This is a genomic window from Serpentinicella sp. ANB-PHB4 (genome assembly GCF_031432315.1).
GTDB lineage: Bacteria > Bacillota > Clostridia > Peptostreptococcales > Natronincolaceae > Serpentinicella.
On sequence record NZ_JAVKGO010000008.1, the window covers coordinates 1 to 57,671 of the forward strand.

At 32.2% G+C, this 57,671-nt stretch carries 58 protein-coding genes and 1 other annotated feature; of the genes, 12 read left to right on the plus strand and 46 right to left on the minus strand.

The window, feature by feature from the left end; all coding sequences use genetic code 11:
* A partial coding sequence (locus tag RH915_RS07740) for a transposase (RefSeq protein WP_310479082.1) occupies positions 1-253 on the plus strand: 253 nt, incomplete at its 5' end.
* Between the two features lie 410 nt (positions 254-663).
* Here the strand turns inward: RH915_RS07740 and RH915_RS07745 are convergent.
* The 5 genes from RH915_RS07745 to RH915_RS07765 all read right to left on the minus strand — a co-directional run bounded on the left by RH915_RS07745 (position 664) and on the right by RH915_RS07765 (position 7,744).
* The gene (locus tag RH915_RS07745; RefSeq protein WP_310479084.1) at positions 664-1,314 is read right to left on the minus strand and encodes a single-stranded DNA-binding protein; all 651 of its coding nucleotides are present in this window, start codon (positions 1,312-1,314) and stop codon (positions 664-666) included.
* A gap of 177 nt (positions 1,315-1,491) precedes the next feature.
* Positions 1,492-3,024: a Mur ligase family protein gene (locus RH915_RS07750; protein WP_310479085.1), complete on the minus strand. Its 1,533-nt coding sequence runs from the start codon at positions 3,022-3,024 to the stop codon at positions 1,492-1,494.
* A 92-nt stretch (positions 3,025-3,116) separates the two neighbouring features.
* On the minus strand, positions 3,117-3,884 hold the full coding sequence (locus tag RH915_RS07755; RefSeq protein ID WP_310479086.1) for a polysaccharide deacetylase family protein: 768 nt from the start codon (positions 3,882-3,884) through the stop codon (positions 3,117-3,119).
* Positions 3,885-4,173: 289 nt separating this feature from the next.
* Complete coding sequence (locus RH915_RS11515; protein ID WP_331618356.1) at positions 4,174-4,893, minus strand: response regulator; 720 nt, start codon at positions 4,891-4,893, stop codon at positions 4,174-4,176.
* 28 nt (positions 4,894-4,921) lie between these two features.
* On the minus strand, positions 4,922-7,744 hold the full coding sequence (locus RH915_RS07765) for a 7TM diverse intracellular signaling domain-containing protein (protein WP_310479088.1): 2,823 nt from the start codon (positions 7,742-7,744) through the stop codon (positions 4,922-4,924).
* A 276-nt stretch (positions 7,745-8,020) separates the two neighbouring features.
* On the opposite strand from RH915_RS07765, the gene RH915_RS07770 reads away from it, so the two are divergent.
* A complete protein-coding gene (locus tag RH915_RS07770) occupies positions 8,021-8,995 on the plus strand; it encodes a Na/Pi cotransporter family protein (protein WP_310479089.1) in 975 nt (324 codons plus the stop codon).
* Here the strand turns inward: RH915_RS07770 and RH915_RS07775 are convergent.
* Complete coding sequence (locus RH915_RS07775; protein WP_310479091.1) at positions 8,982-10,067, minus strand: polysaccharide deacetylase family protein; 1,086 nt, start codon at positions 10,065-10,067, stop codon at positions 8,982-8,984. The genes RH915_RS07770 and RH915_RS07775 overlap by 14 nt on opposite strands.
* A 99-nt stretch (positions 10,068-10,166) precedes the next feature.
* On the opposite strand from RH915_RS07775, the gene RH915_RS07780 reads away from it, so the two are divergent.
* The gene (locus tag RH915_RS07780; RefSeq protein WP_310479092.1) at positions 10,167-10,352 is read left to right on the plus strand and encodes a hypothetical protein; all 186 of its coding nucleotides are present in this window, start codon (positions 10,167-10,169) and stop codon (positions 10,350-10,352) included.
* Positions 10,353-10,359: 7 nt separating this feature from the next.
* Here RH915_RS07780 and RH915_RS07785 read toward each other — a convergent pair whose 3' ends face one another.
* Positions 10,360-11,049, minus strand: coding sequence for a 4Fe-4S dicluster domain-containing protein (locus tag RH915_RS07785; RefSeq protein WP_310479093.1), 690 nt, complete (start codon positions 11,047-11,049; stop codon positions 10,360-10,362).
* A gap of 181 nt (positions 11,050-11,230) precedes the next feature.
* Here RH915_RS07785 and RH915_RS07790 point away from each other — a divergent pair, with 181 nt between their 5' ends.
* Both RH915_RS07790 and RH915_RS07795 read left to right on the plus strand, forming a co-directional pair.
* Positions 11,231-11,434, plus strand: a complete 204-nt coding sequence (locus RH915_RS07790) for an alpha/beta-type small acid-soluble spore protein (protein WP_310479094.1) — start codon at positions 11,231-11,233, stop codon at positions 11,432-11,434.
* Between the two features lie 211 nt (positions 11,435-11,645).
* Positions 11,646-12,182: a DUF4364 family protein gene (locus RH915_RS07795; protein WP_310479095.1), complete on the plus strand. Its 537-nt coding sequence runs from the start codon at positions 11,646-11,648 to the stop codon at positions 12,180-12,182.
* An 8-nt stretch (positions 12,183-12,190) separates the two neighbouring features.
* Here the strand turns inward: RH915_RS07795 and RH915_RS07800 are convergent, their stop codons facing one another.
* From RH915_RS07800 to RH915_RS07825, 6 genes are all read right to left on the minus strand, one after another.
* Entirely contained in the window at positions 12,191-13,495 is a 1,305-nt protein-coding gene (locus tag RH915_RS07800; RefSeq protein WP_310479096.1) for a bifunctional folylpolyglutamate synthase/dihydrofolate synthase, read from the minus strand.
* A 68-nt stretch (positions 13,496-13,563) separates the two neighbouring features.
* The gene (locus RH915_RS07805; protein ID WP_310479098.1) at positions 13,564-16,212 is read right to left on the minus strand and encodes a valine--tRNA ligase; all 2,649 of its coding nucleotides are present in this window, start codon (positions 16,210-16,212) and stop codon (positions 13,564-13,566) included.
* Positions 16,213-16,243: 31 nt separating this feature from the next.
* Positions 16,244-16,774, minus strand: a complete 531-nt coding sequence (locus tag RH915_RS07810; protein ID WP_310479099.1) for a CDP-alcohol phosphatidyltransferase family protein — start codon at positions 16,772-16,774, stop codon at positions 16,244-16,246.
* Between the two features lie 101 nt (positions 16,775-16,875).
* The gene (locus RH915_RS07815; RefSeq protein ID WP_310479100.1) at positions 16,876-17,205 is read right to left on the minus strand and encodes a hypothetical protein; all 330 of its coding nucleotides are present in this window, start codon (positions 17,203-17,205) and stop codon (positions 16,876-16,878) included.
* Positions 17,206-17,432: 227 nt separating this feature from the next.
* Positions 17,433-17,909, minus strand: coding sequence for a hypothetical protein (locus tag RH915_RS07820; RefSeq protein ID WP_310479101.1), 477 nt, complete (start codon positions 17,907-17,909; stop codon positions 17,433-17,435).
* A complete protein-coding gene (locus RH915_RS07825; RefSeq protein ID WP_310479103.1) occupies positions 17,906-18,229 on the minus strand; it encodes a hypothetical protein in 324 nt (107 codons plus the stop codon). The genes RH915_RS07820 and RH915_RS07825 overlap by 4 nt, the downstream gene beginning before the upstream one ends.
* Before the next feature lie 174 nt (positions 18,230-18,403).
* Between RH915_RS07825 and RH915_RS07830 the strand changes: the two genes are divergently transcribed.
* Positions 18,404-19,411 (plus strand): ABC transporter substrate-binding protein, encoded by a 1,008-nt coding sequence (locus tag RH915_RS07830; protein ID WP_310479105.1) that lies wholly within the window; start codon positions 18,404-18,406, stop codon positions 19,409-19,411.
* A gap of 445 nt (positions 19,412-19,856) precedes the next feature.
* Here RH915_RS07830 and RH915_RS07835 read toward each other — a convergent pair whose 3' ends face one another.
* The 4 genes from RH915_RS07835 to RH915_RS07850 form a co-directional block, all read right to left on the minus strand.
* The gene (locus tag RH915_RS07835) at positions 19,857-20,183 is read right to left on the minus strand and encodes a hypothetical protein (protein ID WP_310479106.1); all 327 of its coding nucleotides are present in this window, start codon (positions 20,181-20,183) and stop codon (positions 19,857-19,859) included.
* 370 nt (positions 20,184-20,553) lie between these two features.
* Positions 20,554-20,985 (minus strand): hypothetical protein, encoded by a 432-nt coding sequence (locus RH915_RS07840; protein WP_310479107.1) that lies wholly within the window; start codon positions 20,983-20,985, stop codon positions 20,554-20,556.
* Between the two features lie 406 nt (positions 20,986-21,391).
* On the minus strand, positions 21,392-21,700 hold the full coding sequence (locus RH915_RS07845) for a hypothetical protein (protein ID WP_310479108.1): 309 nt from the start codon (positions 21,698-21,700) through the stop codon (positions 21,392-21,394).
* 77 nt (positions 21,701-21,777) lie between these two features.
* Positions 21,778-21,996 (minus strand): hypothetical protein, encoded by a 219-nt coding sequence (locus RH915_RS07850; RefSeq protein WP_310479109.1) that lies wholly within the window; start codon positions 21,994-21,996, stop codon positions 21,778-21,780.
* 431 nt (positions 21,997-22,427) lie between these two features.
* Between RH915_RS07850 and RH915_RS07855 the strand changes: the two genes are divergently transcribed.
* On the plus strand, positions 22,428-22,736 hold the full coding sequence (locus RH915_RS07855) for a hypothetical protein (protein ID WP_310479110.1): 309 nt from the start codon (positions 22,428-22,430) through the stop codon (positions 22,734-22,736).
* Positions 22,737-23,095: 359 nt separating this feature from the next.
* Here RH915_RS07855 and carB read toward each other — a convergent pair whose 3' ends face one another.
* The 18 genes from carB to RH915_RS07945 all read right to left on the minus strand — a co-directional run bounded on the left by carB (position 23,096) and on the right by RH915_RS07945 (position 42,277).
* Positions 23,096-26,314: a carbamoyl-phosphate synthase large subunit gene (carB, locus tag RH915_RS07860; protein WP_310479112.1), complete on the minus strand. Its 3,219-nt coding sequence runs from the start codon at positions 26,312-26,314 to the stop codon at positions 23,096-23,098.
* Between the two features lie 256 nt (positions 26,315-26,570).
* Positions 26,571-27,029 carry a hypothetical protein gene (locus RH915_RS07865; protein ID WP_310479114.1) on the minus strand — a complete coding sequence of 153 codons (459 nt, stop codon included), beginning with the start codon at positions 27,027-27,029 and terminating at the stop codon, positions 26,571-26,573.
* A 90-nt stretch (positions 27,030-27,119) separates the two neighbouring features.
* The gene (locus RH915_RS07870; RefSeq protein ID WP_310479116.1) at positions 27,120-27,998 is read right to left on the minus strand and encodes a CPBP family intramembrane glutamic endopeptidase; all 879 of its coding nucleotides are present in this window, start codon (positions 27,996-27,998) and stop codon (positions 27,120-27,122) included.
* Between the two features lie 241 nt (positions 27,999-28,239).
* Positions 28,240-28,923, minus strand: a complete 684-nt coding sequence (locus tag RH915_RS07875) for an anaerobic ribonucleoside-triphosphate reductase activating protein (protein ID WP_310479118.1) — start codon at positions 28,921-28,923, stop codon at positions 28,240-28,242.
* A gap of 15 nt (positions 28,924-28,938) precedes the next feature.
* On the minus strand, positions 28,939-31,071 hold the full coding sequence (locus RH915_RS07880; protein ID WP_310479119.1) for a ribonucleoside triphosphate reductase: 2,133 nt from the start codon (positions 31,069-31,071) through the stop codon (positions 28,939-28,941).
* 359 nt (positions 31,072-31,430) lie between these two features.
* On the minus strand, positions 31,431-32,282 hold the full coding sequence (locus RH915_RS07885; protein ID WP_310479120.1) for a methyl-accepting chemotaxis protein: 852 nt from the start codon (positions 32,280-32,282) through the stop codon (positions 31,431-31,433).
* A 173-nt stretch (positions 32,283-32,455) separates the two neighbouring features.
* Entirely contained in the window at positions 32,456-33,304 is an 849-nt protein-coding gene (locus RH915_RS07890) for a methyl-accepting chemotaxis protein (RefSeq protein WP_310479122.1), read from the minus strand.
* A 231-nt stretch (positions 33,305-33,535) separates the two neighbouring features.
* Positions 33,536-33,778: a YkoF family thiamine/hydroxymethylpyrimidine-binding protein gene (locus RH915_RS07895; protein ID WP_310479124.1), complete on the minus strand. Its 243-nt coding sequence runs from the start codon at positions 33,776-33,778 to the stop codon at positions 33,536-33,538.
* Between the two features lie 78 nt (positions 33,779-33,856).
* On the minus strand, positions 33,857-34,684 hold the full coding sequence (gene murI, locus RH915_RS07900) for a glutamate racemase (protein WP_310479125.1): 828 nt from the start codon (positions 34,682-34,684) through the stop codon (positions 33,857-33,859).
* 212 nt (positions 34,685-34,896) lie between these two features.
* The gene (locus RH915_RS07905) at positions 34,897-35,670 is read right to left on the minus strand and encodes an ATP-binding protein (protein ID WP_310479127.1); all 774 of its coding nucleotides are present in this window, start codon (positions 35,668-35,670) and stop codon (positions 34,897-34,899) included.
* Positions 35,671-35,749: 79 nt separating this feature from the next.
* Entirely contained in the window at positions 35,750-36,115 is a 366-nt protein-coding gene (locus RH915_RS07910) for a hypothetical protein (protein WP_310479128.1), read from the minus strand.
* A gap of 175 nt (positions 36,116-36,290) precedes the next feature.
* Positions 36,291-37,175, minus strand: a complete 885-nt coding sequence (locus RH915_RS07915) for a fumarylacetoacetate hydrolase family protein (RefSeq protein ID WP_310479130.1) — start codon at positions 37,173-37,175, stop codon at positions 36,291-36,293.
* 159 nt (positions 37,176-37,334) lie between these two features.
* Positions 37,335-38,693 carry a germination protein YpeB gene (gene ypeB, locus RH915_RS07920; RefSeq protein ID WP_310479132.1) on the minus strand — a complete coding sequence of 453 codons (1,359 nt, stop codon included), beginning with the start codon at positions 38,691-38,693 and terminating at the stop codon, positions 37,335-37,337.
* A gap of 17 nt (positions 38,694-38,710) precedes the next feature.
* A complete protein-coding gene (sleB, locus tag RH915_RS07925; protein WP_310479133.1) occupies positions 38,711-39,400 on the minus strand; it encodes a spore cortex-lytic enzyme in 690 nt (229 codons plus the stop codon).
* A 170-nt stretch (positions 39,401-39,570) separates the two neighbouring features.
* Positions 39,571-40,674: a rod shape-determining protein RodA gene (rodA, locus tag RH915_RS07930; RefSeq protein ID WP_310479135.1), complete on the minus strand. Its 1,104-nt coding sequence runs from the start codon at positions 40,672-40,674 to the stop codon at positions 39,571-39,573.
* Between the two features lie 167 nt (positions 40,675-40,841).
* Positions 40,842-41,066: an alpha/beta-type small acid-soluble spore protein gene (locus tag RH915_RS07935; protein ID WP_310479136.1), complete on the minus strand. Its 225-nt coding sequence runs from the start codon at positions 41,064-41,066 to the stop codon at positions 40,842-40,844.
* A 157-nt stretch (positions 41,067-41,223) separates the two neighbouring features.
* Positions 41,224-41,439, minus strand: coding sequence for a hypothetical protein (locus RH915_RS07940; RefSeq protein WP_310479137.1), 216 nt, complete (start codon positions 41,437-41,439; stop codon positions 41,224-41,226).
* Positions 41,440-41,539: 100 nt separating this feature from the next.
* On the minus strand, positions 41,540-42,277 hold the full coding sequence (locus tag RH915_RS07945) for a DUF1385 domain-containing protein (protein WP_310479138.1): 738 nt from the start codon (positions 42,275-42,277) through the stop codon (positions 41,540-41,542).
* A 145-nt stretch (positions 42,278-42,422) separates the two neighbouring features.
* On the opposite strand from RH915_RS07945, the gene RH915_RS07950 reads away from it, so the two are divergent.
* Positions 42,423-42,989 (plus strand): hemerythrin domain-containing protein, encoded by a 567-nt coding sequence (locus RH915_RS07950; RefSeq protein ID WP_310479140.1) that lies wholly within the window; start codon positions 42,423-42,425, stop codon positions 42,987-42,989.
* A gap of 153 nt (positions 42,990-43,142) precedes the next feature.
* Here RH915_RS07950 and RH915_RS07955 read toward each other — a convergent pair whose 3' ends face one another.
* From RH915_RS07955 to RH915_RS07985, 7 genes are all read right to left on the minus strand, one after another.
* Positions 43,143-44,105 carry an acyl-CoA dehydratase activase gene (locus RH915_RS07955; protein WP_310479141.1) on the minus strand — a complete coding sequence of 321 codons (963 nt, stop codon included), beginning with the start codon at positions 44,103-44,105 and terminating at the stop codon, positions 43,143-43,145.
* Positions 44,106-44,118: 13 nt separating this feature from the next.
* On the minus strand, positions 44,119-45,213 hold the full coding sequence (locus tag RH915_RS07960) for a 2-hydroxyacyl-CoA dehydratase (RefSeq protein ID WP_310479142.1): 1,095 nt from the start codon (positions 45,211-45,213) through the stop codon (positions 44,119-44,121).
* Between the two features lie 3 nt (positions 45,214-45,216).
* On the minus strand, positions 45,217-46,221 hold the full coding sequence (locus RH915_RS07965) for an acyl-CoA dehydratase activase-related protein (protein WP_310479144.1): 1,005 nt from the start codon (positions 46,219-46,221) through the stop codon (positions 45,217-45,219).
* Between the two features lie 196 nt (positions 46,222-46,417).
* Positions 46,418-47,698, minus strand: a complete 1,281-nt coding sequence (locus RH915_RS07970; protein WP_310479146.1) for a CapA family protein — start codon at positions 47,696-47,698, stop codon at positions 46,418-46,420.
* An 18-nt stretch (positions 47,699-47,716) separates the two neighbouring features.
* Positions 47,717-48,607: a hypothetical protein gene (locus tag RH915_RS07975; protein WP_310479149.1), complete on the minus strand. Its 891-nt coding sequence runs from the start codon at positions 48,605-48,607 to the stop codon at positions 47,717-47,719.
* 157 nt (positions 48,608-48,764) lie between these two features.
* Entirely contained in the window at positions 48,765-49,775 is a 1,011-nt protein-coding gene (asnA, locus tag RH915_RS07980; RefSeq protein ID WP_310479151.1) for an aspartate--ammonia ligase, read from the minus strand.
* Positions 49,776-49,904: 129 nt separating this feature from the next.
* Positions 49,905-50,144 (minus strand) — a binding site (T-box leader).
* Between the two features lie 77 nt (positions 50,145-50,221).
* Positions 50,222-51,091 (minus strand): radical SAM protein, encoded by an 870-nt coding sequence (locus RH915_RS07985; protein ID WP_310479152.1) that lies wholly within the window; start codon positions 51,089-51,091, stop codon positions 50,222-50,224.
* A 212-nt stretch (positions 51,092-51,303) separates the two neighbouring features.
* On the opposite strand from RH915_RS07985, the gene RH915_RS07990 reads away from it, so the two are divergent.
* Positions 51,304-51,810 (plus strand): ferritin, encoded by a 507-nt coding sequence (locus tag RH915_RS07990; protein ID WP_310479154.1) that lies wholly within the window; start codon positions 51,304-51,306, stop codon positions 51,808-51,810.
* A gap of 52 nt (positions 51,811-51,862) precedes the next feature.
* Here RH915_RS07990 and RH915_RS07995 read toward each other — a convergent pair whose 3' ends face one another.
* Positions 51,863-52,018: an aspartyl-phosphate phosphatase Spo0E family protein gene (locus RH915_RS07995; RefSeq protein ID WP_310479156.1), complete on the minus strand. Its 156-nt coding sequence runs from the start codon at positions 52,016-52,018 to the stop codon at positions 51,863-51,865.
* A 402-nt stretch (positions 52,019-52,420) separates the two neighbouring features.
* The gene (locus tag RH915_RS08000) at positions 52,421-53,365 is read right to left on the minus strand and encodes a nucleoside recognition family protein (protein WP_310479157.1); all 945 of its coding nucleotides are present in this window, start codon (positions 53,363-53,365) and stop codon (positions 52,421-52,423) included.
* 294 nt (positions 53,366-53,659) lie between these two features.
* On the opposite strand from RH915_RS08000, the gene RH915_RS08005 reads away from it, so the two are divergent.
* Positions 53,660-54,976, plus strand: coding sequence for an aspartate kinase (locus RH915_RS08005; protein WP_310479159.1), 1,317 nt, complete (start codon positions 53,660-53,662; stop codon positions 54,974-54,976).
* A gap of 47 nt (positions 54,977-55,023) precedes the next feature.
* On the opposite strand, the gene RH915_RS08010 is transcribed toward RH915_RS08005, so the two are convergent.
* Positions 55,024-55,461 carry a protease complex subunit PrcB family protein gene (locus tag RH915_RS08010; protein ID WP_310479161.1) on the minus strand — a complete coding sequence of 146 codons (438 nt, stop codon included), beginning with the start codon at positions 55,459-55,461 and terminating at the stop codon, positions 55,024-55,026.
* A gap of 266 nt (positions 55,462-55,727) precedes the next feature.
* Between RH915_RS08010 and RH915_RS08015 the strand changes: the two genes are divergently transcribed.
* On the plus strand, positions 55,728-56,474 hold the full coding sequence (locus tag RH915_RS08015) for an AzlC family ABC transporter permease (RefSeq protein WP_310479163.1): 747 nt from the start codon (positions 55,728-55,730) through the stop codon (positions 56,472-56,474).
* A 4-nt stretch (positions 56,475-56,478) separates the two neighbouring features.
* The gene (locus RH915_RS08020) at positions 56,479-56,787 is read left to right on the plus strand and encodes an AzlD domain-containing protein (protein WP_310479165.1); all 309 of its coding nucleotides are present in this window, start codon (positions 56,479-56,481) and stop codon (positions 56,785-56,787) included.
* On the opposite strand, the gene RH915_RS08025 is transcribed toward RH915_RS08020, so the two are convergent.
* Entirely contained in the window at positions 56,784-57,527 is a 744-nt protein-coding gene (locus RH915_RS08025; protein ID WP_310479167.1) for a metal-dependent hydrolase, read from the minus strand. The genes RH915_RS08020 and RH915_RS08025 overlap by 4 nt on opposite strands.
* Positions 57,528-57,671: the final 144 nt, after the last annotated feature.

Consider the following 57,671-nt stretch of genomic DNA (forward strand, 5'->3'; position numbering starts at 1 on the left):
GAAACTTAATTACAAAGAGAATCCAAGACTGCATGGTTATCCTTTAAGATCTTCAAATGAATGGAAAAAACAATATGATAAAAGAACATCTGTTGAAAGATGTAACAGTAGACTTAAAGAATACCTTAATTTAAACAATATTAGATCCAAGGGTATTAAAAAGGCTAAAATACATGCATTACTTAACTGTATAGCTTTAGTAGCAGGAACTATTGCAGTAAACTTAAGTAAGTCGTTAAATATTGCAGCTTAATAAGCACAAGAATTAAGATAAAATCGTAAGGAGGACTTTGCATACTTTGTAAAACTTAAACGATTATTTTAAATTTCACTTTTAGTGAGGTTAGTTTAACATACTTTCTTTTTCTATGTTTTACAAATTTAATTATGCAATTTCCTCATATGTATAGATTTCTACAGATAGTTTTTTTTTCCTTTTTATTGGTTAAATTTTCTATATTTATTTTTAATTACTATATTATATCATTCAACGACGTTAAGATGCCTTAGACACACTTAGGTTTATATTCATCGATTTTCTCAAAATAAAAAAATGGCTAACGCCACTTTAATATGAATTCCTTTGGTTCTCAACGTCTCCTTTTTTATACAGTAGAAAAGTAGTATTACTTAAACAATAGTAATACTACTTTTTGATGTTACTTAAACTATTTCTTCGACGTTTTCTTTTTCTACTTTCTCCATTTTTGAAATTGAAACCTCATATGCTACTTTATCTATAACTCTACCATCATTTAGTTTCTTTTGATATTGTCTACTTTGAATACGACCCCAAGTTTTAACTTGATCTCCTACATTTAGTTTTGATGAAAATCTTGCATTTCTTCCCCACGCTATACAAGGAATATAATCAGACTTATTGTAAGGCCTATTTACTGCCACTAGAAGATCAGTAATTTCCCTTCCAAAAGGTGTTTCTCTATACACTGGTTCTTTACATATAAAACCCTCCAGCTCTATTTGGTTTGGATTCTTATATGAGCCCATATCATCAATCTTTTCAATTTCCCTCACAAATACCGTTAATATTAGTCTGTTATTTCCATCCATAAACTTATTGTACGATCTTAGTTGCCCTTCAATTTTGACTAAATCACCAGGGATTAAGTCCATATCAACAAGCAATCGATCTGATATTGTCAGTGGAAGCGTGTCTGTTATATCACTGAGTCTAGGAACCTCGATATGATAAGTATAAAATCCTTCCCCATAAATTTCGTGACTAAAAGTTTTTTCTCCCACTACTTTACCTACTACCGAAACAACATTTGTATCAATTACATGATCTACCATAAAGCTTAACTCCCCCTTATACTCTTATGTTTTTTTATAATACTATTTTCTTAAAATTCTCTAAGCATAGTTTCACTTAGAGTTATAAAATAGTACAATCTTTAAAAATATTATTCAGAAGTTAAGCTAAATATTCCTTATATTAAATTAAATCTTAGAGAAATTATATTATTAAATTTAATGATGTAATTCTCTCAAGTAATTTGAGTTGCCACGCATTAAGTTTTCATGGTTATTTAAATCGAAATTAGTTTTATTTATATAATCCTCAACTAACATTAACGCTAATTTAGCACCCATGTTCATCCCTTGGGCACCAAGTAATAAAAGCATATCTCCTTTTTTCATATAACTAATGGTTTTTTTTATGGCATCGAATAACCTATCCTCATATTGAAATATAATTTGTCCATTTTTCAATGTAGAAAAAAATGCATCTCTCTCCTCTTCGGTTACATAATCATTACCAGAAACACAATCTCGACTTGAAGTAAGAAATACATTTTTTACATTTAATATTTTTGCCCAGTTCTGTATTACAGAAGCAATTTCATCATTTACTTTTTTCCCTCTATTACCTCTTATTGCATTTACAATATGTAAATTGCAAAAACTCATATTTTGTATTGTCTGAAAAACTGCTTCATAACTTAAAGGATTATGGCAAAAATCATCAATTATGCAAATGTCCTTCTGATATACTATTTCCATTCTTCTGGGTACACTCTGAATCTCTTTTAAAGATTTACTTATTTTAGAAATAGGGATATCTAACAATAAACAAGTCGTGATTGCAGGAAGCGCGTTATACATGTTATGTCTTCCTAATAAATTAAGACTAATAGGAAACTCAAAGGGCTCTAATTCTGCACCTGTTAAAGTTGTTAGCCCCCTTTGCAAACAATATGTAAAAGACACATTGAAATCTATATCTAAACTTGAAGCAGTAATTGTTGATCTTTGATTTAGTCCATAGGTCAAAACAATTATATCGTTATTTTTATCCAATAGTTTTAGTCCATGCTCATCATCTAAGTTAATTAATGCAATTTTTCCAGTAGATAAGGAGTCGAAAAGTTTCTTTTTACTAGCAATATAGTTTTCCATAGTTTTATGAAAATCAAGATGATCCCTACCTATATTTGTATGAATAGCTATATCAAAATCTATCCCAAAAACTCGGTAACTCTCTAATGCATGAGATGAAACTTCCATAACAACCACTTGTACGTCTTCTTTTTCCATTAAAGATAGATAGTGAAATATTTGTTCTTGATCAGGTGTCGTTAAGTTAGTTTTATACGTTTTATCGTTAATTTTTACATATAATGTACCAATTAATCCCACTGATACGCCAGCATCTTTAAGGATTTTATAGATTAAATGACTAGTAGTTGTTTTTCCATTAGTTCCAGTTACACCAATTACTTTTAATTTTTCTGATGGGAAGTTATAAAATTCATTGCATAGTTGAGCAAGTTTTTTTCTAGTGTTTGAAACTTTTTTTACCTTGATATTTTTTTTATCTAAGGCATCTTCATCAATATTATGGGAATCCGTAAAAATAATTGAGGCTCCATTCTTTACAGCCTCTTTAATAAATAGATTCCCATCTGACTTTTCCCCTCTAACCGCTACAAAGGCATCTCCTTTTTTTACTTTTCGAGAATCACAAGTGACACCATTTATTCCAATGCCGTCAATTATCATTTACTCATCTCCTTATCTAAGTAATCATATATGCCTATATTTAATATGGTTTAATTAGTTTAGACAAGGCTTCATAAATTATGTAATTTTTATTAATTCAGTTTCTTTTGTCTTCCAGCATGATCAATTGTATAATTTTCCTTATATATTAAATCTGAAATAGGCACAATTTCAAATCCTTTACTTTGTAGTTGCTCCAATACCAAAGGTAAAAATTCTGCTACATATTTTGCATTATTGTGAAACAAAATAATTGATCCATTTTTTGCATTGTTGGAAACTCTATCAACAACAGGTTTCACTCCCATTTCTTTCCAATCTAGTGAGTCTATATCCCACTGTATTGTATAATAACCGATCTCTTTAGCTGTATCTATTAATAAATTATTATAATCACCAAAAGGTGGTCTAAATACAGTAGGCTGATAGCCTATAATTTCATCTATTTTATTGCCTGTTTCTTGTAGTTCTTTTATAATTTGTTCTCTAGTTAATCTTGACATATGAGGATGAGTTGTTGAGTGATTGCCTACCTCATGTCCTCGCTCATGAATTTTTTGAACCATATCAGGATACTTATCGACCCAAAATCCTACTAGAAAAAAAGTCGTTTTAACATTATATTTATCTAAAGTATCTAATATTTGATCTGTATACTCATCACCCCAAGCAGCATCAAAGCTAATAGCCACTTTTTTTTCCGCTGTATCCACACTATAAATAGGTAACTTTCTATCACTAGAAAACACCCCTGCTACACTGTCTGTAAAGCCAGTAGCATAAACCCCTAGTCCAATTAAAACAATAATAACGCCTATTAAAATATAGATCATTTTTCTTGGAATAACATATAATCGCATACTCATCCTCCTAAAACTACTTTATACAAATGTATTCCTATTTTCATACAAATATTAATGATTTACTTTAAACTAATGAACTTTTCAAATAAAAAAAGTGGCTTACGCCACTTTCCCTAATAAACCTAGGGTTTACTTCGACAACTCAAAGCTGTCTGAGCACCTTCCTTAGAACGGCATGGGATTTCTCCTACAACCCCTATTTTTTATATAGTAGAAAAGTAAAACTTTCCTATTATATAAAAAAACTTTCACTATTTAAAGTGAAAGTTTGGATTCAATATTAAGTTTATACTGTCAATTCTAGAAAAAATGCTTTTATTTCACTATTATTTGTATTAATTTCTACAGTTGCACCTACGTTTTTTAAGTTTACAATTAAGTCCTGTAATTGAGTTAATATATTTATATCAATGGTATTCGCATCATCGTAAAAGTAAAACTGAATCTTTAAAGATGCCTCAAACATAATTGTTGCTATTTTTGAATTTAATTCTACAAAGCTAGTATGGTTTATATTGCTATAAATACTGACTTTATACATATGTTCTATTTTATCATATTCCCAATTAAATAAATTATCAAGAATTTTATTAGTTGGTTGTTTAAAAGATTTTCGATCTACTTCTCCTTTTGATATTCTACTAGTCATTTGAAGCGTTTTATTAATGACCTGATCTATCGTGTTTACATCTATAGGCTTTATAATATAATTTAGTGCTCCTGCTTGTACTGCCTGGAGTACAAAGGTTTTTTGTGACATTGCACTTACCATCATTATTTTCGCGTCTGGATTGTCACTTATAATTCTTTTAACAGCTTCTATTCCCCCCATGCCAGGCATAGTAATGTCCATTGTTACCAAATCTGGCCTTAGTTCTTTATATAAAGTTATCGCCTGTTCTCCACTTTTAGCCTCACCTACAACTTGGTGGTTAATTCTTTCTATAATATTCTTTAAATTTTTTCTCATCGCCAGTGAATCATCAACAATTAATATTCTAGCCATGTAATTCCCCCTTTCACTTAACTATTTACTATACTTCTATTATTGGTAATAAAATTAAAAAGCAAGTTCCCTTACCAGCTTCATAAGTTACTTTTATATTACCCCCTAAAATATCTATCTGCTTTTTTAGTGCTGCCAATCCAACCCCTTTTCCAGATATGCCACTATCTTTATCTAGCGTTGAAAAACCATCTTTAAATATTATATCAATCAGCTGATTTTCTGTTATGTCCTGTCCCTTTTTAATTATTTCTAGGTCTAATGCTTTTTCCTTTAATTTAGAAATATCTATTCCTCTACCATCATCTCTTAATACTATTTCAATCATTTTGTTTTCCAATTGACTAATTACGCACTGAATTTTTCCTACTTCCTCTTTTTCATGCTCTATTCGTTCCTCCGCTGTCTCTATCCCATGATCAATCATATTATTGAATATGTGTACTAAGGACTTTAGAAAACCATCATAAATGTCTGGATTAATCTCTACCTTGTTATTTTCAACAATTTTAAACTTAATTCGTTTATTATATTTTTTTGCAGTAGATTCTACGTATCTTTTATATGGTTTAACCAACTCTTTTAAAGACTTATAGGATAGTTTTAACACTTGTCTTAGGATTTTATCTTTTTCACTGTTTGGAATTTGTAATGCTATAATTTTTTCTTCAAACTTTTTAATCTGCTTCTCACTCACCATTATTTGATTCTCACTATTTGAAAGAATATCTTCTCCTAAATAATATTTTGCAGTATTTATATCTTCATCTACCCAACTTTTAATAACGTCAAGACTTAATTTTTTTATCTGCATGTCAAATATCTTAATGATGGTGTCATTATAATCTTCTGAGTATCTATTTAAGAAACCTTTTATCATGATTTCAATATCATTTAGCTTTTCAGATACTTTTATTAATCCCATTTGAGCAAATGTGCCTTTAAAAGTATGTATCTCTCTTAGCAATGATATAGCTTTATTTTGAGTGTGATCCATGTAATTATCATCAAGTACACTTTGCCATAATTTATAGAACTTTTTTAACGACTTTTTAATATGTGTTTTATTATTTGTAATTTGTATGACCGAAGTTAAACGATTTCTTTCTTTTGTAATTTCACTTTCTAACTCTTTTTTATCTGTTATATCTGTAAGAATCACCATTATTTTTAGATCTCGATCCTCAATGACTTTATATTCTGCTAATATATTTTTATTGTTAATATAAAAATCCTTAGGCAGTAAAGATACAAAAACATCTCTTTTAAAGCTACTTTCCTCTTTTATAATCTTTTCTACTAAACTTTCAAAAAACTGTTTTTCATCCTTATCTAACTTAAATACATCGGTTATAATATTTTTGTCTATTTCTGAATCAAAAATTTCTAAACATTTCTCACTATATTCATCTCCAATTATTAAGTCCTCTTTAAATGTTAAAAACCCTTGATCAGAGTGGTTCAATAAACTTTGTATTGCTGTATTTCTTTCCCTTAGATCTTCTGTTCTTGCATCTACTTCATCCTCAAGTGATTTATTGTACGCTTCAAGTTCTTCTCTTTTCACGCTAAGTTCCCCTGACAAGAGCTCTACTTGTGTAAATGCATTATTAAATTTAGATGCTAAAACCACAGCATTTAGAAATACAAAAGTAAGAAGTCCCAAAGGCATGAAGTAGTCCCTACTCATGAATAGATCTGCTAACATTGTTAGAAACATAAAAAGTATACCAAATATTATTAAATTCGCACCATGGCATTTCTTAACATAGGCTTTTATTACTACGTTAATCATATAAATTCCGAAAAGTATCTGAACATACATATATAGTCTTTCAAAGAAAAGTACAACTATATAGTCGTTACTGAGTATAATAATCAAAGTTGTTAAAATAGCAAACACTGAAACAAATAATTGATTTATTTTTCTATTGATCACATTCGCATACAGGGTGCTAAAGAAATGCAAAAGCACAATGAAAGTCAGGGTTAAAATAAGGGTTCTTATTTGCATCTCTAACTTATATGGAATTTCTATTATGCCACTTATTAACTTTTCTCCAAAAAAAACTGTTCGTAAAGCAATTAAAAAGCTAAACAAGGCATAGTATAATGTTGATTTTTCCTTTCTTCTGAATACATAAAGCATTAGATGGTATACGCCCATGATTAAAAAACTTCCTAAAAGAATTAAGTATTTAGTTAAACTTTTTACGGTTTCAGCGTTAATATTTTCTGATGTTCCTAGCATAATATTTGGTCGGGACGATCTCTCTATGTACTCAAAATCTGATACCTGTATAAGTATTTCAAATTCATTGCTTTCTGGTTGAAAATAGACTGTTTGGGGTTCTACCTCAGGGTCAGTGCTACTTTTATTTGTACCTACCCTTCCTACTGATAGCATTTGTTCATTATCTATCCAAAGATTATATGCGGAGCGCACATCCATGATTTTTAATCCAAGCATACTTTCATTCTCTTTTAATTGTATCCTTAATCGATAAGTGCCATATCCAAACTGTGGTAACTTAGCACCATCAACGTTATATTCATGCCACCCTCTAGAAATGCTAAAGTATCCTTCCGGATTTAACAAACTCGTATTTTGAAAGTCACTAGGACTTAAAAGTTTTTGCCAATAAAATTCCCAACCCTCATTTAGTTCTACAAGGCCGTGCTCTTCAGCATGCCAATCAGATAAATCCAACACCCCTAAGTCACGCTTGGATGGGACATAACTTTGTCTATTAAACATTATAGCTACAGTAATATATAGAACACATATACATAGCACGATCAATATAATATTAAGTTGTTTCGACTTTATCTTCTGATAGGTTAACTCCATAAATTACTGTGCTCCTTTACTAAAAAACATACTAACTAATATGAAGGTATTTATTCTCTTTTTTTCTCTAAACTCCTTCAAAATAATACCATTTTTTTAGATTTTAACTACAGTAGTGAAAAATAAGTATAAGAATCATTGCAATTCTAATACAATATATGCTTTTAACCATATTGTAAATTTCTAATAATATTACTATGTTTTTATTTAAACCTATATTTTAATTAGGTATTAACTTTTATTTTTAACGTATACATTTAACGAGGTGATGGAAGCATGCTGATCAGTTATACAATCAACCTAATCGTTGGAATCTGTCTTTTTTTAATTGGTATATATTTTTTAACATCTGGCATGCATCAAATTGTTTCTAAAACTGCTAAAGTCTGGTTAATAAAATTTAACATTAACCCACTATTTGGGGTAATCATCGGAATTATTGTTACTGCACTGCTTCAATCTAGTAGTGGTACAACTGTCATTTTAATTAGTCTTGTTGAGTCTAAAGTTTTATCCTTAAAACAAGCTACCCCCATTATTATGGGGGCAAATATCGGCACTACCGTTACAGGTCAACTAACTGCTTTTAGCCTAGGAAATTATGTTGTTATTATATTTATCGCTGCTTGCCTATTTGGTTTAGTCTTTAGAAAAAAATATACAGCCTTTAGCATTACTTTTTTTGGATTTTCTCTAGTTTTCTTAGGTCTTGACTTTTTAACAAAAGGTTTTTTTTATTTACAGGATTTAAACATACTAAATACCATTTTTTTGTCACTAGAAAACAACCCTGTATCAGGATTACTGAGTGGTTTTTTATTGACTGCTGTTATACAAAGCAGTGGTACAGCAGTAGCTATTCTTCAGTCCTTAGGAGCTAATAATATTATTTCTGTTACCAGTGCTATTGTAGTACTTTTTGGTCTTAACATAGGTACCTGCGTTACAACAATTATTGCATCCATACCTCTAAGTCGAACTGGTAAAAGAGCTGCATTAATCCACCTATTATTTAACATTTTGGGAACAGTACTGTGTTTCCCTTTAATTCATTTACTTGTGAAAATTACAACTCATATAGCACCTTATGATATTCCAAGACAAATAGCCCATGCTCACAGTCTTTTTAATATTATAAGTACATTTTTACTACTTCCTTTTATACCTTTTTTTATATGGTTTTCATACTTAGTTATTAAAGACAAAAAACGACCATTAAATGGTCGCCTTAAGATTATTAATAGGTTTTAACTTGCAAATTTAAATTTTTTCTAATATTCTCTTCATAGCCTTCAGGTACAGTAATTTGATCTGGATTACCATCACTAACAAAGGGTATTCTACCGCCATGTTCTAATATATTTAACCAATCATACATCCCTACACCATCAACCTTTGTTTCGCTGGCTCTTACTCTACGGATTCTTGTTGGATCAAATTTATCATGATACGGAGAATGGTAGGGGTCCCAACCGACCTCTAAAATGGCACTATTATGATACGTATTACCTTGGTATTCTCCTTCCACTAAGAACTCTCTTAATTCTTTACTTCTTGGTTTTGATCCAAAAGGAAGGGCTAAGGTATTGACTTCATAATCCGGTAAATAATTATTAACTAGGTTATTTAATCTTCCTATTTCTTCTTGTATTTCATCTGCTGTGGCATTTGTGAAATTGATATGATTATAAGTATGGTTCCCTATATCCATTCCATGATCAACAATAAAGTTCAGTTTGTATTCAACCAGTTCTTCTTGACCAAAGGGTACGCCACCATTAATAAAGAATGTTGCTTCCAGGGGAAAATCAGGATTTTTTTCATGAAAATCTAATAATATTCCGACTGCGCTATCCGGGTCTATTTCCCATTCGTCATTATCCGTTTCAATCATGTTAAAATTATTCCTTGGACCGTCATCAAAGGTTAATACTACCGGTTTAAAGCCTGCCTCAGTATTAATGTTACCTGTTACATAATCCTCTAAGCTAATAGGCCTATACCCTTTATCATATAAGGTTTGTAAATCTCTTCTAAAATTGTCTGGCGTACGGGTCCACTCCGCTTCAGGCTCGGCAATGTGATGATACATAAGCACCATAATTTCACCAGCTTCATTAGGCTTTACTACTGATAAATCAATAGGTTCCGTTTTTCCTAACTCAATTTCTTCTTCTTTGTCCACAGTATCTTTTTCTTGCAAATCATTTTCAATTTCTTCTATATTTTCAGATGAGACGTTCTTTTCATTTGTTGTGCTTTGACAACCGGTTAGTACTACTAGTAAAGACAATACTATTAAAATGATAAATTTTCTATTCAAAATTGCACCTCCAAAAACTTCTCTTCTTTTAAAACAAATTGTAAAAATTCCCGTAATTAAGTTTTGATTCTTTCGCCATAATAGTACTGAGGTGATTTTATGTCTATAAGGAAGAGTCAATGGACAAATGTTAATGGACACCGAGTGGAATTAAGTTCGAAGACATATAAATATGACAATCGACACTTTCACAGAGAGATCAAATCTCAATTGTCCCAACTAGAGGTTCATGACGCCGGTTATAGAAAAAATATAAAAACACCTATGGATAACAAACTTACTTAGAGTAGGGTTACTTCCCTACTCTAAGTCCTTTTGGACATACTTTTATACATATACCACATACAGATCCTCTGCCTATATGTTTATAGTGATTACTCATATACGCGCTACAGGCCTTTGGATCTAGTATTTCTTCACGGGGAATGCTCGGTGTCCATGATGTACCTTTTAAAGCTATGGCAGGACAAGACTTAACGCATAGGTTGCAATTACAACAAGAATCTTGTTCAATGGGCTCATTATATTCAAAGTTCATATTCGTTAAAATGGTTCCGAGCCTGACTCTTGGTCCAAATTCTTTTGTTACTAAACAATTGTTTTTACCTATCCAACCAATACCCGCTCTTGTCGCCGCAGTACGATGGGGAAATAAACCTTTATATTTCCAGCCGTCTTTGTTTATAGACTGGGAAGCTGGTACTGCAACGGCCAGATAACCTAATTGCTGTAATTTCATCATGATTTTTAAAGAAATCTGATCAATATAAGCATTGACTGTTCTATAATGATGAAAATATGTGTGTGTTGGTCCTTCACTCGGATCAATATCCTCCACAATTTGTTCCGATAACTGAATCGCAAAAGAAATACCACTATTTAAATGTTTATAATTTTCTGGCACTAAATTTTCTAAATTACAATATCCTACTTTTGAAACACCTAAATCTAAAATCATTTTTGTTAGTTGTTCTTGATTCATTTTTAATTCCCCCTAATATACTATATTATATCAAAATAATGCAATAACCGTAGTAATTTAAGCTGGTATTTTTATTTAAATCATACAAAACATACTATTCATATAAAGTAAATAATCGGTCAAAATAATACTACAACATCGAAAGATGATGTTGTAAAAAATTCAAGGGAGGAAGACAATTATGCCATCAAGAAATAGAGTTGTTGTACCAGAAGCGAGACAAGCTTTAAATCAAATGAAAACTGAAATTGCTAATGAATTAGGTCTTTCTAACTATGAGCAAATCGATAAAGGAACTTTAACATCTCGTCAAAATGGTTATGTAGGTGGATACATGACTAAAAGATTAGTTGAAATGGCTGAAAGAAATATGAGTGGTAAATAATTAAATAAATATTAAAAATACACAATAAAAAAGGAGGCGCTTTAGCAAAAGCTTGGCGTCTCCTTTTTTTATTTGTTTCATTCACAATTTATTCTAATAAGTAGCATCCTACAAATTCTTAAATATTAAATATATAAAATATTTTAGAGATTCTTCATATAAAAAGTATGATATAATATATAATTATTGAGAAGTTAAGGAAGGTGTTTTAATGTTTGTCAACACATCAGAACAATTAGCAGAAAATAAACTTGTGCTTTTATATATACTAAATGAAATTAACATGCCTGTAACGAATGGTCAAATAACAGAATTTATTCTTGAAAACGACTTTATGAATTATTTTATGTTACAACAATATATAAGTGAGTTAAAGGAAGTAGGATTTGTTGAAGTAACTGAAAAAGATCAACTAGAATATATTACATTAACGAAAAAAGGGATAAATACCCTTGATTTCTTTATTAATCGTATTCCAAAGAATACGATTAATGCAATTAATGAATTAGTAAAAAGCAAAAAAATAGAAATCATTCAAAGTGCCCAAATTACAGCTGATTATAAAAAATTAGATAATAATGAGTGTTTGGTTCATTTAGCTGTTATCGAAAAAGATATGCCCATTATGGAGCTAACGTTGAATGTCCCAAATGTAAATCAGGCCAAAGAAATCTGTAGCAATTGGAAAAATCACTCAGAAGATATTTATAGCAATATTATTCACTTACTTATTAAAAAAAGTGATTAACCAAATGGTTAATCACTTTTTTTAATGCAATGACGAACTTCATTAATCATGTATAAAGAGCCTACAAATAAAATGACATCTCTTTCTGGCGTTATTTCATAAGCTTGTTGCACTGCGCTTTCAATCGACTTTGTTGTTTTAATATCGATTTTCTCATCTATAAGTTTTATCTTTTTCCCTAAAGCATTAGCCTCTAAGGCTCTTGGGTTCTGTGGTGTTGTCACAATAACACGCTTACTGAAAGGAACAACAAAATTTAGCACCCCATCAACATCTTTGTCACCAAGCATACCGATGACTAAAGTTATATCCCTACCACTCAGTAGTTTATTTATATTCTCATTCAATCTTTTCGCAGCATGTACATTGTGTGCACCATCAATGATTGTCAGTGGCTTATCCTTTATAATCTCGAATCTTCCAGCCCAATTTGTTTCTTTTAAACCATCATAAATATGCCTATCTTCAATAACAACATTTCTTTTAGTTCTTAAAATTTCTATTGCCATTAAGGCAAGACCGGCGTTTTCAATTTGATGATCACCTATTAATTTAATCTCTAAAGAACTAAATAATTTATCAAAGATTTTCACATCAAAACCTTGTGTAGATAAATGACTAAAATTAATCTTTAAATCTCGCAAATCTTGTATGTAAAGTTTACTATTTTCCTTTAAGCATTCTTCCTTTATAACCTGAAGTGCGCCAGAAAGTTGTGGTGCACTAACAACAAATCCATTTTGTTTTACTATGCCTGCTTTTGCATGGGCAATTTCTTCTATACTGTCTCCTAAGTAATCCATATGATCAAAAGCAATAGGTGTTATCACAGATAAAAGCGGATTTTCCACAACATTAGTTGCATCTAATCTCCCACCTAAGCCAACTTCTAAAACGAGATAGTCCACTTCTTTTTCATAAAAATATTGAAAAGCAATGGCTGTTACAATTTCAAACTCTGTAGGGTGATCAAAACCCTCTTCAACTAGTTCTGTAATCTGCCCTCTCACTTTATTGGTCAAATTAACTAAGTTTTTATCCGATATTGATTCTCCATTTATTTTGATACGTCCGTTAAACCCTTCGATACTCGGAGATGTATATAAGCCAACCTTATATCCAGCAGTCTCTAAAATATTACTAATAAATGCACAGGATGAGCCCTTACCATTTGTTCCAGCAACATGAATTACAGATAATTTTTTTTCAGGATTATCTAATTTTTTTAGCAATCGATGCATATTGTCTAACCCTAGCTTACTTCCAAACTTAGCTGTTTTTTTTATATAATCCATAGCTTCATTATAATTCATTACTTTTCTCCATTTCTTTTATAAAAACCAGTTAGTCACTTTACATGACTAACTGGCTTTGATTTGAATTATTTCTTTAAGGCTTGTAATCTTTCTAATACAACGTCTAGCATTTGCTGATACTTAACCTGCTTTTCTTTTTCAACTTGTACTAAGTGTTCAGGCGCTTTAGCTAAAAAACCTTGATTCGATAATTTTCCTACAACCCGTTTAATTTCCCCTTCGAGCTTTGCTTGCTCTTTTTCTAGTCTTTGAATTTCTTTTTCAAAGTCAATTAACTCATCTAGGGGTAAAAATAGTTCCGCTCCATTAATGACAGTGGAAACTGCATCAGCAGGTATTTGTTCTTTATCAGTCGTAAACTCAATTTCCGTTACACTACCTAGGGCAACAAAATATTTTTTCCCTTCAAGAATTGTTGCTTTTGCTTGATCGTTTCCTGGTAAAACAATTAATTTAGCCTTTTTAGAAGGTGCAACATTCATTTCTGCCCTTACATTTCTTAGGTTTTTAATTGCTTCCATGATTAATTCCATTTTTTCTTCTGCTTCTTTATTTACTTGGTTTTCTTTATAAACTGGCCACTGTGCAACAATTGCACTACCCTCGAATACGGGTATGTTTTGCCATATCTCTTCTGTAATAAACGGCATGAATGGATGTAATAGTTTTAATATGTTATTTAGAACATAACTTAAGGTATACTGTGCTGCTTGCTTTTCCTTTACATTTTCGCCCCATAGTCTTGATTTCGTCAGTTCTATATACCAGTCACAATATTCACTCCAAATAAAGTCATATACTTTTTGTGCTGCTAACCCTAACTCAAACTTATCCATATTATCTGTAACTTCTTTTGCCACGGTATTTAATCTAGAAAGTATCCATTGATCCGCTGTATTTAAATCGTCTTTTATATCTTCATAAGCAATTTTTTCTTCATCCAGATTCATTAAAACAAATCGTGTTGCATTCCACAATTTATTAGCAAAGTTTCTACTTGCCTCTAGTTTTTCCATGTGGAACCTTATATCATTTCCTGGGGAATTACCTGTTACAAGGGTAAACCTTAAAGCATCTGCTCCATACTTCTCAATAACTTCAAGAGGATCCACGCCGTTTCCTAAAGATTTACTCATTTTTCTTCCGTCAGAATCCCTTACTAATCCATGAATAAATACATGTTTAAAAGGTACTTCATCCATAAACTCAAGGCCTGAGAAAGCCATCCTTACAACCCAGAAAAATATAATATCATACCCCGTAACTAATACATCTGTTGGATAGAAATACGCTAAATCCTTTGTTTTTTCAGGCCAACCTAATGTTGAAAAAGGCCATAAAGCAGAACTAAACCATGTATCTAGAACATCTTCATCTTGTTTTAACTTGTCACTACCACATTTATCGCAAGCATGTGGTTTTTCTTTTGAAACCATAAGGGCTTGGCAATCTTGACAGTAGTAAGCTGGAATTCGGTGTCCCCACCATAATTGTCTAGATATACACCAATCTCTAATATTTTCTAACCAATGTAAATATATTTTAGAAAAACGTTCAGGAACAAACTTTATTTTTTCATTTTTTACAGCTTCAATAGCAGGTTTAGCTAATGGCTCCATATTAACAAACCACTGATCAGAAGTTAAAGGCTCAACAACTGTATCACATCTATAGCACTGTCCTACATTATGTTGATGTTCTTTAATTTTAGCTAAATATCCCGCTTCTTTTAATTCATTGACAATTTGTTTTCTTGCTTCATATCTATTTAAACCCTCAAATTTGCCACCATTTTTATTTATCGTTGCATCATCATTCATAACAACAATTTGTGGCAGACTATGTCTTAGTCCAATTTCAAAGTCATTTGGGTCGTGGGCCGGTGTAATTTTTAACGCTCCGGTTCCAAATTCAGGATCTACATAGTCATCTGCTATAATTGGTATCTCTCTATTAATTAAAGGTACAATCGCTTTTTTCCCTATTAAATGATTATATCTCTCATCATTTGGATTAACAGCAACTGCTGTATCCCCTAGCATTGTTTCAGGTCTTGTTGTTGCAATTTCAATTGTTTCATCGCTATCTACCACTGGGTAGTTAACATGCCAAAAATGTCCACCTTTTTCTTCATGCTCAACCTCGGCATCAGATAAAGAAGTTTTACAGTCAGGACACCAGTTTATAATACGGTTCCCTCTATAAATTAATCCTTTTTCATATAGATTAATAAAAACTTCTGTTACTGCTTCGCTTAATCCTTCATCCATTGTAAAACGTTCTCGGTCCCAGTCACAAGAGTTACCTAACTTTTTCATTTGCTCTACGATCTTACGACCATATTCGTCACGCCACTGCCAAGCTTTTTCTAAAAAACCCTCTCGTCCTAGATCTAATTTAGATAGCCCTTCTTCTTCTCTTACCTTTTCTACAACTTTTACTTCTGTTGCTATACTAGCATGGTCGGTTCCTGGCTGCCACAGGGTTTCAAACCCTTGCATCCTTTTCCAACGAATTAATATGTCTTGTAATGTATGGTCTAAAGCATGTCCAATATGTAATTGTCCTGTAATATTTGGCGGAGGCAGCACAATAGAATAAGGTGTCTTATCTGGATTAACTTCTGCCTTAAAATAATCCTTTTCCATCCAGTGATTATATATTCGACTTTCAAACTCGTTTGGATCATAATTTTTAGGTAAATTTGTATTCATTTATTTTTCCTCCTTAGTTTAAAACCATCTACTAGCTTGCTTTATACTTCTTCATTTCATTCACACCCACTAATAAATACCTAGTAAAAGCATATAAAGTTAACAGTACCGTCATTAAAATTAGATATTTGCCATAAGGGAATCCAAAAACGATGGATAATATAGCGATATAGAAAATAATTGTTGCAGCCTTTCCGTACTTATCAGCAGGAATAACTATTTTTCCACCTTTAGTATATAAAATAATACCACCAAAAATCATTAATAGTTCTTTTAACCCTAAAATAATAATGACCCATATAGGGATCAGTTGCTTTACTGTTAAACCGAAGAGTACCGCTAATTGCATCAATTTATCTGCTAATGGGTCCATAGCTTGTCCCCATTTAGTAATCAGATTGTATTTCCGAGCTATGTATCCGTCAAGAAGATCCGTAATACCTGCAATTATAAAAATATATGCAGATAACCTTAAATTGTTTGGGTGTGATGAAAATAAAACAACGATAAAAATCGGGACTAACCCGAATCGTATAGAGGTCAATATATTAGGTACATTCATGGCACACCTCTTTCATCACGTCTTAAATTTTAAAATCAAAAAAACTTACTAACTATATATTTTACCATAAGAATATTTTTTTTCCTATACTTTATAGTAAATTACTGGCTATGGACTAGTTTTATGGAGTAGCGTCTGTCTAAATATTCTACTAAAGCCTTGATCATTTTCTCATAATTTCCATTGTAAACATCCCACTTACGCTTATAATTTGCATAAATTAATCTTTTTGTGTAGTTAGACATAGGTACATCTTTATATATACATAGTCTAGATACTCTACCAAGCCCCGTATTTAAGTTAAATGGATTAATCCCAAACTCAACTTCCTCTTTATGCACTAATGCAAACCAACTTAGATCGTCTATTTGCCCGTTAATATACCCATATCTACTGTTTTTAGTAGCGTGCAACTGAATTTTACAACCCATTTTCATCCCTCCAATTAACTATATCTCCATTTTATGCCAGACATTTTAGGACTATACTTATTAATTGAAGGAATTTATTTTTCATTAAATTTAATTTATAGAAAGTAGTGTTTAACTGTTATATACAAAAAAAATAAGACCGCTTGATCTTATTTTTTATATCTTAATCTCGTTTTTGTCTTTTTATTATAAAACGGTATGCTGTAATACCCCTAGTAGGACCTTTACTATTTACTCCAATATTGCTCTGTCTCAAAAATATTCCCATTTTCTGCTGTTACCATAACATACTTTAATTGTTCCTCGGATTCAATAGTAAAATAGTAAGCCCTTGTTGTCCTTAGCTGACTAAAAAAACTTCCCGTTACTGGCACTGTGTTTATGTCTTTTTCTACTATTGTAGAAGTATTGTATTCCTCTGTTACCAATAATTTTGCTTCATTATAAGTGTACTGTGGCGTCCATAAAAAAAGTAATACAGGAATTATTATATATAAAGAAAGCATAGCTTTTATTTTTTTCTGTGACACACTCTCCCGTTTTAATTTTGAAGTATAAACTATGGGTATCAATAATAATAAGGTAATCCAAGGCGACATTACTATAATGCCTTCATAAAATTTTATATTTGTATAAATAATGGTAAGTACACCTATTAAAGATAAACATAAAAATAATATTAAATACTTATTTATTTTTTTCATTTCTCCTCCTTCTTAAACATATAATCTTCCCTTAACCATTCCCTAAGCTTTCCTTTTGGGTAGTATACATTTCCATTTATTGTTGTATGAGGGATATTAGGATATTCCTTAATTAAAGATTTTGCATCTTCTTTTGAAATACCAATAAAGTAGTGCACGTCACTTTCTTTAATTAACTCATGGTCATCATCGTCATCCTCTAATGCATCAAAAATACTATCAGAATTCTGAAAATTTTTAAGTCCATCTCCTATTAAGTACCCTGCAATCACAATAGCAAGGGGCAATAGTATAAATTCAATCTCTTGAAAAAATTCCATGTGTTATTTCCTCCGTTTTAAGTTATATGTAATATTTTGTATGTTTTAATGACAATTTTACCATTAACATCCTCTGTATACAACACTGTATTGCTAAATACAGTTGAATAGCACACATTTTCTTAACTTTGAATAATATATATAGATGCATTATAAAAAAATGGAGGGATTTATATGAAGCATTTTAAATTCATTAGTGTGCTGGTTTTACTATTAGTTATAACCTCTTTAACCTTAGGTGCTTGTAGTACGCAAAGTGATTTGACTAAACTACGAGTGATGGAAGTAACCCATTCTGTTTTCTATGCACCCCAATACATTGCAATTAGTCAAGGTTTCTTTGAAGAAGAAGGTTTAGAAATTGAACTGATCGATGGGCAAGGTGCAGATAAAACAATGGCTGCTCTTTTAAGTGGTCAGGTAGAAATTGGTTTTATGGGACCTGAAGCTTCAGTTTATGTTTATAATCAAGGACATGAAAATCATGCGGTTAACTTTGCTCAACTTACTCAAAGAGACGGTTCCTTTATAGTCGGAAGAGAACCCAACCCTAACTTTAGCCTTGAAGATCTCCGTGGAAAAGAGATTCTTGGTGGTCGTAGAGGCGGTATGCCTAATATGACTTTAGAATATGTACTTAAAAATAATGATTTAATACCAGGGCAAGATTTAAATGTTCGTACCGATATTCAATTCGGTGTTATGGCTGGCGCCTTTACTGGTGGGGAAGGAGATTATACCACTCTATTTGAACCAACAGCATCTGCCCTTGAAAAAGAAGGTCGTGGATACGTAGTAGCATCTGTAGGTGAAGAAAGTGGATATATTCCTTATACTGCATACTCCGCTCAAAAGAGATATATAGAAGAAAATCCAGAAGTTATCCAAGGATTTACTAATGCTATTTATAAAGGTATGCTTTGGGTTGAGGAACATTCTGCAGAAGAAGTTGCTGAAGCTTTACTACCTTTCTTTACGGATGCAGATTTCGATATTTTAGTTACGGTAGTTGAAAGATATAGAGATATCGGTGCATGGGCACCTAATCCTATTTTAGGTGAGGAAGGTTTAGATCGACTGCAGGATATAATGACTGAAGCTGGAGAGTTAGATCAGCGTGTGCCTTATGATAAAATCGTTAATACAGAATTTGCTGAAAATGCTATGGATAACATTGAATAAATTGTAGAAAAAATGGCGTGTTATACACAACACGCCATTTTTTTGTTAGTTCAGGAAATTGCCCCTGGGAAACTTAGTAATTTTCTAAGAAAATATTTTTTAGTTCGTGAATAAGGATTAATGTACTAAAAATCAATAATATTAAAATCAAAATGAGCATTAATCATATTTTTCTCCTATCTTTATACAATAAGGTCCCAGGGGAACGCCTGCTTTTATTTTGCCTTGTCCATTTTTCCTAATATTACAAGTAGTAGCATCGTATATATCGTGAAAAAAGCGAAAGTTAACGCACATAAGGTACTATTATTAAATAACACTTTTCGCTAGCCAACTTTTTTTAAAAAGCAAGCCTGTAAGTTTTCTATTTTTCTCAACTTGAGTGTGAGACTTTTGAAGATATAATTAGAAAGTATTTCAAGCCTGGCCCGTTTATATGCTGAGTCTAAAATACAGGTAATACATGGACTAGAATAAAGTATATAAAGTATCCTATACCTAGGCCAAGAATTCCCAGCAAAATAGTTTTTACCCATAGCGGTGTCTCTTTGCTTTTTAAAACTTTGGATACATTTCCTTCTTCTGGATTGCAGCGTTTTTTAAATGAGCTCATCAGAAGGAATACTCCTAGAAGAACCCCTATCCCTAGAGTCATTCCTAGTGCGTTATTATCCGTGCTCTCTGCTATTCTTAAAAGTCCACCACCAAAAACTGTAAGAATAAATAAGTACAATAATCCTTGTTTTAGCTTTACTTTGTCAATTTCGTTCATTTTTTCCTCCTGCGATTATAGTGCTTTTACAAAATGTTGTGCTAAAGTAAACACTCCAAATGATCGATGTTGAAAAATAATTTCTCACTTCAATATCTTTATTGTTACTGATTAAAGATTACTGCTCTATCATTCTACTTCTACATTTTTTTCCATTTGCCTTTACTAATTATATAATTTTTTATTTAATCAAAAACTTAAAAGTGACCCCAAATAAATAGTAAATTTAAGGATCACTTTAGAGATGTTAGTTATAGTAAATTGCGTTTATAATTTTAACTTTTTTATTTAATACTCAAATGATACGCTTGTAAATTTTTAACTTGTTTATTCGTTGTTTTATTAAAGAAGACAACCCTTTTAGGGTTGCCTACTTGTCTTTAGCTTGCTTTAATATAAAAATATCCTTTTGTGTTTCTACTTCTCTAAGCATTAAAAATTTCATATTGTCCTTTAAATCGCCTAACCCTTGCTTTATATCCGTTTTAAACTCTGTTAAATCAGCCGTCTGCCTTTCTATGGTATCTAATCTTTTAGTTAATCCATTCTCCATGCTGTCTAGTCTTTCATTGAATTGATTCTCCACACTGTCTAGTCTTTCATTGAATTGATCCCCCATACTACCTAGTCTTTCATTGAATTGATTCCCCATACTACCTAGTCTTACATTGAATTGATTCTCCACACTGTCTAGTCTTACATTGAATTGATTCTCCATGCTATCTAGTCTTTCATCAACGCTATCCAGACGCTTGTTTGTCTTTTCTAATTCTCCTAATATTTGCTTTAATATTTCTTCCATGTAGCCACCTCCACCGATTATTTTAATATTTTAATTATATCACGTTATCGTTGGAAATTCTAACGTTAAATTTATCATGCTTAATGTATTATTAAACACATAATTGAGACTAGATTATAACCTTGTATAATTACTCGTTTAGTTAGATGCTTTTTATTTTATCTAATGAAATGTGAAACATATCTTGTATATAAAAACTTTAAGAAAATTAGTTTTATATTAGTAACTACTGGCAGCTTCAATAAATTAATACTACTATAAGGACAATTACTATTTTAGTGTATAAAGGTCACAGTCCCCTTTGTTTGCATTTGTTCAGAAATGGTCGAATAAGAAAACAGGTCAATTGCAGGGTAATTAACTACATTGCAATCGATCCATTCTTTATCAAAACATTATGCTGAGTCTAAAATACAGGCAATACATGGACTAGAATAAAGTATATAAAGTATCCTATTCCTAGGCCAAAAATTCCCAGCAAAATAATTTTTACCCATATGGGTGTATCTTTACTTTTTAAAACCTTGGATACATATCCTTCTTCTGGATTGCAGCGTTTTTTAAATGAGCTCATCAAAAGGAATACTCCTAAAAGAACCCCTATCCCTAAAGTATCCGTGCTCTCTGCTATTCTTAAAAGCCCACCACCAAAAACTATGAGAATAAATAAATACAATAATCCTTGTTTTAGCTTTACTTTGTCAATTTCGTTCATTTTTTCCTCCTCCAACGTACCGTGGTCATCCTAAAAAGACCCCACTCCCCCTATTTTTTCTCAACTTTGGCATAAGACTATTGGTGAGATAATTTGCAATTATGCTTTGCTCTCCAAAATTGTATAACCAACCAAGAAAGAAAATATAGAACACCTAATATAATGAACAGCCTTAATACTTCTTCATTGGAACGGTTCTCACTTGCAATTTCATATCCTATCATCCCATAGTAAGATGCTGCTATTATAACAGATAGATCTACTAATTTATTGTTTTTTCTTAACTCTCTATACATAAGAAAAGCCACAAGAATTAAAGGAATTAAGCAAAAGCAATATCCATTATATAATTAGTAAAGAAAAATGAAAAAAAATGTAAAAATAGAATGATAGAGCAGTACTCTTTAATCACCACGATAGTATTATATATAATTGATAAAGTAAGCTAAATAAAAATAGTATTAGAAATAATGAAAAAGGATGGTAAAAATGACAACTATAATGCTTTTTTAGGTTTTGCTTTCTGGGTCTGATCAATTTATAAATAAAGCTTGTTTTTTAAGGGATACTTTGTCTTTTGTATATTAAAGCTTTATTGAATTCAAATTTTGAGGTGTTTTTTTTAAATTTTATATTCAGTTTATTAAAGGAATGTGTTGCTTATTTCTAGAATTAAATAGTAGTATTTAATATATGTATTTAAATAATGTTATTGGAGGTTGTACAAATGCTATCTATTATTCAAATAACTATAATTGGTCTTTTTTCTTATATTTTATGGTCTATATTATTTGGTGCATTAAATCAAAGTGTATTGCAATTATTTGTTCCAATTCAAAAGAAGACGAATAAACTTAAAGGAAAAACACTATACCGTATATTGCCTTTTATTATATTTTTAACAATTATGGTTTCCTTAGACGTTGGTTATCAGTTTGGTGATTTTGTGTTTGGATTAATAATAGGATGCTTTCTGGCACTAAATGATGCAATTTTTGATGAACTAATGACTGGTAAATTAAATGCTAAAAAATAAGTACATTTAACACAGAATTTGCTGGAAATGCTATGGATAACATTGAATAAATATAAATTGCAGAAAAATAGCGTGTTATACACAACACGCTATTTTTTTTGTTAGCTACGACATTTAAATTACCAGTATAAAGTATAAAATCTTCTTATTAACCAATACAATAGAAATATTAATGCTGGTAAATAGCCTATTAAAAAGTCTAATACTCTAGGGACTTTGACATCTGGCAAAACAATTCGACTTATAATCCTAAGTAACAACATACGTTAATGCTTGTATTACCTCCCCTATAAACCTTAAATCTACTTCTTTCAATCCTCTATATCACTTTTCTATAGACAAAAGCAAGTAATAACAGCCTATTTAATACTCAAATGATACTCTTGTAAATTTTTAACTTGTTTATTCGTTGTTTTATTCTTGTAATCTTCAATGCCTTTTGCACTGGCTATTGCAGCTGCAATTGTTGTAATGTAGGGTATTTTGTGTCTTATGGCGGCTTTTCTTATAAAGGAATCATCGTCATTGCTCTCTTTTCCTAGTGGGGTGTTAATAATGATATCTACCTCTTTATTTGTTATGGCATCTAGAATATTCGGTCTACCTTCATTTACTTTGGTTACGATTGTAGATTTCACTCCATGGGCTGATAAAAACTGACTTGTTCCTTCTGTTGCTTTTATTTTAAAGCCTATGTCTGTAAACTTTTGAGCTACTGGTAAAACCAATGATCTATCTTGCTCTCTTACGGTTATTAATACGGTTCCTGAAGTTGGTAAAGATACTTGGGTCCCTTCTTGAGACTTATAGAAGGCAAATCCAAATGAATCACCCATACCTAAAACCTCTCCTGTTGATCGCATTTCCGGTCCTAAAAGAGGATCTATTTCTTGGAACATATTAAAGGGAAATACAGCTTCTTTTACCCCATAGTAAGGAATTTCTTTTGCTTCTAAACTACTCACAATAGATTTATTGCCTTTTACGTTATCCATTATAATCTGTGTTGCTACTCTCGCCATAGATATGTTGCAAATTTTCGAAACTAAAGGTACCGTACGGGATGCTCTAGGATTGGCTTCTAGTACATATACCTGATCATCTGCAATGGCATATTGTATGTTCATCAATCCGATTACTTTTAGTTCTTGGGCTATTTTTTTTGTGTATGCTTTAATCGTACTCAAGTGTTTCTCTGAAATACTTATTGTAGGTATTACACATGCAGAATCTCCTGAGTGTACACCGGCATACTCTATGTGCTCCATTACCGCTGGTACAAAAACCTCTGTACCATCGGAGATGGCATCTGCCTCTGCTTCAATTGCACTATTTAAAAATTTATCAATTAAAATTGGTGTTTTAGGTGAAATATCTACTGATTGATTAACATAGTTGCTAAGCATTTCTTCATTGTAAATGACCTCCATACCTCTACCACCTAGTACATAAGAGGGTCTTACCATTAAAGGATATCCGATTTTTTTTGCTACAGAAAGTGCCTGTTCAAGATTAGAAGCCATTCCGGACTCAGGCATTGGGATATTTAGTTTTTTCATCACTTCATCAAACCGATCTCTATCCTCTGCTAAATCAATGGCATCTAAAGGTGTACCAAGGATTCGCACCCCTGCTTCTTCTAATTCACTGGCTATATTTAAAGGTGTTTGACCGCCGAACTGAACGACCACCCCAATTGGTTTTTCTTTTTCATATATACTTAGTACATCTTCCACGGTAAGTGGTTCGAAGTATAGCTTATCTGAAGTATCATAATCCGTTGAAACTGTTTCTGGGTTACAATTAACCATAATTGTTTCATACCCAAGTTCCCGTAATGTAGTCGCTGCGTGAACACAGCAATAGTCAAACTCGATCCCTTGCCCAATACGGTTTGGTCCTCCACCAAGGATCATCACCTTAGGCTTATCACTTACTTTTGTTTGATCCGGGGCATTATACGTGGAATAATAATAAGATGCGTCTTCAACCCCACTTACAGGCACTGGTTCCCATGCTTCTTTTATACCTAAATTAATTCGTTGTTTTCTAATTGACGCTTCTGTTTCATTTAAAAGCATTGCAATATACTTATCTGCAAAGCCATCTTTTTTTGCTTTAATGAGTAATTCATCGGGTAAGGTATTGTTTTTATACTGTAACATCTCTTCCTCTAGCAATACTAATTCCTTCATTTGCTCAATAAACCAGGACTTGATAGCGGTTAATTTGTGAATTTCTTCTATCTTAGCTCCTTTTCGCAGCGCCTCGTAGATCATAAAATGCCTTTCACTTGTTGGGCTAACTAATAAAGATAAAAGTTCTTCTAATGGTTTTTGATTAAAATCCTTAGCAAATCCTAAACCATAGCGTCCAATTTCTAAAGATCGAATGGCTTTTTGTAGCGCTTCTTTATAGTTTTTTCCAATACTCATAACCTCGCCAACAGCCTTCATTTGCGTACCTAGTTTATCTTCGGCTTCCTTGAACTTTTCAAAGGCCCAACGAGCGAATTTAACAACAACATAATCTCCGGATGGTGTATATTTTTCCAGGGAGCCATCTTTCCAATAAGGGATCTCGTCGAGTGTTACTCCAACTGCTAACATAGATGATACCAGGGCTATAGGAAAACCAGTTGCCTTTGAAGCTAAAGCAGAGGATCGAGATGCCCTAGGATTAATTTCTATTACAACGATACGTCCTGTTTTTGGGTCATGGGCAAATTGAACATTTGTGCCACCAATTACGCCAATGGCCTCTACAATATCATGGGCATGTTTTTGTAGCCGTTTTTGTAGTGCTTCACTAATGGTTAGCATAGGTGCAGTACAGAAAGAATCTCCTGTATGTACCCCCACAGCATCTACATTTTCTATGAAGCATACTGTTATCATCTGATTTTTTGCATCTCTAACGACTTCTACTTCTAACTCTTCCCACCCTAAAACGGATTCTTCAACAAGTACCTGCCCTACTACACTGGCGGATATTCCACGGTTAACCACATCTCTTAATTCTTCTAAATTATATACTAATCCACCCCCGGTTCCTCCCATAGTGTACGCAGGCCGTATAACTACTGGAAATCCTAATTCTTTAACGATATCTTCTGCTTCTTCAACGCTGTATGCAGGAAAGCTTTTCGCCATTTCTACACCTAACTGATCCATTGTTTCTTTAAAGGCAATTCGGTCTTCGCCTCTTTCTATGGCATCAACTTGAACACCAACCACTTCAACTCCAAATCTTTCAAGAATGCCTTCATTATGTAACGCAACACAAAGGTTAAGCGCTGACTGTCCCCCTAGATTTGGGAGCAGTGCGTCTGGCTTTTCCTTTTCAATAATTTCAGTAAGCCTTTTTACATTAAGTGGCTCAATATATGTTGCATCCGCCATTACTGGGTCAGTCATAATTGTTGCAGGATTTGAATTGACTAATACAATTTGATATCCTAATTTTTTTAAGGCTTTACAAGCCTGAGTCCCCGAATAATCAAATTCACAAGCTTGCCCAATGATTATAGGACCAGAACCGATTATCATGATCTTATTAATATCAGTACGCTTTGGCATAACACACGCTCCTCTTTAATAGATTTTTATTGATTTTATTATATCAACAATTTATATGACTAGCCACAAATTTCTGAATATTTTTTCATTTTTATGTATATTTATAAATTTAATTTAATATTACTTTATTCAAAATTGTTTTGGATTTTATTCTATCAATCTTTCGTGAGGTAATTATGCAAATTCATTATAAACAAAAGGTGTCTAAGCATTATTACATAAACTTAGACACCTTGTACAATTTGTAAATTTATAATTATTTCGCAATATCAATTTTTTTAACCTTTTTATAGTAATAATAAACAAGGGCTGTAACAAGAAGTGGGATCAGTTCTACAGGTCCAAAGAAGCTATAAGAAGTTGATTCTTCGGTAATTGTCACAGCTTGTAAAGCCTCTATTCCGAAAAAGTACCCTATGCCTTGCATAATTAAATAGGTACTTACAAATATATACAAAATCCCATTTCTTTTAATGAATTTACCATAGATACCAACTATTAATCCTATACTATGAAGCATATGACCAATAATTTTAAAGTGAGGTAAATTTAACATACTACCTAACATAGAAACTATTGTACCGGCTATGAGGATTATCATTGATTGTTTTATATATCTGCTATCGTTCAAAATAAGATAGAAAACTCCTAGGACTATCATCATAAAAAAACTGCCTAAAAAAATCCCTTCTAATTTATCAATACTACCATTCATTTTATATATCCTTTCCTTTGACCTGTAAGGTTAATTATACTAACGTAAAACCAAGATATTAAGCATCTTGGTTTTACTGATTTATAAATTTTATGAGTCAGGGTGATCTTCTTCTACTATGTCTACTATGTCTTCTTCAAAGCTGTCTACAGCTTCAACTTTATTTTTATATAGATAGGTAAATACACTTACGGTCACTACAACACTGATTATAAATGAAATGAAAAGATAGTTATTGAAAAAATCAGGACTTGCATACTCTACCATAATTATACTGGATAGATTTAAAAGTGCATGGAGTATAATCGGCGCCCATATAGACTTTAACCAAACGTACACTAATCCTAATAAAATACCAAATAAGAAGGTATATACCCCTTGTATTAACTGCATATGGTATAGACCGAACAAGGCAGCTTGTATAACAATTGTTACTTTTAAAGATAAGTGTTTTTTCAGTTCAGAAAAAACAAGTCCCCTAAAGATAATTTCCTCGATTATTGGTACAACAATTCCTACAGCTAAAATAGTAAGAAATAGATTGTCCCCTAGTATAAATCCCATGCTTTCCTCATGTTGGGCAAAGGAATCTGCAAACAACCCTAAGCCATGGACAACATTTAGCACAAAAATATTTATAAAGTAAATGGAAATTCCAACAGGAATTAGTATTGCCACATGCTTTAATGACATTTTATTGAATTTACACACATTTAAAAAACTTTCATTTCTTTTTTTGCATATTAAATAGTAGATAATTACTGAGACAAAAGCAGCAAATATAAGAGAAATTGGAATATGCTCCATCACTTTTTGATTGATAATTTCCTCAAATGCATCCGTTCCAAAAAGTTCAGCGTGCTTTGTACCTAGTACAAAGCCTAACCCTAATGTATAAAATATTTGGAAGAAGTAATAAATTACAAGATAGAGTAAAATGAGTCCAGATGTTTTAAATAATTTGTTCATTTTTCCAATCCTTCCTTTGTTGATTTTATAAAATCTTTTTCTACACTATATCATTTATTTACAATAATAGTAAGGGTATTTATTCACATAATACATCAACCACTAAATTAAGATTTTATCTTGTTTAATTTAACCTTCTAATCATTAAACTGAATTTTCTGAAATACCCTTATGGATAACTTTCAAAAAAATCAAAAAGATAGCAATATTATACACAATATCACCATCTTTTTGTTTGTTATTAACGTATTTTTATTTCTTCAAAGTAGGGTTTAAGTGTGCTTTCTAATTCTTTCATTGTACTAGAATCAAAGGAAGAAAGCTTATTCTCTCCACAAAGTACACCTTCGCCGTCCTTAAAGTTTTGAAGACAGTATTTTTTACTGCCCTCAAGCATTTTCCCTATATTTAGTATATCCTCTTTGGTTAAAAGCGCTTTACATACTGTCGTTCTAAACTCATAGTTAATATCACTGTCTTTAACTATTTGAATACTTTTCTTTATTTTCTGAACATCTACCTCTGCGCCTGCTACTTTAGAATATTTTTCTAATGGTGCCTTTATATCCATCGCGATATAATCAATTAATTTATGGTCTAGTAGATGCTTTAGTATATCGGGTTTTGTGCCATTTGTATCTAGTTTTACAAAGAAGCCTTCGTCTTTCACTTTAGATATGAAGTCACATAAATTTGGTTGTAGCGTCGGTTCTCCTCCGGATATACAAATTGCATCTATAAATTTCTTTCTTTGCTTTATAAAATTAAGGACTTCTGATTCATCAATTTTTTCCCCTCTATTGTTTACTAAATCCCTATTATGACAATAAGGACACCTAAAATTACAACCGCCTACAAAGTAGACGGTGGAAATTTTATCAGGGTAATCTATAAATGAAGATTTTTGTATTCCTTTTATGTTCATCTTAACGCACTCCTATTAAACTGCTTCTGTGCTCGCATCCTTTATGTTCTCTATTTGACTTAAGCTGTCATCGGCTGAAAACTCTTGTCTGTCTTTATACTCTTCTTTTTTCCCTTTATTCCAAGCCTGAACTGGTCTGTGGAATCCTACTACTCTCGTCCACACTTCTGTTTCTCTACCACAGTCTGGACACTCAAATTGCTCCCCTTTTAGATAACCATGCTCTGTACATATGGAGAAAGTAGGCGTAATCGTTATATAAGGAATCTTACTATTTTCCATTGTTTTCTTAATTAGTTGTTTACAAGTTTCTACGTTGTCAATTTCTTCTCCAATAAAACCATGAAGTACGGTTCCACCAGTATAAAGGGTCTGTAGATTTTCTTGTAGTGCAACTGCTTCAAAAATATCTTTCGTATGCCCTACGGGTAATTGTGTTGAATTTGTGTAGTATGGCTCATCTGTACCTTGGCAGATTAATCTTGGGTACATCTTCTTATCAATTCTTGCAAAACGATAAGCAGTCCCTTCCGCCGGCGATGCTTCTAAGTTCCAGAGACTTCCTGTTTCTTCTTGGAATATTTGAATCACTCTGTTCATAAACTCCATAATTTCAACCGCAAAGGCGTTTCCTTCTTCTGTTGTAATGTCTTTACCTAGAAGATTTAAACAAGCTTCGTTCATACCATTTAAACCAATAGTTGAGAAATGATTTTTAAAATACTCTCCAGTTGCATCTTTCACATCTTGTAAGTAGAACTGTGAGTAAGGATACAGCCCAACGTCCATATAGCGCTCTAGTACCGCCCTTTTCGCTTCACACACCTCTTTCGCGGTTTCCATCAATTCTCTTACACGCTTTTTAAAATCTTCTTCTGATTTTGATATATAACCAATTCTAGGCATATTTAATGTAACAACATTTATGGATCCAGTTAAGGGGTTCGCTCCAAAAAGACCGCCACCGCGTTTTCTTAACTCTCTGTTATCTAATCTTAGACGACAACACATACTTCTTATATCCTCTGGAGAAAGATCCGAGTTTAAGAAGTTTGCAAAGTATGGGGTACCAAACTTTCTTGTCATTTCCATAATAGCGTTAACAACTTCTGAATCCCATGGGAAATCATCTGTTATATTTACAGTTGGTATTGGGAAACTAAAAGCTCTTCCTGCTCCGTCCCCTTCCATCATCACTTCACAGAAGGCTTTATTGAAGATATCCATTTCTTTTTGGAATTCTCCGTAAGTTTTTTCCATATTTTTACCACCGATAATTGCAGGTAGTTTTTTCAGTAATGGATGTGGTGCTATATCAAGAGTAATATTCGTAAATGGTGTTTGAAAACCTACTCTTGTCGGTACATTTAAATTAAACACAAATCTTTGCAATGCTTTTTTTACTTGCCCATAAGATAACCCATCATAATGTATAAATGGTGCTAAATATGTGTCTATACTCGAAACTGCTTGTGCCCCGGCACTTTCACCTTGTAGCGTATAAAGTAAGTTAACTAATTGTCCTAGAGCTGACTCAAAATGTCGTGGTGGTTTTGATTCTATTTTCCCTTTTGCTCCTTTAAATCCTCTTCTTAAAAAGGCTTCTAAATCCCAACCACAACAGTATGGTGCTAATAATCCTAAATCATGTATATGTAGATCACCGCGTACATGGGCGTCTCTTGCTGATTTATCATAGATTTTATTTAGCCAATATTTGGATGTAATGCTTTCTACAATATGGTTATTTAATCCTTGTAGAGAGAATCCCATATTCGCATTTTCGTTGACACGCCAGTCTTCTAAATTGACATAGTCTTCCACCATTCTTTCTGCGTCCATAAATAGGTTTTTCACTTCACGTATTTCTTCTTGTTTTTTTCTGTATATAATATAGGCCTTTGCTGTTTTAGCATGCCCTTCTTCTATTAAAACTTTTTCTACTACATCTTGTATATCTTCTACTGAAGGTATACCTGCACTATATGTTTCATTAATGATATCTATCACAATTTTTGATAGTTTATTTGATTTCATCTCGTCTGTACCGCCAACCGATTTTGCGGCTGCAAATATTGCTTCTCTAATTTTTACAGGATCAAATTCTACAATTTCTCCATTTCTTTTTTGTATCTTTGTTACGCCCATGTTTATCCCCCTTATTGTGTTTTGTATATTCTTTATATACTATATATTGTATATAGTATAATATTATTACCTTAAAAGACAACAGGGCTTTAGGCTCAAAAACATATTTTATTTTGTTTTTTCTATTTATTACATCACTTTTCTTCTCTTTTCTCAGCTTTTAAAATTTACTATCTTGACAAAAATTCTTTTCTATTTCTATGTCTATATTTCAACGAATCTAAAAAATATTTCTTCTCATTATATAAAACTTTTAAAAAACTTACTGTCATAAAAGAACATCTAGTACTCACTACCAATGATGTCTGTTAATTTGCTAGATAAAAAAATCCATCACGTATGATGGATTTTTTTATCTACTACTCATATTCATCTTTACTTAATTGTTCTGCCTCGCTTTTAAGGATGTCACCCATGCTCCTGATTTCTTCCATAGTTGCAAGTATTTGTTGATTTGCCTCAGCTTGTTCGATTAATATTTTTGTAATATCTGATACTTGGGTGTTGATTTCTACGCTATCTCTTTTTATATTTTTTAATACTTCATCTATCTTTTTTATAGATTCAGCACTGTCTGTAGCAAGTTTTCTAATTTCTTCGGCAACAACACCGAACCCTCTTCCTAAACTGCCGACTCTCGCTGCCTCAATAGCTGCATTTAATCCTAGTAGGTTTGTTTGACTTGACACTTTATTAATAAAACCTAAAACTTGATCTGTTTTTTGCACTTCTCCTAATGAATGTTCAGATACTCCAGTTAGATCACTTGCTACATCCGACATCTTATTTGACTTAGTTGCTACTTCTTCAGTTGAATCAGTTACATTCATAATCGCCATATTCAGTTGTTCAGCTAATTCTAGAAGTTTGTCCTGTTTTTCTGTAACTGTAGCTACTATCACGCCCCCGACAACTTCACCTGTTTCATCATGTAGTGGTATTGCAACCCCTATATATGGAAACCCAAAAACTTCTTTCGGCACTCTACCAATTAACCTTTTGTTCTCTTGAATCGCCCTCAAAATTAGGGTTCCTTCTATATGCTTTGTTCCCGGTTTTACTTTGTGATCAAGTAATTTTCCTGGGGAATAGCTTATGGCTTCTTCTAAATCACAGACAGATACCGCTATATCGTCAACAACAAGACTGTTTAGTAATGGAGCTACCGCAACAAAATGTTCAATTATTTTTGGCATGTTCTTTTCTTCCATTTTATCAAGTCCTCTCTTTACATTTTATTTCTTTAAATTCCATATATTTATAATATAAGTTAATATTCGACTAAAATTGGATTAATCCTTTTTATTATACATTATTTTCTTGTACATGTTTACACAAAATAAAAATCCGTCTAAATAGACGGATTTTTATAAATTTATTTATTTTAGTTATTATATTCATCACGACTTAGCTTCTCCGCTTCATCTCGAAGTACATCACCCATACTTCTTATCTCTTCCATTGTAGCTAAGATTTGTTGATTTGACTCTGCTTGATTCATTAATATTTCTGTTATACTTGTTATTTGTGTATTAATGGATTTACTATCCACTTTTATATTTTTTAATACTTCATCTATTTTCTTAATGGATTCAGCACTATCAGTAGCTAGCTTTCTTATTTCTTCTGCAACAACGCCAAAACCTCTACCTTGGCTACCTACTCTTGCTGCCTCTATTGCAGCATTTAATCCTAATAAGTTAGTCTGACTTGACACTTTATTAATAAATCCTAAAACTTGATCGGTTTTTTCTACTTCTTTTAAAGAATTCTCTGACACAGTACTTAATCCTGTTGCAACACCAGACATTTCATCAGACTTCGTTGCAAGTTGCTCCGTTGCATCTGTAACATTTGATATTGCAGAATGTAACTGCTCTGCTAATTCTGTAAGTCTATCTTGTTTATCTGTAACTGTACAAACAGTAACCCCACCGATTACTTCTCCTGATTCATCATGTAAAGGCATCGCAACCGCTATATAAGGAAATCCAAATAAATCTTTTGGTACACGCCCTACAATTCGTTTATTTCCTTCTATTGCCTTTACCATAGTAGATCCCTTAACATGGGGCATACCTGCTTTTAATTTATGATCTAGAAGCTTTCCTGGTTCGTAATGCACACAGCCTTCTAAGTCGCATATAGATATAGCTATGTCGTCCATAATTAATGCATTTAAAAGCGGTGCTACACCGATAAAATGTTCTATTATTGGATGAAGTTTTTTCATATAAATTCCTCCTTCTTTCGTATTTCAAACCTAGTTCTATATAAAATAAAAGTAATATGTTTGTATAATTTTATTACTTACATACTTCGACGTTTCTCGTCAAATTCCTTTATTTTTTTACATTATTTTCGAGTTTTTCTAATACTATTTATACCCTATTATCTTATACCCTATTATCGGGAAAAATAAAAGATGCTCTATATATTTATATAAGAGCATCTTTTATCTTTATTAGTGTTTTGCTGAGTTTGTAATTGTTACCACCATACTAACTTCTCCACCTGAGGTTTGAGCTTGATCAAATAAACTTTTTAAGCTATTCCATACGCTGTCCTCGTTTCCATGGACATGGGTAGCCATTGATCCAACTTCATATTCAACTGATTCTTGGTCTAAAGTTTCTATGGAGTTGTTTATAACTCGACTCGCATTTTGCGTTTTTAAAGGATAAAGGGTTACTTCTGCATGTATCAAATTAACACCTCCTACAGTCCAATTTGCAAATCTATTGCATTATTAGTATGTAGGATTTGTTTTAGTTTATCCACTAGATCATTCATTCATATTTAGGTATGTTAACTTTCCTTCCCAGTTTAATCGCTTTAATTGCATCTCGAGTAACGCTTTACTCAAATTAATACGCAATTTTTCTGAGCTTGAATTCATTAAGTGTACTTCTGTGTTAGTTTGTGTATTATTTATATTTCCTTTAGTCTTTAGCATTCTATATAATTGTTTTGCAGTTCCCTTGTTGCCATGAACAATATTTATTTCTGGTCCTACAATCATCCTTACAAGGTCTGAAATAAAAACATAATGAGTACAACCAAGTACAATCGTACTAACCTTTGTTAAATCAATTGAAGCAAATAGATTTGATAAATAATTATGTATTTCTGTATTTCCTTCAACGCCAGACTCAATTAACTCTACAAGTCCAGGACAAGGCAACTTAATTATATTTGCTGTATTAACAAATCGACCAATTAAATCACTAAATTTTTTTTCTGCTAAAGTAACAGGGGTAGCCATTACTACAATCGTCCCCTTAGCTTGCTCGACAGCGGGTTTCAACGCAGGTTCCATTCCAATTATCGGTATTTTGTAGTGCGCTCTCAGTTCATTTATAGCAGCACTAGTAGCTGTATTGCAGGCTACAACCAGTGCTTTTACATTTTTTTTATAAAGAAATTCAGCAACTTCAAAGGTTAATTTCCTAACCTCATCTGTTGTTTTCGTACCATAGGGTGCGTTTTTTGAATCTCCAAAATAAATATATGTTTCTTTTGGAAGGCAAGTCATAAGTTCAGCTAATACACTTATACCTCCCACCCCAGAATCAAAAACCGCTATTGGTAATTGCTTTTGTTCATTTATCACGTGCTATACACCACCAAATCATAGCCATTTATAATAATAATGTATTTTGTATTCTTGCCTATCTTTTTAGATTATATCATGGTTATATGTTTTTATCTATAATAATGAGACTAATCAATCACTTTAAGGTAAATCCCTTGTATGACGTTAATACCAGCAAAAATAATAAAACCTCTTATTTCACAACAAGAGGTTCTAGATTTTATTATATGCTATTTTTTCTGTCCTTGTATACCAATCTTCACTTTATTAACTACAATATTTTTACTTGATTTAATTACTGCTTCATCTACTGCTCTTACAATACCGCCACAACATGGCACTTCCATAAAAGCAACTGTTATAGATTTTAAGTTATTAGATGCAATAATATTTGTAAGTTTCTCAGTATAATGCTCAAGATCATCTAACTTAGGGCAGCCTATGACTACTGCTTTTCCTTTTAATAAGTCTAAATGATAGTTTGGATAGGCAAATGGTACACAATCGGCAGTTACTAATAAATCAGCATTTTCAAAGTATGGTGCATTTACTGGAACAAGATTTAGTTGTACAGGCCATTGTCGTAATTGTGGTTTAATTTTAATTTCAATATCGCCGTTATTAACTGTCGCTTGTGTATCATTTGTTTCTTCTTCAAACTTCATCATTCTGCTACCTGGACAACCGCCATGCCCATGTCCATGTCCTTGGGGATTGTTGTGAGGAGTTTGACTTTGTTCTTGAGGTTTAAAAGTTTTTCCTTGGCTTTTAAGTAGTTCTTCCACTGCTTCTTCATCAAAGGCTTCCGCCTCTCTTTTTACAACTTTTAAAGCATTTTGTGGACAATGTCCAATACAGGCTCCTAACCCATCACAATAGATATCACTTACTAGTTTTGCTTTTCCATCAATAATTTGGATCGCTCCTTCTGCACATCCTGGAACACACAATCCACATCCATCGCATTTTGATTCATCTATTTCGATAATTTCTCTCATTGACATGTTGTTCACTCCCTTTTATTTATCTTAAGTATATTTTATTTAATAACTTTTTAAAAGTATGTGACAATTCTCACTTATGTTAGATTTTTAATGACTTACCACATAGAGGGCAATAAGATATATCATCGTCATAGGTTTCTTTACAATAATCACAAGCGTTTATTTTTTGCATTTTAAATACGAGTTTTTGTAAAGTTTCTATATCATTCTCTAATGATGCTATCTTATTAACTAATTGATTTAGTTGTGTTGTAGCAAACGCTTGATTATTTTTCATTTGATTGTAAACCTGTCTGCCAATCTCAATGTATAAATCTTCTAGCTCCTTTTCACGTTTTCGTATGCTTAAATTTATTTTACTAATCTCTACGACTTCAGATGATTTTTCTGAAAGAGATTTTACAGACTCGGCAAGTGTATAGGACAGCTTATCCATAAATCGCAAATAGACCGCCTCCTTATGTGTTTATTTTATTTTTATTCCGTACATAGCGATTTGGTTCCATAATTCAACTTCCAACTCTACTAAAAAGCTTCAAAAAACAAAAACACATTGCTCAATGGTGGATACATCCCATAAACAATGTGTTAATATCTAATTTCAATTTATTTTTTTATCCTTACTCAACTTTGTTTATTAAAGTTCCTATTTTATCTATATGGCATTCTATCATATCACCTGATTTTAATAGTTTAGGTGGTTCAAAACCCATTCCTACTCCCGATGGCGTTCCTGTAGCAATAATGTCTCCAGGCATCAATGTTATCCCTTTTGAAAGATCACTAATTATATATGGAATATCAAAAATTAGATTTTTCGTATTTGACTTTTGGCGTAATTCCCCATTTACCTTTGATGATAATTCTAATTCTAGTGGTAATGGTAATACATCCTTATGGACAATACATGGTCCCATTGTCGTGAATGTATCTAAGCTCTTTCCCCTTGTCCATTGTGTATGCTTCCGTTGTAAGTCTCTAGCAGTTATATCATTCATAATGCTATAGCCAAAAATGTACGCTTCTACCTCTTCTTTTTTTATATTAGTTCCTTCTTTTCCTATAATAATGGCTAGTTCTACTTCATAGTCTACTTGTTGTGTTATATTATGGTGAGGATTTATCAGTCCTCCTGGACCAACAATACGATTAGCCATTTTACTAAAATATACTGGGACATCAGGGATTTTTCGTTCTTTTCCTAGACTATCTTTTAATTCTACAACATGATCTTTATAATTTAACCCTAAACATATAATACTTCTTAAGGGGATAGGAATAGGTGCTTTTAATTGGATATTGTCTAAAGAAATTGACTGTGTATTTTTTTCTAGCATACCTTTTTTAATTGTCATTAATTTCTCTTGATCAAAGTTTTCGATTAACTCCTGCATGGTATTAAATTTGTTACCTTCCAGTAATACATTCATATTAAAAACTTGGTCTTTATCATTAATAACGCCTACTTTTTCTTGATTATTCTCTAAATATGTAATAAATCTCATTAAATCATACCTTTCTACATTTTTACTCATTGTACATAATATTTATTAAATATTCAATATTTTTAAAATTGGATAAGCTTCAAAAAGAAAAAGACAAGCGCTATTTTAAACGCTTGTCTTTTTCTTAAATTAAAGTTATATTTGTCTTTTGCAATTTTATCAAATGACTAGGGTTCCGTCTTCTTGTTCTACCATTAATAATATTTGTCTTTGATGACCAGTTTCCGCATGAATATATATTAAGTAACGATCTTCTCCTAATTGAACGGTAAATTCATAGCATAGAACTTCGTCCTGTCCTTCCGTAGGTATCATAGCCAATCGTACATTTTCAACTTCAGCTGCACTTGTTAGCTTCTCTCTTGCCTCATCTTCTGAAATTTCAGGTTCTGCTATCTCTCTTTCGTGATGATTCATTAGATATCCTTCTGTTTCTAATCCAAGAATATCTCCATTATCTAATGCCACTTTCACTTTTATTAAATCTGGATACACAATTACATCATCTTGCATATATGCAAAGTTAATTAATATCTGTCCTTCATAAGCAATTGTATAAGTTGATACCATATCGTCATAGCCTAAAGTTTGTAAAAATTGCTCTGCTATGTCAATTGCCTCATTTTCGTCTAATTGACTATCTCCTACTACTCTAGGATTAATATACCATAGAATGTGTCCACCTTGTTTCGTTATACCTGCAGCAACCTCTTCTCCATCACCATTCCCTTCTTTTTGTGCACGAAGATAGTAACCTGTAAAAGCTGTATTTTGAATGCCACCAACAGCTTCTATATTGCTTATATTTTGATCTGAAAATGCTTCTTGTAATACTCCTATAGCTTCATCTCTTTGTATTTCTTCACCCTCGAGTCTGGGCTTCCTGTCTTTCATATGCTCTGAAAAAGGTCCATCATAGATTAATTCTGGATAGTCCTGCATACGTTCCTCTATATTAATTAAATTCATATCTGTCATACGATCATTTACAGCATCTAAATCTCTATTTGCTTCTCTTCTTAAATCTCCAAAGTTTACACCGTCCGCTACAATTTGCTGTTGCAACTCTATTAAATGTTGTGATAATAGATTAGCGTAACTATGTAGCTCAGTTAAGGTTTCCATTTCTTCTTCATCTAATAATTGTCCTTCTAAGGTTTTATTAACCATAGCTGTACAATAGTCTCCCATTTGACTAAGAAACTTTTCAACTTGACGAATATTAGCATGGTTTAAAGGTAATTGAGTTAATTTTTCTTGTGCCATGTAACTTTGAAATACGGTCTCATTTAAAAATTTAGCCATATCATTCGTTGAACCTGATACCATTGCTTTTGCTAAATCAACTTGTGCATTTTCAACATGCCCAATTAAATCATAAAATTGACGTTGAAACTGCAAATCAAGATAAGTGTGATAGTCTCTTGATTGATTATATTGATAAACACCCCATATACTTGTTCCTATTAACGCTATTCCTAGAATAACTGGTAGGGTATATCTTTTCCATTTCTCCATAATACGATTTCACTCCTTTAATGTGCAAATACGTGTCTCCCTATTCTTAAACTAATTTCCCTCGTCCAAATCCACTGACTGGTTGCTGTGGCAGGATTCCAGAAATATATGGCTCCCCCGGTTGGATCCCAACCGTTTAAAGCATCCCGTGCAGCTCTATAAGCCGAGTCATCGGGTTGTTCATTAATAGTGCCTCTTTTTACTGGTTCAAAGGCACAGGGTTGGTATACAACACCGGCCATCGTATTTGGAAAAGCTGGATTCCTAACCCTATTTAGTACCACTGCTCCTACTGCTACTTGTCCTTCATAAGGCTCACCTCTTGCCTCCGCATGGATCGTTCTTGCTAATAAATGTACATCATCACTCCTTGAAACACCACCACTTGCCGGTGCAGAAGTACCGCCCCCTGCTCTAGGAAGTCCTATAGCAGCTCTTGTTTGAGGTCCAACTATACCATCCACCGTCAAACCATTTCGTCTTTGAAAAAGTCTCACCGCTTCATAAGTCTGTGGCCCGTAAGTACCGGATATTGGACCGTCATAGTATCCCCAATTACTAAGTCTCGTCTGAATCGTTCTTACTTCAGCTCCAGTAGAGCCCCAGCCAATGTTTTGGCCGTGAACATCGTCAATTATGACATAGCTTAGAAATGATAGTGTCATTACGAGCAATAATGCAATGCTAAGCACTTTATTCTTCTTCATATGTACCCTCCTTGCTTGTTTTTCCATTGTAAAAGCTATTATAAAAGTACTATTATTTTTATCTAAAACTAATTAATTTATCCAAAAAAGAGAAAAATCTTTGACCATATATTAGTCAAAGATTTTATGTGTATAATGCTATATATTTAATTCATCCCCTAATTTTAGAATTAGAAATTAATTTTATATCTTCGGATATTAACATTTAAAACTAGTCCGATGGCAATCATATTTGATAGCATAAAGGTTCCCCCGTAACTTACGAAAGGCAAAGGTTTTCCTGTAACAGGCATTAGACCTATTGTCATGGCAATATTTGCAAAAATATGAAAAGCTAACATAAAGGTTACACCTGTTGCCATATATGCGCCAAAATCATCTTTCGCTTCTCTTGCTACATCAATACACCTGATTAGCAGTATCATGTAACAAATTAGTAGCAAAAATACGCCTGCAAACCCAAGGATTTGTGCGGTTATTGAAAAAATAAAATCCGTGTGCTTTTCCGGTAAAAATCCATACTCGTGAAAATACCGTTCAATATCTGTAACCCAAAGACCAAAGAACTGCCCAGATCCTACAGTAATCTTCGATTGGATAATTTGATAACCCCTTCCCATTGGATCTAATTCTGGATTTAGGAAAATTAATATTCTATCTTTTTGATAACCTTCAAGTCCAAGCCAAATTAATGGGGCTGATACGATTGCCCCTAAAGCTGTATATATAATATATTTATATTTTAGACCTGCCACAAAAAACATTCCAAAGGTAAATATTACAAAGGCCATCGTTGTCCCTAAATCCGGTTGCCTAGCAACAAGGGCCATAGGAATGGCAGCAACCACTAAAATTTTCAGAATCGTTACCGGTTTATTTAAATTTTCTTTATGATCACTTAGCATTTTTGCTATACAAATAATCATACCTATCTTAACAAAATCCGAAGGCTGAAAACCAAATCCGCCAATACGTATCCATCTTCTTGCACCCCACTGCTCATCTCCAGTTCCAAAAACTAAAACAGCAACTAAAAGTAAATTTGATAGAATATAAATTGGAACGTAAAATTTAGCAAACTGATTATAGTCAATAAATAAAATAACAATGATTGCGGCAAATCCAATAAGTACCGAAGCAACTTGTGTCCTTATATGACTTTCACTCCAGCCAGTGGCTTGTCCTACCATAAATACGCCAAGAACACAGATAATAAGTATTACTGCGACCAAAGTAAAATCCATTTTTTTAATCATTTTATTTTTTATCTGCATAGTGCGCGTATCCTCTCTAATCAAAAAACTCTCTTATTACTAGTTTACTCTAGAAATATACCTTTTGCAACATGAAACAAGATTGTGTAATAAAACAAAAATACAACAATAAAAGCGAAGCATTTGCTTCGCTTTTATTGTTGTATTTTGAATTTGGACTACTTTAATTATTGTTGACCACTCATGTTTTGTTGAGCTTGTTCTACTAATCTTTTAGTCATGTATCCACCAACATAACCATTTTGTCTCGCAGTTAAGTTTCCTTTATCAGTTTGCTCATAGTTAGATAAACCAAGTTCATTTGCAATCTCAGTTTTCATTTGATTTAGAGCTTGACGAGCAGCTGGAACTACGATTTGATTTCTACCTGAATTATTGTTGTTGTTTGGCATTATCGTCACCCTCCTTCCATAAGTGTGTTTTGTAGCGCTAGCTACACTACTATTATGTGTGGAGGATGTTATTTTAATCATTGTAAATTTATACTAAATTAGTATTTTATGTATATAGCAAGAACTGTTAGAAAGTCTAACAGTTCTTATTATTTAACTAAAATCTAAAAAATCCACTTGAACCAAATAAAACTAAGAAAATAATAAAAATAAAGATTAAGTTTTGATCTAAGCCAAAGAACCCAGTTCCACATCCTGCTCCTCCACCTGAAAAAAACAGAAGAAGAATAATTATTATAATGTATATATTCGATCCTTTACCAAAACCTCCAAAGAAATTGCTTAACAAATCATTTTTTACTGTTTCACTCATTTAAATTGCCCCCTTCATTTTTGAATATAATTAAACGCTCTTAATCCATACTATGAAATTCATAAAAAGGTGTGCAAATCTAAATGAACTTTTTTGAAATTTAAATTTTTCTTTTATTTTGCTCATTATTATATATTGCTGTAACCTGTAGTAACTTGTTAAACCCTTGTATACCTACTTCTAACTCAAACAAGCTAGGTTCTCTTACTGTAATGTATTGAAGAATATTTAAGGATTCTAAAAATTTATTTTGCATTTTGGATAAATACTTTGTTATTTGTAATGCCACAATTAAAAGAAACAAATAAAATATTAAATAATTTATTTTAAGAAAACTAGTCAAAACATAAAGGATCAAAAAAATTGTCACAAGGTTAGACCCACATTTTTTGTTAAATCTTGATGATTGTTCAACCTCATTTATGTCTATATAGCCTTTTTCACTATAACAGTTAATAATTTTATGTTCTGCCCCATGAAATTTAAGAATTTTTAATATACTTTTATGATTTAATACGCTTACAATACCAATCATTATATAAATCCATACTTCATAAGTCCGAAAAGGTTCCATAAAATTAAATATTAGGTCCAGTATTAGTAAAAAAGTTAGTGCACAAAAAACAACCCTAATTTTTTTATTTATAATTTTCCATTGATAGAAAAAAATTAAAATACCATTTAAAAAAGGTATTTTGGAAACTTTTCTTAGCCATCTTGGTGGTAATATCCACTGAATATCATAGTCAACTCTATTATTATAATAAGTAGCTTTGACTTTAAAAATATTATTAAAAAATGTGATTCCGTCTTTATGTGCATACCCACCAATTTTCATCTGCTCACATCCTTATCCTATAAGATTATAACCTTTTTTAAAATTTAAATACATATTAATTTATTTTTTTGATTTATATCACGGCTAAATATATAAAATACGTCTATAATAAAACTAAATTAAAATATGTTAAGGAGGATGAATAATGAAAGCAACAGAAGTTCTTGTATCAGAACATAAAAATATTTTACGTATATTAACAGTAGTAAAAAAACTTTGTATAGAGGTATATAATACAAAAAAGGTGCATTATGAAGGTTTTTTTGATGCTATTGATTTTATTCGAAACTATGCAGATAAATTTCACCACGGGAAAGAAGAAGATATTTTATTTGATAAAATGTCAGCAGAATTAGGCGTAGAAATAAAAAACGGCCCAATATATGGTATGCTGGCAGAACACGATTTAGGAAGATTGTTTATTAAAAACCTAGAAGATGCACTGTTACGATCTAAGGAAGGTCATGATAACGCAGAAATCGATATCATCGCCAATGCTACTTGCTATACTGACCTACTTCACCGTCACATAGATAAGGAAGATACCGCTATTTTTACTTTTGCAGAAAGAAGTTTTGATCAAAAAACGAAAGAAATAGTTGATGAAGCATTTGAAGCTAGTAAAATCCGTCTTAATAGCGATGAAACAGAGGCAAAATACGTTGCACTACTGGAAAAGTTAGAGCAATATACACAAGACATAAAGTTCTAATATTAATTTAGATAAAAACATTAATATTAAAATATAGAATTGACAAAGCGTATATATAAAGAACACATTTATTCAGCGTCATGAGAAACCGTCCAGACGCTGGTTAAATGTGTTCTTTTTCATTTTACAAATTATATGTAATCTTAAATGTGACTATAGACTGTTAGTAAACTTTCCACAACGATCTCCCCACATGGCAGCTACTTTACTATCCAGTTCTACTTTTATTACTTCACAGTGATTTGAACAGTCTGCACAATCAAAGGTAGAAGGTATAAAATCTAAATCAGCTGCTTCAAACCCTCTAAAATTGGTCTTTTCTCCAGTAGACTTTATATGTTCTTTTGCTAAAATTGAAGCACCTAGGGCGCCCATAATGTTAAAATGCTTTGGTATAATAACTTCTTGATTAATTTCTTTCTCAAAAGCACTTCGAATACCCACATTAGCAGCAACGCCCCCTTGAAAAACAAAAGGAGGTTCTAGTTTTTTACCCCGACCTAAATTATTAATATAATTTCTTACTAGTGCATCACATAGTCCTTGAATGATTTCCGCCTTAGAATACCCAAATTGTTGTTTTGCAATCATATCTGATTCAGCAAAAACTGTACACCTACCTGCTATTCGTACATCTCTTTTGGATGTTAAAGCTAGGTCGCCGAACTCCTCAATAGGAATACCTAATCGCTCAGATTGATGATCCAAAAATGAGCCCGTTCCAGCAGCACAGACTGTATTCATTGCAAAATCAGTCACCATCTGATCTTCTATTACAATTATTTTTGAATCTTGTCCTCCAATTTCAAAAATAGTCCTAACATTTGGAACTTCATGTATGGTTGCTGTGGCATGGGCTGTTATCTCATTTTTTACAACATCTGCCCCTACCATTACGCCAATTAACTGTCTTCCACTACCAGTCGTTCCCACACCTTTAACAGTCACTTCATTCCCCACAGTGTTAGCTAATTCTTTTAATCCTTTTTTTACAGAATCTAATGGCTGTCCATTTGTTCTTATGTATTTACTAAATAAAACTTCTCCATCTTCTTTTGTAGCTACTATGTTTGTACTAACGGATCCTACATCAATTCCTAAATAAACTTCTTGCATCCTGGCCATCCCCTTATGATATTTTTTTAGCTTGTTTTCCTTTTACTAGATCTAAAAAGGCTTCTATTCTTGTAAGGGTATTTGCAACACCCATTTGTTCATCAATTGATAGGGTAAGAACTGGAATTCCTAACTCTTCTGTAACTTTAGGCACAATACTTTGGGATACTAATTCAGGTAAACACCCAAAAGGCATTAGATGTATAACACCATCAAAACCACGATCACTAAAGTCAACAATTTGCCCCATTGTTAATTTCGCATGGCCACCAATCTCAATTGGGATATATTTTTCACCTTTTTCTAATATTTGTTTTTCATGTGTCCCTTTTCTAAGAAACTTAGGCAAGGCATTGTAGCTGATCCAATTAGATAAATACTGTGACCTTTCTACCTCAGCTCCAAGGTTACCTAAAAGCTCTTCCATTTTCATATTTATGGATGGCTCCATTACAACATAAATCTCTCCAACGATTCCTATCCTTATTTTTCTATCTGATTCTACATCGGTTTGCTTTATATTTGAGAGTAATTCTTGGCCTTTATGAAAAGCCTCTTTTATTTCTTTTTTAGTATTGGCTTTGTCAAATAGCAATTGAATTTGCTCCCAAGTTTTTGTTGTTTCGCCTTTTTTTACTTCATATGCTCGAATTCTTTCAACTTCTTTTTCAAGGATATCTAATTTTTTAATCATATCATACACTAGAAGCAACGATTTTCCTACGGTAAACCATGACTTTTTATTTTTTATTTTCAATACATTATTAATAAAACTTTTATAGTCTCTAAATAATGAGTTAAACACAATAAATTCTACATTGTGCCCCTCTTGTTTTAAAATTCTGCTATGTACTTGCTCATAAAAACCTGCTCTACAGGGTCCATGTCCACCTGAAGTGATCATAACTTCCGCACCTTTTTCAATTGCTTGCATATAGCTTCCCATAATAACTTTTAACGGAAAACAAGCAAACTCTGGACTATATTTCACCCCTAAATTAATTGTATGTTGACTTGGTTTTGGCGGCATAATTACTTCGTGGCCTAAAAGTTCTAGCAACTTTTTATATACAACCGTCGTTCCCATATATGGAAAAGATACCTTCATTGTTTAGGCACCTCGCTTTACTTTCATTTTTTTTCTTTTAATCATATCTACAAATGCTTCTATTCGCGTTTGTAAATGGTTTTCTCCTGTATGTTCATCTACCCTTACTGTCATAAAAGGTTTGTTGTATTCTTCTGAGTCCACTTCTAATAGTTTACCCAGCATCGAATCTGGTCCACATCCAAAAGCTGTTACGTGTACAAGCCCATCGACCTGATCATCTTGATAAAAGTGATATCCTGCAGCTAAAAGCTTATCGCTAAATGTCCAAAACATTGTCTTAGGCATATTTTTTAAAGATGCCTTTAGCAAATCCTCTGGAAGCATTTCAAAAGTTCTTACTTTTACACCCATTTCTTTAAGTCGATTATATATATCCATACTAATAAAAGTATCATAAATATTATAAACATAACCAACTAATCCAATTGTTACTTCCATATTTTCTTTAGGTTCATGATTGTATTCTTCCTCTGTACAATTACCTAAGGCAATATCAGCAGCTTCTAAGGCAGAATATCCCTTTCTAGAGTATTCTCTAAATTTAAACCAGACTTTTTCTGCTTTTTCTAATGCACTTTGATTAAGCTTACTGGATATATTAAATTTTTCTTCAAAGATCTTATAGTTCTTACTCGGTACTGCTATATTGTCACTGTGTGATTGAATTGTGGGTGAAATAAGCTTCTCTTCAATATTTTTAAAAGAGTGGCGTAGCATATCTGGTAACCCCATAAACTTTGGGCAAAAAAATTGACCTTTCTCTATAGATACAAAACGCGGAGCAAAAATGTAATCTACATCTTGTTCTAAAAGTGTAAGGACATGCCCAATATATACTTTTATGGGTACACATATTTCTGGAACCGACCCTTTTACACCTTTATCAATTATTCCTTTTGTTGTCATTGGCGTTGTCACTACTTCAAATCCTATTTCCTCGAAGTAAGTTTTCCAAAATGGATAGTAATAAGCATACAGCAAACTCTGTGGTATACCAATTTTCATCTTCATCCCCCTTACTATAAAGTTAGTATTTTATTCGAGTATTCATACTCGAATAAAATCTAACCTAAAAGCACTATATGTTGTCACCACATTAAAATATTCCATAAAAAAGTTTTAAGAACTCATAATTTGGAAATCCTGCTAAGGTAATTTCTCCAAATTAATACATTTTTCCTTCTACATCTATAACATTTTATTAATTTCTTTTAAATACGGGTTTAGTCCTCAATAATTCATCTTCAAGGTCAACTAACCCTTTTGTATTCTCTTTAGAGTTTAAAATTCTTGATGCTATTTCATCAGAAAGCTCATAGCTTTGTTTGTTTTCAATATAATCAAGAACAGGTATGACCTCATAAACAAACCTTCCATTTTCTGTGTACCTATAAACCCAGGTTGGCATATACTTCACATTGTTAATGGAGATGGTATCTTCTTCAAAATCTTTCTTTAATTCCACTGTTACCATCAGTCCATCTTCCGTATAACGATTATTTAAGGTTTCATGTCGCTGGTTTGATATAAAATTCCCCATTGAATAAACTACTACGGTTTGATGATCATTAACTTCGTTTTTGATTAATTCTATTGGTTGTACTACGTGAGGATGACTTCCAAAAATAATATCTACGCCAAACTCAGATAATTTCTGAGCAATCATCTTTTGAAACTGATTAGGCTGTCTTTGATACTCGTCACCCCAATGCATAAAAAACACAATGGCTTCTGCGCCGGCTTCTCTTAGATGATTAACCCGATTCTCCATTTCCTCATAGCTTTGTTCCATATATTCATATGAAAAAGTGTCGATTAAATCCTCATAGTCTTTTGGTATAGGGATCCCATTTAAGGTTTTTGTCTCCCCTTGCCTTTTTGTTTCATAGGTATAAGCAGTAAATCCTACTTTTACCCCATTTACGTCTTTAATCATGTAACTTTCTTCATCTACACTTTTTCTAGTGCCAATTACCCCAAGATCACGATCTCTTAGCACGTCTATCGTTCTATTCGCACCAGTTATGCCAGTATCAATGGTATGGTTATTAGCAGTAGCAATAATATCAAACCCTGCATCTGCTAGTCCGTCAGCCAAAGCATCCGGGGCATTAAATAAAGGAAAACCTGAATATCCTCTCTCTGCACCACCAAAAGTTGTTTCTAAATTAGCTAAGGCTATATCAGCATCCGTAATATAAGGCTTCATATGTTTAAAATTATTTGTAAAATCATAATCATCTATATCATTTCTGTATTGTGCATTTATTTGGGACATGTGGGCCATTACATCCCCTACGGCTGAGATTGTAATATAGACTGGTTCTGGTGTGCTTTCTTCTTGTTCATCAACTACTGTGGTAGGCTCTGTTTCTTTAAATGTTTCTTCATCATCTTTCATTGTAAAGGAACAAGCGGTCAGAAGAAAAAACACAAATAGACTGATAGTAACCAATTTGATATGTTTCGATTTTAATAACAAACTAACACTCCTCTAGTTCTATAATAATTTTGGTTTGGATGTTTTCAATTGCGCAACAGCTTTTCTAATCAGTATAATTTTTTCTTCAACTCCGGGATTTTCATCGCTTTGTAACATAGATGGATCAGTCAAAGTCTTAATATCCTGTTCCAAGTAATTAATCGCTCGATTTTGCAGTTCTAATGCTTTGTTCGAAGTTAACTTCTTTAGATGTTCAGCTTTTCTCTTTCTAGCTTCAATTAATGTTTTTGTTACACTATAGCTGGCAGCACCTAAAGCCATTGGTATTAAAAATTTCTTCATCTTTTTTGAACGTCCCCTACGTTTATTATACATGATTTCACTAAGAGATAAAAATGTCGATTTTTTATATTTTTTATTAAATTTGCTATTTACAACTAACTTATGACAAAAATAAGGTGCTGTTAATGCTGCTACTTTTATACCTTCTTTTTTCACAACCTCTGATAATGCTTCTTTCTCCGCCACCATTTCAGGAAAGCTTTGATCATTTTCTATCTCATCTTTAAAGTAAACTACATATTCTTCAGGTACATTTAAATTTTTTCTTACGCTATGAAATACAGCTTCCTCTTCATATGATGGGTCATCGCTTACATTCATTATAATAAGCATATCTTTCATTAAAGAAAATCTCACAATATTTATTTCTTGATCGGATAATCCTTCTACTACTTCTCTACATAATGCTTCTAAATCTTTTGGATTGTTTGCATGTAAAGGGAATAGGCTGTACCTATCAGAAATGTTTAATTTTATATTGGCTAATAACCTATAGAAGTTTATTAATTTTGACTGCTCAATTGAACCTTTAACAGATAATGTGATAGATAAAATCTTGGCATATGCTTTTTTTATTTCTAAAGGCATTTGATCTAAATCTTTCATTTTATTCCTCCTAAGCACAGTAAATTTTTATACGCTTTGTATTACTAGATATTATGGTATTCTTCAGCAACTTTTAAAATCCTTTATTTTAAATTTAAGACTAGTATACACATACGCCTTCTCATTACAAAACTAGAAGGGAAAATCCCTTCTAGTTTTATAATAAAAATATATTGGATTTTTCGCAAGTTTCTATCATATCCTCGGGCCAAATTGAAGACTGTACTTCGCCTATATGTGCTCTTTTAAGAAAAAACATACATATCCTTGACTGACCAATTCCACCACCTATTGTATACGGAAGTTTTTTATTTAGTATTGACTGGTGAAATAATAGTGACTGTCTTTCTTCACAACCAGCTTCTTTCAATTGCGCTTCTAGGGCCTTTTCATCAACACGTATTCCCATTGATGAAAGCTCTAAGGCCATTTCTAAAGTAGGGAACCAGAGAATAATATCCCCATTTAGTTCCCAGTCATCATAATCCGGTGCCCTTCCATCATGTTTTTCCCCTGATTTTAGGTCCCCACCAATTTTCATTATAAATACAGCACCTTTTTCTTTTGCAATTTCATTTTCTCTTTCTTTTGATGTTAAATCAGGGTAACGATTTTCTAATTCCTGTGTTGTTATAAATGTGATGTTTTCCGGTAATACCTTTTCATAGTTGTTATAGAGCATTGCTAAGTAATCTTCAGTTTTTTTGAAAACACTATAAATCTTATTTACAGTATTTTTTAATGTTTCTTCTGTTCTGTCTTCTTTGGCAATAATTTGTTCCCAATCCCATTGATCAACATAAATTGAATGAATATTGTCTAAATCTTCATCCCTTCTTATTGCATCCATGTCTGTATATATGCCTTCCCCAACATCAAAGCTATACCTATGTAATGCCATGCGTTTCCACTTTGCAAGAGAGTGAACAATTTCTACTTCTTTTCCATCCATCCCTTTTAAATCAAAAGCAACAGGTCTTTCCACACCATTTAAATTATCGTTCATACCAGTATCTGATAAGACAAATAATGGCGCTGAAACCCTTGTTAAATTTAAAGCTTCTGCCAAATTTTGTTCAAAGTAATCTTTTATCTGCTTTATTGCAACTGCTGTTTCTTTAATGTTTAAACCTGGATCATAGTCTTTCGGTAAAATTAATGAATTCATTCTAGTTATCCTCCCTTTATTTTCTTACAAGCATAAACTTTAATATTTAAGTATAATTAATCTCCTAAACAATAGTGTGAGTAAGTAAATTCTCCTTCTTACTATATAAAAAAACCTTTCGCCCTATATCATAAGGGCGAAAGGTTACTTCCGCGGTACCACCTTTATTAGTAAAATACTCTCTTAGCAGCACAGAAATTACTCGATGCTGTCCAATTATAACGGTTTGGTTCCGCCTAAGTCTACTTTCATTAGATTTCGGTTAGGAGCTCTGAGATGTTTTTCAAGACAGCCTTCGTATTGGTCTCTCACTATCACCAACTCGCTTTAACTACACTCTATCCTTACTCTTCTCTTCATTGCTTATATATTGTTAAATTCTATTCTTGATATTATATATTAAATTAAAAGTTGATTAATGTCAAATAATTTTTAATTTTTTAACATTACAATCGCCTAAATGCTTCTCCTTTATAACCATTACCTTGTTTTAAGACTTGATTAATTTGTGTTATTAAGTTATTTTTATCTTTCGGTAACACTCCTTGCAGTGCTACATAGTTAGATGCATGATTACTTCTAAATACACAATCAGTTACCTCTAAATTTTCAAGTAAAAGTTTTGTTTCTACCATAACCTCTTCTGGAGACAACAATTCAATACTGCCATTTTGTATTTGGTCATACATTTTTGTACCTGGCTGTACCATTAAGGTTAATAACCCTAGGTAATCTGGGTTTATTCCATTAATTACTTTTGCTGATTCCATTGCGTGTTCCTTCCAATTTGCAATTCCGCCTAATCCTGAAATTAATGTAACAGAAAGTTTGATCCCTGACTTTACAATACGCTTACCTGCTTCAATCATTTCCTCGGAAGTTACACCTTTATTAATCTCTTTTAATATATCATCGCTTCCTGATTCTATTCCTAAGTACGCAATTCCCAACCCTAGTTTATTTAACTCGGATAATTCCTCAACACTTTTCCTTAATATATCTTTTGGTCCACTGTATATTCCCACTCTTTCGCATTCTGGGAATATAGATTGAATTCTTTTTAATATGTATTTTAAATCCTCAGTTTTAAGTGTTAGTGCATCACCATCTGCTAAAAATACTCGTTTTACATGATTGTAGTGTTCTCTAGCCAGCAGTAAATCTTCTTCTATTTCTTCCAGATTTCTTATTTTAAAGTGCTTGTCTTTATACATGCTACAGAATGTGCATTTATTGTGAGAACACCCTATTGTAACTTGTATGATTAAACTAAAAGCTTCACTAGGAGGCCTATATACCGCTCCTTCGTATCTCATTATATCACTCCATTTTTTGATTTTTTTCTAAGTTGCTGTACATCTTATACATACATTTAAATAACTGTTTGCTTATATTTTATAGTAGTAATATTATCCCATATATCACTTAATGTTTTCAACCTATTAAAATATTTTTTATAGATTAACTGGATTTATGTTGGGTATATTAATATGGACTATATTTAGGATAAATAGAAGGAGAGATTTAAATGTTAACAGAAAAATTAGTAAAAGAATTAAATGAACAGCTTAAATACGAGTTTGCATCAGCGAATTACTATTTAGCCATGTCCGCTTATTGCTTGGATAGAGATTTAGATGGATTTGCTAACTTTTTTAAAGTACAGGCTGAAGAAGAAAGCTTTCACGCAATGAAATTTTTCAACTTTATTAACGATGCAGGGGGAAGAATAAATATTCAAGGATTTGATGACCCTAAAAATGATTTTGATTCCTTAGCTCAAGTTATGGAAATTGCATTAAATCATGAAAAGTTTGTAACAAAAAGAATACATAGTATTATGGACATTGCGATTGAAGAAAAGAATTACCCTTGTATAAGCTTTTTAAATTGGTTTGTTGATGAGCAAGTGGAAGAAGAAGCTATGATGACGTCTTTACTTAATAAGGTGAAAAAAATCGGCGAAGATAATCCTGCGATTTTTATGCTTGATTCGGAATTAGAAAAACGTAGTTTTACCCCACAAAATCAATAATTAATCAATAAAAAACTCCCTCTTTTTTTGCATAAATAATAAAGAGGGAGTTTCAAGTATTATTTCGGACACATTCAACAATTACTTCATCAAGTTTTTGACTAATTTCAATAATTTCTTGAGTTATTTTACCATCATTTTTCTTTATTAAGTCATTCAATTCTTTCCTTAGCATCTCAAGATTACTCTTTTCACTTGACTTTTTCATTAGTGTTCAATCCTTTCATCTTTTGTTATATTTTAACATAAATGTTTAGGTGTGTCAAACATATGTTCGCTGGGATTAGGTTACACTTTAATCTATAAAAAGTATATCATATTTTCAACGAATAAGGATAGGTGCTTCCTAAAAAATAGTATCATTTACCTACTTTGCTATTCATTTCTAGGTTTTGTTGGATCACAAATAGGTATATTAATATTTGATACTTGTGCTAGCTTTATTAAATAGTAACACTCCTCCCTATACATATGATTTAACATTAATGGAGATATTACGTCAATTTCATCTAATTGTATGTGCTTGGGTCTAATAGATAGAAGTTTTAAAACTACACTGATTTTAATACAATAAAGCATCCTTTTTTTGAAAAAGGATGCTTTATTTGTATTAAAATATAATGAGATGTAGAATTCCTCTGAATAGTATACCTATTAAGGCTGCTTTAATAGCTGGTTTTGCAACTGCAGAAACTCTTGGTCCAGAAGAAAGTAGTAATGCTAATCCAACAGCATCAAAGGTATTAATTGTAAATCCTGCAATTCGATTCAATTCAACGGCTGTCATGCTTCCTTCAGCTAATAACTCCATGGTTATAGCCATCATTGCTGTTCCCCCTGCTAGATACTTAGTTGCCATAGGAAGGACCGCAATACCCGGCACACCAACACGCACTAATAATGGTGACAGTAAAGATTCTACTAATGAAATTGCACCTATTTCTCTTAATATATTAACGGCAAAAATGGACAGTACTAATGGTGGTATCGCTTTTAAAACAATTTGTAAACCTTCTTCTCCACCCCTAAATAATGACTGTATGATTTTGCTCTTTTTCTTCTCTTCTTTTAAGGAAACACCTTCATTTTTTACTTTCTTAACGTGATCCTCCGTATCTTCTCCTGCAAATTTATATGCAAGAAAACCGGATAATAAGCCACCTAATACAGATGTTAACATTGTAATTGGAAGATTTAATCCTACTACAGCTAAAGGAAAAGTTGCATTAGCTTGTGACATAGGAAGAATTGCTGCTAATGTTGCTGCAATACGGCGGTTTGTAATTGATTCATCTTGATCTGCAATTTTTAGCGTTGCAATTGGTGCTGCAAAACTTATAAATAAAATCTGCAGTATAGCAAATACGCCTAAACCTGGTAAACCAAAAAGAATAAGTAGTGGTGACAGTTTCACTGCAATTGTTTTTAGAAATCCTTTATCATCTAACACTCTCATCAGTGCCATCATGATTACCATTACTGGTAAAAGAATAAATAATGCTAAGTTTACACCTGACTCTCCTGAGCTAATCATTAATTCAATAATTCTTTGCAAATAAAGCCCCCCCTTAATGTACATGAGTATTCCTATTATAACATATAAAATGTACATCATTTATTACATTATTTACTTGTTAATATTTCAGTATCTATATAGAAATGTATATTTATAAACTTTCTTGCAATTATAAGTACTTCATATCTATATATGATACTATGCTCATAAAAGACACCACCTAGCATTAGAAAGATAATATTATTTTCTAAATATTAATAAAATTTGACTTTTTATTTATAAATTATTATAATTATTACTTATACAAACAAGGAATTTTTAGGGGGATTAATTATGTCACTTAAGGTTGTTAAATTTGGTGGAAGCTCTTTAGCAAATGCCACCCAATTTAAAAAAGTAGAATCAATTATACACAATGATAAAACGCGAAGATATGTCGTTCCATCTGCACCTGGGAAAAGATCTTCATCTGACACAAAAATTACTGATTTATTATATCAGTGTCATTCATGTTGTTGTACAAACACACCATATGAAGATATTTTAAAAACGATACAAAAAAGATATAAAGAGATCGTACTAGACTTAAAAATAGATTTAGATTTACAGCCTTATTTCCAAGAAATTGTAGAAAATATTAATAAGGGTACAACTTTGGATTATATGGCTAGTCGGGGTGAGTTTTTAAATGGTGTCATTTTAAGTCATCTACTTAACTTTGAGTTTATTGACGCCAAAGATGTTATTCGATTTGATATAAATGGACAGTTAGATCTTAGTAAAACCAAAGAATTAATGCGCAGTCGTCTACAAAATGTTGAATATGCTGTAATTCCAGGTTTTTACGGGTCTATGCCTAATGGGGATATTAAAATATTCTCTAGAGGTGGTTCTGACATTACTGGAGCTATCGTATCCACTGCAACGAAAGCAACAGTCTATGAAAACTGGACAGATGTTTCTGGTTTATTAGTAGCAGACCCTGGAATTGTAAACAAGCCTAAATCTATTAACAAAATTACTTATAGAGAACTTAGAGAACTTTCTTACATGGGAGCAAAAGTACTCCATGAGGAAACAATTTTCCCGGTTTTAAAGGTGGGCATACCGATAAATATTAGAAATACTAATGCCCCAGAAGATGAAGGTACGATGATCTTAAAGGACGCATCTGTCGATTTAGATGAGATTCCAATTACAGGAATTGCAGGTAAAAAAGATTTTACTGTTATTTCAGTAGAAAAAAATCAAATGAATGCACAAATTGGTTATGTTAGAAAACTACTTACTATTTTCGAAAATCATAGGGTAAGCTTTGAACATATTCCATCCGGTATAGATTCAATTTCTGTAGTCGTTGATGATAATCAACTAGTAAACGGTACTTTAGAAAAACTAGTTAATGACATTAATAAAAACTGTTGTCCAGATCTTCTTGAGGTACATCCAAACATGGCCCTCGTTGCTACAGTAGGTCATGGTATGGCCTACCGTCCTGGGATTGCATCTACAATATTTACAGCATTATCTAATGCAAAAATTAATATTAGGATGATTGATCAAGGTTCTAGCGAACTTAATATTATTGTTGGTATAGAAAATGATCAATTTGAAAAAGCAATACAGGTTATTTATGACGCTTTTGTTTAACAATATAAACCCCTCAGCACCTAGTAATAGGCAGTTGAGGGGTTTCTCTATGAACCTAATTGTCTTCTTTCACGAATTAATTCTTTTAATACAACTTCTCTATTATCCTTTTCAATCCTAACAAGTTGACTCGGATAGGTGATTACTTGTACAACCATGGAGCTTGGGAGTGGTTCAATAAGTTTAGCTTTTACATTTAAATGTTTATTGTCCCCCGTAATAGACATTGTATTTAAACTGTATCCACCAGTACGCCTTTCTCCAGCACTAATTAAAATATATGTATATTCTTCATCATCGAATTTAAAAGCACCTTCTTCTTTTCTTGATCTTTCATACCACCTTAATACCGCTTCATTTTCAATCGACCTTGTAGTCACAACTTCAAAAGGTATGTCTCCTATTACACTACTCGTTGTATTGATTTCGCATCCCGTTAAGAAAAATGTTATTATCATTAAAATAAAAGATAGCTTTCTTTTCACACCATTGTCCTCCACTTTATCATTTAATATATTATTATAATTAACTTCTAATTAATAAGACGTTACTTTTAAAAATTAAGTTCCATAATCTTTATATTTTATAACCAATTACTTATTTTATATTTTATTAAACACTATTAGTAAATTATATATCATTTACCTTAATATGTAAACAGCTACCCTTTTTTTACAAATTGACTATTTTGTTTTGTCAATGTTATATTAAACAAGGATTGTAAATTATATAGTTTAGGAGCGCATTTTTTATGGATCATTCTTCTCATTCAATACACAATATGAACAAACCTTCAACTAAATTTTCAAAAGAGAATAAATCAGAATTTTTAAGGGGATTGACCTCGTCATTTCCTATTATTATAGGCTATTTTCCTATTGCAATTTCATTTGGTGTTATTACACTCCAAAGTGGATATAGCCTTAGCTTTGCTTTTTTAATGTCTCTATTTGTATATGCGGGAGCAAGTCAGTTTATGGCAATAAATATGCTTTTAATGCAAGCTTTAGGAATAGAAATTATTATTGCAACCTTTGTCTTAAACTTTAGACATTTTATTATGAGTATGTCTTTGATGAATAAACTAAAATCATTTCCTACTATTAAAAAAATTCCGTTATCTTTTATGATTACTGATGAAACTTTTGCTTTTCTATCTTTAGCAAAGGAACAGGATGAAAAAAATTATAATTTATATTATATTGGTGGTTTACTAATAGGTGCTTATAGTGCTTGGGTAAGTGGTACATTAGCTGGAGGACTCTTGGCCATGGTCATTCCTCCTTCGATTGGTAACAGTATGTCCATGGGTCTTTATGCCATGTTTATTGCCCTATTAATACCAGCAATAAGGGATCAGTGGCGCATGGGAATTGTAGCTGGTCTAAGTGCGCTTCTTTGTATCTTAATAACAAACTATATTAATCCTGGTTGGGCAATAGTTATATCCACGTTAATAGCTAGTTTTTTCGGTTCCTACCTTATTAAAGGAGAGTGAGGCAATGAGATTGTATATGATAATAATAGGTATGGCTTTCGTCACTTACCTGCCAAGATTACTTCCCGTATTTATCGTTGATCATATAAAACTACCCAAAAGAATAAATCTATGGTTGAAAATGATTCCATTTGCTGCTTTAGGCGCACTTATTTTTCCTGGTGTATTATCAGTAGAAGAAGGCGTACCTTTAGTAGGATTTATCGGAGCTGTTGTTGCAACTATTGCAGCTTATTTTAAGCTGCATATTTTCTATGTTATTTTTAGTTCTATTCTTTCTGTAATGATCGTTAAATTTATTTTTATTAATTAAAGCTTTCTTGTTAAAGTAAAGGTGATTATACAAGCAATAATAAAAACGATATTTTCTAATTTCCCCCCGGTTTTAATAGTAAGGGGGAATCTTTTTCTTTTTTGACTAAAAGGTAAAAATAATTTAACTCCACCTCTTGTAAACATGTCCCCTATAATATGAGATATAATACTTGCGCCAAAAATCACGCTATAGTCTACCTCTCCGTAAAACAGACTAATATGGCGTACGGCTAAAATTGTAAGCGCTGCAAATATTAGTGAATGTGAAAACCCTCTATGTTTACTGATCAATAGTATTAGTAAAATAACACCAACCCATATTAAGGGAAAGTGTCTATAATGATATGCAGCAGCTATAAAACCAAAGGCAACTAACGCTTGCACAAAGCTTCTTAAAAGCCGATAACCTTTTTTTGCAAAACTTTCAGACATTAGAAAACCTAGAAACAAGATCAGTATAATCCCGTAGAAAAAGGTAGTTGTTCTAAAAAAAATAAAAGCTACAATGGCAAGCAGTCCTAAAATAAATAACCAAACTTTTCTTATATGCTTTTCTTTAAATATCCCAAACTTATTCGATAGCGTACCGTTGCCCATATCTAAATCTGGTAAAAGTGCGCCAATTAAAACTACACTTATAGCTATCAGATTATTATCAAAGTATATCGGTGCACTAATTAATATAATTATTATTAACGACATTGTCATGCCTAATGCAACATGGGTTCTTCCTAGCAATTCTTTCCCTCTTTTCGTGATTACTTCAATCTATTATATACCGAACAAGTGTTTTGTTGCAAATCAATTAATAAATCACGCTTTTTTTACTTTTCACATAAAGTATATTGCAAAAATAGATATTACGAAAAGGAGCTTTTCTAT

Bases quoted from the DNA above. Each gene is read 5' to 3' on its own strand.
- ypeB (WP_310479132.1), bottom strand. From the start codon at position 38,693: ATGGAGAAATGGAAAAGATATACCCTACCAGTTATTCTAGGAATAGCG.
- RH915_RS07855 (WP_310479110.1), top strand. From the start codon at position 22,428: ATGCTATCTATTATTCAAATAACTATAATTGGTCTTTTTTCTTATATT.
- RH915_RS07915 (WP_310479130.1), bottom strand. From the start codon at position 37,175: ATGAGATTTATTACATATTTAGAGAATAATCAAGAAAAAGTAGGCGTT.
- RH915_RS07795 (WP_310479095.1), top strand. From the start codon at position 11,646: ATGTTTGTCAACACATCAGAACAATTAGCAGAAAATAAACTTGTGCTT.
- RH915_RS07770 (WP_310479089.1), top strand. From the start codon at position 8,021: ATGCTGATCAGTTATACAATCAACCTAATCGTTGGAATCTGTCTTTTT.
- RH915_RS07810 (WP_310479099.1), bottom strand. From the start codon at position 16,774: ATGAATGTACCTAATATATTGACCTCTATACGATTCGGGTTAGTCCCG.
- RH915_RS07960 (WP_310479142.1), bottom strand. From the start codon at position 45,213: ATGAAGGTATCTTTTCCATATATGGGAACGACGGTTGTATATAAAAAG.
- RH915_RS07965 (WP_310479144.1), bottom strand. From the start codon at position 46,221: ATGAAAATTGGTATACCACAGAGTTTGCTGTATGCTTATTACTATCCA.
- RH915_RS07815 (WP_310479100.1), bottom strand. From the start codon at position 17,205: ATGGGTTGTAAAATTCAGTTGCACGCTACTAAAAACAGTAGATATGGG.
- carB (WP_310479112.1), bottom strand. From the start codon at position 26,314: ATGCCAAAGCGTACTGATATTAATAAGATCATGATAATCGGTTCTGGT.
- RH915_RS07955 (WP_310479141.1), bottom strand. From the start codon at position 44,105: ATGCAAGAAGTTTATTTAGGAATTGATGTAGGATCCGTTAGTACAAAC.
- RH915_RS07830 (WP_310479105.1), top strand. From the start codon at position 18,404: ATGAAGCATTTTAAATTCATTAGTGTGCTGGTTTTACTATTAGTTATA.
- RH915_RS07945 (WP_310479138.1), bottom strand. From the start codon at position 42,277: ATGAAAATTGGTGGGTATGCACATAAAGACGGAATCACATTTTTTAAT.
- RH915_RS07905 (WP_310479127.1), bottom strand. From the start codon at position 35,670: ATGTCAATGAGAGAAATTATCGAAATAGATGAATCAAAATGCGATGGA.
- RH915_RS07755 (WP_310479086.1), bottom strand. From the start codon at position 3,884: ATGCGATTATATGTTATTCCAAGAAAAATGATCTATATTTTAATAGGC.
- sleB (WP_310479133.1), bottom strand. From the start codon at position 39,400: ATGAAGAAGAATAAAGTGCTTAGCATTGCATTATTGCTCGTAATGACA.
- RH915_RS07825 (WP_310479103.1), bottom strand. From the start codon at position 18,229: ATGGAATTTTTTCAAGAGATTGAATTTATACTATTGCCCCTTGCTATT.
- RH915_RS07865 (WP_310479114.1), bottom strand. From the start codon at position 27,029: ATGAATGGTAGTATTGATAAATTAGAAGGGATTTTTTTAGGCAGTTTT.
- RH915_RS07870 (WP_310479116.1), bottom strand. From the start codon at position 27,998: ATGAACAAATTATTTAAAACATCTGGACTCATTTTACTCTATCTTGTA.
- RH915_RS07780 (WP_310479092.1), top strand. From the start codon at position 10,167: ATGTCTATAAGGAAGAGTCAATGGACAAATGTTAATGGACACCGAGTG.
- RH915_RS07880 (WP_310479119.1), bottom strand. From the start codon at position 31,071: ATGGGCGTAACAAAGATACAAAAAAGAAATGGAGAAATTGTAGAATTT.
- RH915_RS08020 (WP_310479165.1), top strand. From the start codon at position 56,479: ATGAGATTGTATATGATAATAATAGGTATGGCTTTCGTCACTTACCTG.
- RH915_RS07985 (WP_310479152.1), bottom strand. From the start codon at position 51,091: ATGAGATACGAAGGAGCGGTATATAGGCCTCCTAGTGAAGCTTTTAGT.
- RH915_RS07745 (WP_310479084.1), bottom strand. From the start codon at position 1,314: ATGGTAGATCATGTAATTGATACAAATGTTGTTTCGGTAGTAGGTAAA.
- RH915_RS07950 (WP_310479140.1), top strand. From the start codon at position 42,423: ATGAAAGCAACAGAAGTTCTTGTATCAGAACATAAAAATATTTTACGT.
- RH915_RS08005 (WP_310479159.1), top strand. From the start codon at position 53,660: ATGTCACTTAAGGTTGTTAAATTTGGTGGAAGCTCTTTAGCAAATGCC.
- RH915_RS07805 (WP_310479098.1), bottom strand. From the start codon at position 16,212: ATGAATACAAATTTACCTAAAAATTATGATCCAAACGAGTTTGAAAGT.
- RH915_RS07785 (WP_310479093.1), bottom strand. From the start codon at position 11,049: ATGAATCAAGAACAACTAACAAAAATGATTTTAGATTTAGGTGTTTCA.
- RH915_RS07890 (WP_310479122.1), bottom strand. From the start codon at position 33,304: ATGAAAAAACTTCATCCAATAATAGAACATTTTATCGGTGTAGCACCG.
- RH915_RS07790 (WP_310479094.1), top strand. From the start codon at position 11,231: ATGCCATCAAGAAATAGAGTTGTTGTACCAGAAGCGAGACAAGCTTTA.
- RH915_RS07840 (WP_310479107.1), bottom strand. From the start codon at position 20,985: ATGGAAGAAATATTAAAGCAAATATTAGGAGAATTAGAAAAGACAAAC.
- RH915_RS07990 (WP_310479154.1), top strand. From the start codon at position 51,304: ATGTTAACAGAAAAATTAGTAAAAGAATTAAATGAACAGCTTAAATAC.
- RH915_RS07800 (WP_310479096.1), bottom strand. From the start codon at position 13,495: ATGAATTATAATGAAGCTATGGATTATATAAAAAAAACAGCTAAGTTT.
- asnA (WP_310479151.1), bottom strand. From the start codon at position 49,775: ATGAATTCATTAATTTTACCGAAAGACTATGATCCAGGTTTAAACATT.
- RH915_RS07850 (WP_310479109.1), bottom strand. From the start codon at position 21,996: ATGTATAGAGAGTTAAGAAAAAACAATAAATTAGTAGATCTATCTGTT.
- RH915_RS07935 (WP_310479136.1), bottom strand. From the start codon at position 41,066: ATGCCAAACAACAACAATAATTCAGGTAGAAATCAAATCGTAGTTCCA.
- RH915_RS07765 (WP_310479088.1), bottom strand. From the start codon at position 7,744: ATGGAGTTAACCTATCAGAAGATAAAGTCGAAACAACTTAATATTATA.
- RH915_RS11515 (WP_331618356.1), bottom strand. From the start codon at position 4,893: ATGGCTAGAATATTAATTGTTGATGATTCACTGGCGATGAGAAAAAAT.
- RH915_RS07940 (WP_310479137.1), bottom strand. From the start codon at position 41,439: ATGAGTGAAACAGTAAAAAATGATTTGTTAAGCAATTTCTTTGGAGGT.
- RH915_RS07750 (WP_310479085.1), bottom strand. From the start codon at position 3,024: ATGATAATTGACGGCATTGGAATAAATGGTGTCACTTGTGATTCTCGA.
- RH915_RS07975 (WP_310479149.1), bottom strand. From the start codon at position 48,607: ATGAAAGATTTAGATCAAATGCCTTTAGAAATAAAAAAAGCATATGCC.
- RH915_RS07820 (WP_310479101.1), bottom strand. From the start codon at position 17,909: ATGAAAAAAATAAATAAGTATTTAATATTATTTTTATGTTTATCTTTA.
- RH915_RS07835 (WP_310479106.1), bottom strand. From the start codon at position 20,183: ATGAACGAAATTGACAAAGTAAAGCTAAAACAAGGATTATTGTACTTA.
- RH915_RS07885 (WP_310479120.1), bottom strand. From the start codon at position 32,282: ATGGAAGAAAAGAACATGCCAAAAATAATTGAACATTTTGTTGCGGTA.
- RH915_RS07875 (WP_310479118.1), bottom strand. From the start codon at position 28,923: ATGAACATAAAAGGAATACAAAAATCTTCATTTATAGATTACCCTGAT.
- RH915_RS07995 (WP_310479156.1), bottom strand. From the start codon at position 52,018: ATGAAAAAGTCAAGTGAAAAGAGTAATCTTGAGATGCTAAGGAAAGAA.
- rodA (WP_310479135.1), bottom strand. From the start codon at position 40,674: ATGCAGATAAAAAATAAAATGATTAAAAAAATGGATTTTACTTTGGTC.
- RH915_RS07845 (WP_310479108.1), bottom strand. From the start codon at position 21,700: ATGAACGAAATTGACAAAGTAAAGCTAAAACAAGGATTATTGTATTTA.
- RH915_RS08015 (WP_310479163.1), top strand. From the start codon at position 55,728: ATGGATCATTCTTCTCATTCAATACACAATATGAACAAACCTTCAACT.